Source organism: Paenisporosarcina sp. OV554, assembly GCF_003058165.1.
Classification (GTDB): domain Bacteria; phylum Bacillota; class Bacilli; order Bacillales_A; family Planococcaceae; genus Paenisporosarcina.
Genome location: NZ_QBUC01000005.1, coordinates 1 through 57,671, shown reverse-complemented (window position 1 = coordinate 57,671; position 57,671 = coordinate 1). Strand labels below are relative to the sequence as shown.

The window sequence follows — 57,671 nt, the reverse complement described above, 5'->3', positions numbered from 1 at the left end:
TACTAAATATGTACCCCCACTATAAAAGATTAAACAGGTTTATTCATATTTTATGAAGGGAATGGTGATATTATGAAACCTACTTAGTTTTGTTTCGTATATATTATAGAAGAGATAAATAGAAGAGGTGATTGTATTGAGTAGAGTTGGAGAAGTTGCTTTAGGAATTATTGGTACCATATTAAATGTTATTTTATTAGTATTCGCTACGTTTGCTGTTGTAGCTGTATCAAATGCCGATACAGGAGAGGTAAAACAATTGATTGAAGAAGAAATGGTCATGACTGACCCTACAATGACTTCCGAAGATATCGCGATGGCTAAGGATTTCATAGGTGCGTTTTTAGATGTATTTGGAATCGTCGGATGGGTTCTAGTAATTACTTTACTAATCAGTGTGATTTTAAGTATTATTGCTGTAGTTAAAGTATCAAAAAACAAGAGTCCGAAAACAGCGGGGATATTATTCATCTTTGCAGGCTTATTATCGGGAATATTATTACTCGCTCCAATTTTATTCTATATTGCAGCTATTTTGTGTTTCGTTCGCAAAACACCAGTGCATGATGAACAAGATCCATATTACAACAATGAAGTGCACCAACCGCAGCAACCTTTATAAAAAAATGCCTGTTAACAAGTTAATTGTTAACAGGCGTTTTTAGAAAGTATACATATTTTGCTGTAGATAGAGGGTGACCTTCAAAAAATTCATCGAATTCTTCCATACATGTGAAATTATTGCGTTCATAAAAAGCTCTACCTTTTTTATTTTCACTTTCGACGTAAACTAGTAATTGATTTGCAGAGGAAATGTTTTTTAATCCTGCACTTAACAACTTTTTCCCATATCCTAAATGTTGATGGGAAGGCAACATGTAAATAGCCGTAAGTTCCGCATCGCCATCTTCATCGACACGTGTGAAATTGGCAAAGCCAACAATAGTATCTTCATGAAGAGCGACATAAACAGCTGTTTTTTCTAAACGTTTCATCATCATGGCACTTGAATAAGATCGTTCGATAAATAATTCTTGAATAGTAGCTGGAATGATTCCTTCGTATGTGTCATTCCAAGTAATTTTGGCGATTTGCTGTACCGCAGCAATATCGTCTTGTTTCATCGCTCGTATCAAATCATCTCACCTCAAAATTCTTTCAGTCATCATACCAAATATTTCGCAAGTTTGCTATACATGTGAAATAATTTCCATAAAAAGGAGTGAGAAAATGTGGATTATCAAATCTTTTAATGAATTAACAACCATCGAACTTTATACTTACTTACAACTACGAGTAAATGTTTTTATAGTCGAACAATCTTGTCCTTATCCTGAGCTAGATGGCTATGACTTAGATTCTTACCATCTAACCTATATCGAAAATGATGAAGTCCTAGCTTACGCACGAATCCTTCCTGCTGGTATAAAATATCAACGAACATCTATTGGTCGAGTAATCGTTGACCAAAAATCAAGAGGAAGAGGACTAGCTAAAGAATTAATGAATCAAGCAATTGATCTTATCCGAGAAAAATGGCCAAATACTGATATTCAACTACAAGCCCAAACACATCTCAAGCATTTTTATGGTTCATTTGGTTTTATAGAGATTTCTGAAGAATATGATGAAGACGGGATTCCGCATGTGGACATGCTAAAAAGAAGTCACTAATTTGAAACCGTTTTGTCACAATAATAAGGTGTTGAAAAAGAATATGTAGGGTATCGATACTATAACAAGAGAAAAAAGAATTACTGGAGGAATGATGAAAATGGCAAAAGGAAATAATCGTTCATTGTTATTAGCTGGATTGGCAGCAGGTGCTTATGCGTATTTCAGTAAACAAGAAAATCGCGACAAAGCAATAGTAGCTTTCAATAACACGAAAACTAAAGTTAATTCTTACCTCGAATCACAAAAAAACAATAAAATGGAAATGACCAAAGCTGGTCATTCGGATCCACATGATATTGATGACAACACTATGGTAGATGAAGGCGCAATGACCAGTGTTCAGTACTATAACCAAGAAGTTCAAGATAAATCGAAAAAAGCGGTAAATAATGATGTCGATGAAAACTCGATGATTAAGAATTAGAAAAAAGAAGGCTACGCTCCAAGCGATCGTAGCCTTCTTTATTAGATGAAAAGTATAGGAAGATGGTTTAATAAACTTAATATATGGTAGGAAACTAAAGAAGTTGAATTAAAAACCTAAGGAACGTCTAAAATAACTAGCATAACGTTGACTGACCGGAATCCTTGTTCCATCATTCATTTCCAGTAAGAAGGTTGAATGCGAGTCAGGTTGTATTTCTTTGATAAAAGCAATATTTACTATGTACGATCGATGACAGCGAATAAAGGATTCTGATGAGAGAAACAATTCTAATTCACTTAAGTTTAAGCGATGATACCCTCCTCTTGTCTCGGTTTTTACATAGGTCTTACGAAGCTGAGTTTCTAAAAATAAAACTTGATTATGTTTTACTGGATACCAGTTTTCATCCGTTTTTATGGTCATATATTGACTTAAAAATGGAGAGGGCTGTTGATGGAGAATGGCCGTAACTGCACCTTCTGTTATACCTTCTTTAATAATGGGGATACTCATTCCATAATAAGAAACACCTAAAATATCAGAGTCAATAAATTCGTTCACTTTTTGACCATAAGTAAGCGCTTTATAAGTGGCAGTGCCTTCTTTTATTGGATCACCTGGTTGTATTTTTAAATCTATTCTCTTACTGGCTTGATAATATACGTATTCATTGGTGTTCGAAATAGCAATAGAAGCATGTTCAGGGAAGAAATCATGAATGACTTTCATGATTTCTTGTATTGAATTTGTGTCCAAATTATTCACCTCACTTTAATAAATAATCTCTTTTTTCTAATGTTACCATATATAACACACAATCATCGGAGGCATTTTAATTGAAAAAAGCCATGTTGATATTAAATCCATCATCAGGTAAGGAATTAGCAGGAGACTTTAAAGAACAGACCATTGAAACTTTAACTAGTATGGGATTTGAAGTGGAAGTCAAAGAGACTCAAGGTGAAAGAGATGCGACGGACTTTGCTCGGCTAGCATGCGCAGAAAAATACGACCTTGTTACGGCTATGGGTGGAGATGGGACTATAAACGAAGCAGTGAATGGGTTAGCGGAACAAGAACACAGACCTCTTTTCTCTTTTATCCCTTTAGGTACTGTAAATGATTTTGCTCGTGCCCTTGGCATCCCATTAGATCCTGCAAGGGCAATCGAAGGACTAAAAACAGCAAAACCGAGGTTTACAGATATTGCAAAAGCACAAAATCAATACTTTATGAATGTTTTAGCTGTTGGTCAAGTAGCAGAAAGTGTTTCGAATGTCTCTGTAGAACAAAAAACTAAACTTGGACCATTAGCATATTTAATCGAAGGTGTTAAAGCATTAACTTCTGAAGATGAAACAGAAGTAGTTGTAGAGCATGATAATGGCACTTGGAGTGGAAATGCGGTTGTCGTATTAGTGGCATTAACAAACTCGGTAGGTGGATTCGGAAAATTGGCTCCAGATGCACAAACTGATGACGGATTTCTTCATGTATTTATTGTGAAAAGTAAAGGACTACCTGCCTTTATTCGGATGGCATCAGCTGTTTTACGAGGCAAAATTGAAGAGAATCCTGACGTAGTCGTGATTAAAACAGAAAAAGTACGAATTGAAACATCGAAGGAAATGACTTGTAATTTAGATGGAGATGAAGGATGTTCTACTCCAATTGCAGTTCAAATATTGAAAAAGCATATTGAGGTACTAGTACCAATCGGTAAAACGAACTAATTATTGTATCTTTTATAAAGTCAACCAATAAACGAATAAAATTGTAATTAATTAGTCTTTTTTTTAAGAACTAATACCCATAAAAAGCAAGGGAAAATGTTAAATCTAAAGTTTATGTAACTATATGCATATAATAGGATTTATTTTTAATGAGAAAATGGTAAAATACGCATATGCGTATCGTAAAGAAAGATGGTGAGTTTTATGCAGTTAAATCAACCCACAGGAAGCGAAACTATATCAAAAAAATATTTGAGTGAAATTGAAATAGCTTCCCAGTTGGATGGCGTAGAAGATTTCTTTGAGTTGGAATCAAAACTTTTGTATGAAATTCACCATTTAGAGATAGAAAAAGCAAAAAACACTTTGCGTCTTCTCATCGATCGAATTTCTTTAAGGGCAGGTAAACAAACCATTCGGGGAGTAAAACATTACTTTGCCGTATTGTCATCGATTATGGCGCGACAGTTATATGAAAATCAAGTGCCTGCCAAAAAAGCATTTGCTTTTAATTCTGCATGTATTGGAATGGTTGATTTTCATATGAATGACGCTCAGTTCCTACAATTCGCGGATGATTTAATTGATTTTTTTGTATCAGTTATTTCAGAAAGAAAACAGCCTACTTTTAATCATCAAACTGTCAACAAGGTAATATTATTTATTAACGATGAAGTTGAATCAGAACTATCCGTTGAAGACATTGCGAAACAGTTTAATGTTAGTACAAGCCACTTATCCCGTATCTTCCGTGAAAATGTAGGTATTACTCTTGTAGAGTATTTAAATGTAAGACGTGTGGAAGAGTCGCAATATTATTTAAGGCATACAAATAAAACGATTTCGGATATCTCACAACAATATCACTTCTGCAATCAGAGCTACTTTACTCGTATATTTAAAAAGTACACAGAAGTGACACCAAAACAATTCCGTGATCAAAAGGACTATGATTACTATAGATTTACCTTACCAACCTCAATTTAAAAGTGTCGTAAGTTAAGACTCTTTTTGCTATTAATTTGAAATATGGTAGGTAAATAAGGTATACTTTTCAGTAGCTTAAAAGATGAAGGTGAAACTAGTGAAGAAGAAAATCGGATTACTGTCAATGCTTGTTATGGTTACTATGTTATTAAGTGGTTGTGCTGGTGTAGAAAATAAAGAAGGGTACTTTTACAGTATTTTTGTAAAACCTTTCGAATACCTACTTAACTTTTTTGGAGATATGTTCAACGGAAGTTTCGGTTTAGCGATAATTGCTATTACGATTTTGATTAGACTTATTTTAATGCCATTAATGCTTCGTAACTACAAGAACCAACAAGGCATGAAAGTCAAAATGGATGCAATGAAGCCTGAAATGGATGAAATCCAAAAGAAAATAAAAGCAACTAAAGATAAAGCAGAGCAAACACAGTTGCAGCAAGAAATGATGGGGTTGTATCGCAAACATAATGTAAATCCATTAAACATGGGTTGTTTGCCAATGGTCATTCAAATGCCAATCATCATGGGTCTTTATTTCTCCATTCTTTATTCTACAGATGTGAAGAATCATGAGTTTTTATGGTTTAGTCTTGGATCACCAGATGTAATAATGACGTTGATTGCAGGTGCAGTCTACTTCTTACAAGCAAAAGTATCATTATGGACCGTACCCGAGCAACAAAAACAACAAATGAAAATGTTTGTGTATATTTCACCTATTATGATTATGTTTGTATCCTTTACGTCTATGTCAGCCTTACCGCTATATTGGACAGTTGGTGGTTTACTGCTAATCTTCCAAACATATTTAGGACGTAAGTTTTATTCAAACCATCCAGAGAAAGCAATAGAAGAATAATAAGTTAAAGTCGGTGCCTGAAAGCATCGACTTTTTTTTAGGAGTGAATAACTGCTATGAAACGAAATTGGCTTGCTGGACTACTACTATCAGCAGTAAGCATCGCTGCGTTGGTCTTTATTATTAAAGAGAATTTATATGTATCAGTTTTGTTTATGACTGCATTATTTGCTTTGACTAATGGCTTTAGAGCTTTGAGTTTTAAAGAAAAAGGTTTTGAGCGCGAGGCAAAATGGATGACCGGCATGGCTATTTTCTTTGCAGTTGCGTTTGTCATCATATTAGGAATAATTTTGTTTTAATGTATAAAAAATTCATTTTAAGCCATCATACTAATGAGAAATCATTTGTATGGAGGTTTTTTTTATGAAAAAATGGATGATTGTATGCAGTGCCTTACTATTAACAGTCACAGTAACAGGGTGCAGTCAACAAAAAGAAATGATGCCTGTAAGTGGGACGATTGACCATACGTTGGTAACGAATGTGGTGGATTCTAAAGGGACTGGTATTGGGTCAGCGGAATTAACAGAAACATCTGCTGGTGTCAGAGTTCGGTTACAACTAAAAGGATTAGAGCCTGGAGAAAAAGCCATTCATTTTCATGAGGTAGGAAAGTGTGACCCACCAGATTTTACAACATCAGGTAGCCATGTGAACCCTGCAAAAAAACAACACGGCTTTGATAATCCGAAAGGCTATCATGCAGGGGATCTTCCGAACTTGAAAGTAAATAAAAATGGCATAGTGGATTTAGAGATTACTACTCCAAATGTGACGCTTGAAAAAGGAAAATCGAATTCCCTGCTTGATGAAGATGGCAGTACAATGATTATTCATGAGAAAAAAGATGATTATGTTACGGACCCTTCAGGCAATTCTGGAAATCGAATTGCATGCGGAATTATAAAATAAAACGCACGTAACCATTAACGGTTACGTGCGTTTTTCTGTTTATTTTCTTTTTTATTTTCTTCTTTATGATTTTCTAATAGCTCATCTAATTGTTGCATTAATAGGAGCACGTCAAATTTTGAGATTCTTCGCATGATAGTAATTACACTCCTGTCATGATTTCTTACTATACTATTCGAGGCAAATTAGTATTTTGTGACCCATTTTCAAAAAATAGTTCTTTAGTAGGATAATTTTTTTCGTGTTACCAATACAATAAAGAATGATGGAATCGTACATAAGGTCATACCTAAAAATGCAAGTCCTGGACTGATCTCATATAAATAACCGCCTATAAAGGTTAAAATGGCTGTGCTTAGACCCATTGCTAGGGAGGCGTACATTCCTTGCGCTGTTGGGATTTCATTTTGCGATAATCGCTTAGAAATAAATTGAATAAATGCGTAATGGGCTACTCCGAATGAAACAGCATGAAGCAACTGTGAAAAAATGAAAACCCAAACAGTTGGAAATAGGAAAATCAATATCCATCGCAATGTGGACCCTCCAGCTGCTATTAAGTACATGGTCGATATTTTAGTTTTGATAAAGAAAAAATCTGCTCGAGCAAAAAATAAAATTTCTAAAAGAACAGCAACAATTAAGACCACTCCGATATAAAAACTATTGACGCCAAGATCCTGTAAATAAATGAATCCATAATTATAATAAGATGCATGAGCACCTTGTAACAATATGGAGAGGACTAACACCGTAACAAAAGGTTTAGACGAGATTAATCTCTTGACTTCTGATTTTTTATTCTTCACTTCACGAATTTCAGGTTTTATAGTTAGAGAAGGGGGAGCGGGGCGGGTATGGAGATACCACATAGAGGCAAGCCCTATCAACATTACCCACAAAATCGCTTGTTCATTCCATACAGCAGTGGCTGCGCCTATTAACAAAAGTCCCACCGTATAGCCAATTGATCCGAATGAACGACTTTTCCCGTAATGAATACGCTCAGTCTGAATTAAGACAGATGCACTACTCTCCATAGCAGGAAGTAAATTCGGATAAACTAAACTAAACACGACGGTGATTATTAGTAATGGAATAAATGTGTCTACAAAAATATATATCGACATGATCATTAACGACATAAAGGCTGCCCATACCATCACTCTGCGAAGTGAGAGTAATTTAGTAGCAAATGGGAAAAAAACGAATGTCGAGACTGCACGTGCTACCATTCCTGAACCCATTATTATACTCGCATGAAATACAGATAGATCTTTTTCAGTAGTTAGCCATCCCGTCCAGTAAGGCAGGAAGACACCCCAAGTGAAAAAGAAAGCTGCAAAGTTAATAGATAACCATTTTTGAGAATTTATCATAAATGAAACCTCAAATCTATTTTAAATGTCTAATATATTATAGCGAAAAAATAATGACGCATGTCATTTTTAAAGAATTTAATGGTAAACTTAATGTACGAAATATGAAAGAAGGCTTCTCATGAAATCTAGTAAATTACGTTTTACTCCGAATAAAAAAAAGAAGTGGCCAATTGTGGTTACAGTAATCATAGGGAGTATTCTCATAATTGTGCCAGTGATTTGGATAGGGTTACACAATTGGAATCTCGATAAAAGTATAGCTGCACTAAATTTAGAGCAACAAGCAGATGAACCGAGCCAAATAATACCTGAAACACCTGTTGAGCCACCTGAAGAGCCAAAAGAAAGTCCAAAGCCACCAGTAGAAAAACCATCAAATAACAGGTATGATCCCAATCAAAAATATCCTGAAGTCCCTACCGTTAAAAATGGTTTTATTGTAGCGAATAAACAATTTCCACTCCCTGTTGATTATAATAACGGCGAAGATCCACTAGCACGTACAGCATTTAATAAAATGGCTGCAGCAGCAAAACTGGATGGGTTTGAGCTTGTCGCATTTAGCACATTTCGCTCATTTGAACGACAAGAAACCTTATATAATCAATATGTGGAAAAAGATGGACAGCAAGCGGCAGATCAATATAGTGCACGTCCTGGCTATTCTGAGCATCAAACAGGTTTATCCTTCGATATTGGAGAGAAAAACTTTGAACAGCACTGGGCCGCAGCATCATTTGGCGAAACTCCTGCTGGTGAGTGGATTTCTCAAAATGCCCATCTCTATGGGTTTATCCTTCGTTATCCATTAGGAAAAGAAGAAGTTACTGGCTATATGCATGAGTCATGGCATTTCCGCTATGTTGGAGTCGAACCTGCAACAGATATGTTTACCCACAAACAAACTCTAGAAGAATATTTGGACCTATAATAAAGAAGGGGATAACGTTCATCCTCTTCTTTTTTCTCTTTAATTAGGCCACTAAAAAAGACACTCCAATCGAGTGTCTTTTAGTATGAAGAGGGTTAGATTTTTAAGTTATCGATTATCAATTGTTTCTGGATACATATCATGATTCATCAGACGATGTGCAGCCATCTCTTCATATTTTGTACCTGGTTTTCCGTAGTTCGTATAAGGATCAATACTAATTCCACCACGTGGTGTGAATTTGCCCCACACCTCAATGTAGCGAGGATCCATAAGTTTAACTAAGTCGTTAAGAATGATATTCATACAATCTTCATGGAAATCCCCATGATTTCTAAAGCTAAATAAGTATAATTTTAGCGATTTACTTTCGACCATTTGAATATCTGGAATATAGCTAATATAAATCGTAGCAAAATCAGGCTGGCTCGTAATCGGACATAAAGAAGTAAACTCCGGACAATTGAATTTTACAAAATAGTCACGATAAGGATGTTTGTTCTCAAATGATTCCAAAACACCTGGATTATATGAAAAATCATATTGAACGTTTTGATTGCCTAGTAAATTAATTCCTTGTAACTCTTCTTTTTGACGCCCGCTCATCGTTAAATCCTCCTTGTTAAACACCGCGTTTATTTCCCCAAATCAATGCATGTAATTGAGGCAGTACTTTCGCATCGTTCATAATCGTAGACTTCATTGAACGGTCAATTAACCATTCAAAGCGTTTTAATAGTGTGGAAACCAATGCTTGATCATCGACTGTTAACACGTCATCGTTGCCAACCTGCAAGAAAAAAGGAACTTCAGGATAACGTGTATGAATCATCTCTGCATAGCCAAAATCTTCTTCATCGAAGATTACTACCTTTAAGCTTACATTGGAGTCTACAAGATTTTGCATAAATAAATCCAGCTTACTGAAATCCGTCTTCATTAAAGAGCTCGGTGGTTTTGGAGAAATAGTGACATCATCAATATCAAGGAGCCAATCTTGCCAAAAAGACCCTTGAGTCTCAATAGCCACTTTCCATCCTTGTTCATGACATTGATTGATGAATTCGCCTAACCCTTTATGGAGAGCCGGGTTACCACCTGAAATTGTGATATGAGAAAAAGCCTCTCCACCAATTTCTTTTAATGTTTCAATGATTTCTTCCGCTTTCATTGCTGTGCTTTTCCCTGTGCCATCCCAAGTGAATTTAGAATCGCACCATGAACATGAATAGTCACAGCCTCCAGTTCGAACAAACATGGTCTTTTGCCCGATAACCATACCCTCACCTTGTATGGTGGGGCCGAATATTTCCATCACAGGTATCTTCATAAGAGTTCCTCAGCTTTTGGACGATAAACAACATAGCTCGTCGGAGTTTCACGAACGACTACTTGTAGGCATCTCGGTTGATGAGGAAGTGTTTTCAATTTATTGTGTATGGTCATCCAAATTTCGTGTGCTACTTGTTCGGTCGTAGGGAATTTTTGTTTAAATTCAGGATGGTCATTCAGAACCGTATGGTCATATCTTTTGTGTACAAGGTTCTTAATCACCTTGAAATCAATTAGAAAACCCATTTCGTCTAACTGATCACCAGCGATGGTAATGTTAATGAAATACGTGTGGCCGTGCATATATTGACAATTCCCTGCATCATCATGTGGAATGAAATGAGCTGCAGACAAATGCATATCTTTATTTAATTCGAATCGGTACGAGTGAGGTGTTTGTGGATAAAATTGTTGAATCACTTCGATTCACTTCCTTGTTTTTGTTCAAGATAAGTGAGTAATCCTTTTTGGCGTAATACACAAGATGGACATGTGCCACAGCCATCACCACGGATTCCTTCATAACAAGTTAATGTGCGTGTACGAACAAATTCCAAAGCCCCTAAATCATCGGCAAGTTTCCAGGTCTGTGCTTTGTCCAACCACATTAATGGAGTTTGGAATTGAAGGGACGTATCCATCGCTAAATTAATAGATACATTTAGTGCTTTGACAAATACATCGCGGCAATCTGGGTATCCACTAAAATCAGTTTCACAAACGCCTGTAATAATATCACGGGCACCAATGGACTGTGCATAAACAGCAGCAAACGATAGGAATAAATGATTTCTTCCTGGAACAAATGTAGATGGCAAGTTACCATCTGTTGCGTCAGTTACAGCAATATCACTTCTCGTTAAAGCATTTGCTGATAGCTGATTGATTAAAGTCATATCCAATACTTTAAATGGAACGTTTAACTCATGCGCTATTTCTTCAGCACATGTTATTTCTTCGATATGGCGTTGACCATAGTCAAAAGTGACTGTAAAGACTTCTTCGTATTTTGTTAAAGCCCATAATAGACAAGTTGTACTGTCCTGGCCGCCACTAAATACGACAACAGCTTTTCCTTTTTTCATTGCTCATTTCTCCTTTTGAAGAATGAGTATTCGACATCTCTATTTAGGTGATTCAGTAACGTTAAAAGTAGTATGCATGGTGTAGCTTAGATACTTGAACTGAATTGGCTATAAAAGCACAAAAAAACTGTATCTACGTGACAGTTTTCACCTTAGTTTTTTATAGAGGGAGTTTACGAACCTCTTCTAATTTTGGTACACCCTAAATAATAGCATATTTCACATCGACTTCATATCACATGCGGCTCTTGGTTGCCTAAACATACGATTCAACCATACAAAAAAAGCATGAAGAGGAACATCATCTTCATGCTTTTACTATTAGAGAATCGGTGATAAAAGTCTTGAAAAAGACTCTTTCATTTTAATTAAACGTGTACGCTCTTCGTATAATTCCCATGTAAGTTCCGTCGATAGCAACATATCCTGCTCAAACAGCTCAGCTAACTGATGTGAAGTTTCTCGATCGTAAATAAAAGCATTTACTTCGAAATTCAATTTAAAACTTCGTACGTCAATATTGGCTGTGCCCACAGTTGAGGCTTCATCATCAACGACAATCATCTTCGTATGCAAGAATCCATTTTCATAGATGTACACTTTGGCTCCTGCTTTAATCAAGTTGCCCACATAAGAATATGTAGCCCAGTATACAAACATATGATCAGGTTTATTTGGAATCATGATTCGCACGTCAATACCTGATAAGCATGCTATTCGCAGGGAATCCATAAAACTCGCATCTGGAATGAAATAGGGAGATTGAATATAAATATACTTTTTAGCCATTGTAATTAACTTTAAGTACCCATTTTTTATTTGTTCCCATTCAGAATCAGGTCCACTTGAAACAATTTGTAAGCCAACAGATCCTTTTAAAGGAATGGCAGGGAAATAACGATCGGAGTATTCAATATCCTGATCTCTCGAAGCTTGGTTCCAGTCCAAAATAAATCGTGTTTGAAGAGGGTGAAGAGCGCTTCCTTCCATGCGTAAATGTGTATCACGCCAGTAGCCGAATTTACGATCTAAACCTAAGTACTCATCGCCTACATTAAATCCACCGATATACCCAACACGGCCATCAATAACCACGATTTTGCGGTGGTTCCTGTAATTTAGTCGGGGATTCACAAGTGGCATAATCGAAGGGAAGAATGCTTCCACTTCGCCTCCCAAGTTTATCAATTCCTTAAAATGTCTTTTTCGAAGACTACGAGAGCCCATATCGTCAAACAGCAACCGGACTTTAACACCTTGTTTTGCTTTTCGAATAAGCACATCATAAATGCGAGAACCAAGCCCATCTAAGCGGAAAATATAATACTGGATATGTATATGATCCTTTGCATGTTCTAAATCGTCTAATAAAGCCGAGAATTTCTTTTCGCCGTCATTAAAAATCGTAAGCGCATTGTCTTGAGTCAACACGGCATGATTGTTGCGTAACTGCATATAAATCATATCTTTAAATGCGTGGGTGTCTTCCAGACGAAATTCAAACGTTCCATCTTCTATAGCATCTATTTGATAATCTATTAAATTATCGATGCCAATTCTACTTCGCCCTTCCCACCGAAATAAATGTCTCTTACGTAACTGTCTTCCTAACATTAAATAAAGTAGGAACCCCATGACGGGAATAAAGAATAAAACCATTAACCAAGCCCACGTAGAAGATGCATCTCTTCGTTCAAGGAAAATTAACACAATGGCTAGAAATATATTAAGTGTAATTATGGCGGTAATCCCGATGCTAATTAAATTAGAAGCCATATAGTCCCTCCTAAATAAACAAATTTGGTCATATTTAAGTATAGCTTAAAGTAACATAAGAAAGAAGGGAGTGAAATTTCTATCGGTTTAGTTTTACTTTCATGAACGGAAAGGTATTAAGGCAAATGTTTTTCTATTAAAATTGGTAGGAGGAGTCACGGTAGACACTTTATTTATCATCATCAATATAGCGGTGTTGCTACTTTTAATTGGCCTTCTTTTGTACATGGGACGTAAGCATGTGTCATTCTCAAAACGTGTATTTACGGGCCTAGGGTTGGGGATCGTGTATGGCTTAATTTTACACTATGCTTATGGAACAAATGACGAAATAGTAAATGAGTCAGTTCAATGGTTTAACCTAGTTGGGACTGGATATATCAAGTTGCTTCAAATGATTGTTATGCCATTGGTGTTCATTTCAATCTTATCAGCCTTTACAAAGCTTACGATTGGCAAGAATTTTGGAAAAACAGCTGGTCTTATTCTAACTTTACTTATTGGTACAACAGCGATTGCTGCAGTAATCGGGGTCACATCAGCAGTTGTATTCGATTTGGACGCGTCACAAATTGTGAGTGGAGACGCTGAAACAGAGCGTGGTGCTTATATTGAACAGCGTACAACAGAAGTGGCTGATCGAACATTTCCACAACAAATTATTGACTTATTACCAGGAAATCCTTTTCTTGACTTAACTGGAGCTCGCCCGACCTCTACAATTGCAGTCGTCATTTTTGCCGCATTTTTAGGCTTTGGGTATCTTGGAATTGCTCGCAAAGAAGCCGGAAATGCGACCTTAGTGAAAACAGCGGTCGATGCAGCGTATGCCCTTATTATGCGTGTAGTAAAAATCATCTTGAGCTTAACGCCATATGGTATCTTGGCTATCATGACTCGCACTGTAGCAACATCAGACTTTGAGGCGATTTACAATCTAGGTAAATTTGTCATTGCTTCTTATGTTGCACTGATTGTGATGTTTGCTGTTCACTTATTAATCGTTTCACTTTCAGGATTAAATCCATTTACTTATGTGAAAAAATCAGCTGAAGCATTATTATTTGCTTTCTCGTCTCGTTCTAGTGCAGGTACTTTACCACTGACTATCAATGCTCAAACCACTCGTTTAGGTGTTCCAGACGGAATTGCGAACTTCGCAGGTTCATTTGGATTAACAATCGGGCAAAATGGCTGTGCAGGTATATATCCAGCAATGCTTGCAGTCATGATTGCACCAACTGTTGGACAAAACCCTTTAGAACCGATGTTCTTGCTCACGCTGATTGCAGTCGTAGCGATTAGTTCATTCGGAGTAGCTGGGGTTGGCGGTGGAGCAACATTTGCAGCGATACTTGTATTGTCTGCGTTAGACTTACCGGTAGCTTTGGCGGGCTTATTGATTTCCGTTGAGCCATTAATTGACATGGGTCGCACAGCTTTGAACGTTAGTGGAGCAATGGTATCGGGTGTTACTACTGCTCGTGTTACCGGGGAACTGGACAAAGAGATGTATAACGAATCACTCGAAAATCAAACAGTAGAATCATAAAATATTATAAAGACGAGGTTGCCCGAAGGAAGAGTTCTTACCACTCTTGGGTCATCCTCGTTTTTTCTTCTTTAACTCAGAAATTATTGTGTGCCACAACCATAAATGTTGTGGCTTTTTTGATGAAACGCGTATAGAACATTCGAAACCACGCATAGAAGATTAGAATCCTCGCATAGACACGGTAAATCACTCAATTCGCTCATAGGACTCCAAATCACTTTAGTATTCTTCCATTTCCATCTGCCGATTTTTATAGGGGTTTGCTTTAATATGTGAGAAAATAGAACCTAGGATCAATATAATCGTTCTATATTTTAAAACTAGAAGGTGCATGGTATGTATTGGTGTAAAATTGCTCGTGCTGAAAAAGAGTTTGAGGCCATTGCCAAACTAAATTATGATACGTTCGTAGAAGAAATACCGCAACATGAACAGCATCCAAGTGGAAAACGCCAGGATGCATTTCATCATGAAAATACATATTTAATTGTGTTGAAAGATCAAGAACTCGTGGGGATGATTGCACTGCGTGATCAACGGCCATTTTCGCTTGACCACAAAATTGGTTTAGTAGAGAATGCCTTACCTGAGGAAGCATTAACTGGGAAGTTATGTGAAATACGGTTGTTGTCTGTTCGCCGAGAACATCGCAATGGCCGTGTGTTTTTCATGTTGGCTCGTGCATTAGCAGACTATGCGTACGAAAAAGGGTATGGAGCAGCAGTCATATCGGGAACCGTTCGTGAATTAAAATTGTACGGTCAACTTGGATTTAAAGCTTTTGCAGAACCTGTTGGGAGCGAGGAAGCAGCTTTTGTACCGATGTTTTTGACGAAGCAGTATTATGAACAATCTGTTGCAGCTCGTTTTCAACATAAACGGCATACTTTCTATCCAGGTCCGAATGAATTAACAGCAGACCTAAAAAAAGCGTTTCAACGTGCACCTGTTTCGCATCGTTCATATGAATTCACTGAACGCTTCAAACGCGTGCAAAGTGAGTTAACCAATCTGACTGGAGCGTCTCACGTACATTTGCTTTCTGGAAGCGGGACGCTAGCGAACGAGGCAATGATCGCGCAAATTAGTAGGCTTGACTCGAATGGGTTAATCTTAATTAATGGTGCGTTTGGAGAGCGGCTGAAAAACCAAGCTTTAAAGTGGGGCTTAGAGTTTGAAACAGTAGAAGTAGAGTGGGGGCAACCATTCGCCATTTCTGAGTTGGGGCGCGAGATGAGATCAGGCTTGTATGGATGGATTCTACTAGCGCACGGGGAAACGTCAACCGGCATGTTAAATAATGTGGACCACATACTAGAACTTGGAAACGAATTGAATATAAAAGTTTGCATGGATTGTGTAAGCTCCATTGGTACAATTCCTATCAATTTAAAAAAGGTGTATTTAGCAAGTGGTGTCAGTGGAAAAGCGATTGGTACAATGACAGGTATCGCCATGGTTTTTTCAAATCATCTCATCGAAGTTTCTCCATCTATTCCTATGTATCTTGATTTAGGTTGCTATGCCAATGGGGGAATACCATACACGTATTCATCTCAACTGCTAGAAAGTCTAGAAATTGCATTAAAAGCATACGATAACAACGCACGATATAATGTTCTAAATGAACGCTATGAACAGCTTTTACTTGCAGAACAAAATGGAGAGCTTGAATTTTTAACTAAACAAGGTTACCCAATGATTGTCACGTTAAAAGTCCCTACAATAAATAAGCATATGGCGAAAGACGCCAGACTTTCTGGATTTGATTTACATGATCAAAGTGCCTACTTGAAAGAAAGACAATGGGTTCAACTTTCACTTATCCAGCCTGAGTTTGAAGAATCATTTGAAAAATTCCGGTTGTGGTTAAGTAATTACGTGACATACGAAAAGCAGTGATCTCAAATTGAATCACTGCTTTTTTGTAAATCTGTATAGGTTTGAACAATAAACTTCTTATAAGGAGTGTCTGGTAACTCAGTAATCAAATCATGCCCAATCTTGGATTCTTTCATTGCTTTTTCCTGATCTCCGAGTTGAGCATAGCAAAGTGCACGGTATGAGTGGACCTCAAAAGCCATCGATAAATCGTAAGGATGATGCAAATAGGTCGGTATTTCATATTTTGTGAGCATCGGTAAAGCTTCTTTGAATTGGCCTAAACCATATAAAACTTTTCCTTTTTCGAGAAGATAGTGATTATTATTTTTTTCTTTATTGCCTTTACCTGTGTGAATTTCTTTTCCAAGTTCAAGGGAAAGCTCGATATGAACATCTGCTTTATGATAATCATGAGTAAATGAGTTGTGAAAATGTGCTTCCAAAAATTCCGCAATCGCAGTAGAATATTTATTTTCTGCAAACTCTCCATATTGTCGAACCTTCTGTAAATAATACGATCGATCCTCTTCATTCCCGTTAATCATTGCCTGGAAACAAGCCAAACGATACAAATCATCAATTCGGTAAAAAATTCGTTCTCCTTTAGAAAAATTTAAAGCTTCCTTCATTTTTATCTGTGCTTGTTCATAATTTCCGACAGCAGAAAATAACAAAGATTCACAATACAAATATTCAATGGTTGTCATTGCATCAAATGGAGAATCGAAATGAGCATGTTCCTGCAAAATAATAGCCAACGCTTCTTCGTAACGATGGGCTGTGAACTGGATCATACCTCTAAAAAGTGCAAGAGATGCACTTTGATTATATAGATGTAATTGCTCATACATTTCCATTGCACGATTGTAATAAGAATTCCAATCCTCATGTTTTGAATGATAGCCAGACCTACTATATAAATCGAGCAATCTGGCTGACTCATAACTGAGCGTTAATTTATCTGCTATTGGATTGATTAGTTCAACAATTTGTTTATGTTCATCTGTTAACTCAGAAAACACCACTTTATAGAGTTTTTCTGCTTTTTCTAAAACGGTTCTTTTCTCTGTTGGGCTGACATCTTCCATTAATTCAGATGACTCCACACCCAGTTGTTGAGCTATATAAGATAAGCTTTCCATGGAAGGCTGGGCTTTGCCGTTTTCTATTAAACTTAGCATGCCTTTTGTCAGCTTATTGCCAGCTAATGCTTCTAATGTTAGCTTTTGTTCTTTTCGTAGTTGTCTGATTCGTAATCCGAGAGTATCCATATATAACGCTCCATTTCTAATTAGTTTAATTATATTAAACTTGAGCTTGCATGGGAAGTGTTAACATGTTATTATTCGTTTAATTTAATTAAACTTTAATCATTTCAAAACAAAAGGGGTTTTTGTATGGATGAGACCATGAAGTTAAGAAAAGCCACATATCACTTGTGGACGTTCACAATTAGTAAATTGATTTCTACCTTTGGTGTAAGTGTTTTTACGTTTGGGATTAGTTTTTACATTTTATCAATAACAGGATCAGCAACTAGTTTCGCGATTGTTCTAATTTGTAATATTCTCCCTAGAGTTATTATGGCACCATTTGCGGGCTACGCTGCAGATAAGTATTCAAAAAAAACTATTATTATCGTTGCCCAAATATGTAGCGTGGTGGCAGTTGCTGGTTTGTTGGCAGTGAGTTTAACTATAGGTCTTTCTCTTATTGCGATTTATCTAACAGAAATTGTACTTTCGATTACATCACTATTCTCTGGGGTGACGTTCAGCTCTTCTATTGCAAATTTAGTGGATTCAGAACGAATTCAAAAAGCGATGTCGTTTAATCAAATGTCCATATCAATTGCTTCAATAGGTGGTCCCGCAGTAGGTGGGTTATTATTCGGTCTCGTTTCTATAGAAATGTTTCTAATCATTCATATGGTAAGTTACATCATTGCCGTAATTCTTGAGTCAACCATGGATTTTAAATTATTTACGACGAGAATCACCGAAGAGGTAAATGATAAGAAGGAAACGATGCTTCAAAATATGAAAGCGGGTGTCACCTATGTAAAACAACATCGTATTTTAATAGTTATTGTATGGGTAGCTCTTGTCATTAACTTTTTCTTCGGTGCTTTTACTGTTGGCTATGCCTTTATTCTTGTTGATGGGTTAAAAGTTCAATCCGCCCATTTTGGAATTACAGAAGGGGCTCTTGCCGTTGGAATGCTCGTTACTTCCATTTACTTATCTACACGTAAGGAAGTTAAGTTTCCTCTAGTTGTTGTGAAAAGGGGCATATTAATCATGGGAGCCTTGATGGCGTTGGTAACTTTCCCATTACTTATCCAGTTACCTTATATAGGAGTTGTTAGTTTTTATATCGTACTTATGTTTACATTTGGTGTAAGTATGGTTTTCGTTAACACGCCAATTGGTGTGATGATGCAAAAACGCATTGATGAAGAATATCGAGGTCGCGTATTTGGGCTACTTGAAACCATGTCGTTGTCTTTAATGCCCTTAGGAATGGTGTTATTCGGATTCCTCTATGATGTCGTTCCAGCTCAATATGTCCTAATAGGTTCTAGTGTCATTTTATTACTAGCTGTTTTCTACATGCTTCGTCCATCCATTATGAAACAAGCACATCCTGAACTTGAGAACAAAAAAATCATAGAAGAGCCAGTGAAAGTAGTGCCTTCATAAGAAAAGCACTGCTCGGTCATTTCAAATGTTTCAAATGTTATTTGAGAAAAACTGGTTTGATATTGAATAAAAAACTATAGAGTATAATTTAATTGCGGCTAGATCAATTGTACGATGAAAAAGACCGTCGATTTGCAGAGAAAACGAACATTTATTGAGGATAATAGGTTTCCAGTCCGCTTTGGACGCGTTACCTGCTGCAAGATGTTCTAAAGAACAAAGAGAGCTTGGCTTGTGACTGCGTCACTTCGCCTAGCTCTCTTTTTATAGATCATCCTGCGGCGGGTGTGCGTCCTTCGCTCCCTTGCAACCTGAAAGTACAAGATATTTTTGGTTTGGTTAACTAAAGAAATGAAGGACTCTTTAAGTAGATATTCGGCCGAAGATGCAATTTCGGCCTCTTTCTGCTTCAATTATTTTGCTAGATATTATACTGTTGATATTAAATGAATACCATAAGAGTTCATTTGCGCCAAGCAAGCCGCAAGAGCGAGAAGCGTGAGAACAACGCAAATGTACAATAAACAACAATACCATTTAACAGAGCATTAAGAAAAAAATCCAGCCCCTCAAATTAAGAGGGAGCTGGATTTTCATTTTTTAATGATTGATTGGATTTGCGGAACAACAAAATCAAACTAATAGAAGCGAGAGCAACTATTGATGACAGAACATAGATGTTGTCGGGCTGGACGGTGAAAATCCAAGTAAACAGCAGAGGACCAATAATCCGTCCCATATTGTCCATTGAATATGTCATGCCGGCTGCTGTGCCGTACATTCCACCAGATTCTTTAGTCGTTAATGACACCAACACTGTTCGAGCAAGGGCATTACCGGCTGTAAATACGCTCAGTGCAAATCCTGCCCACAGTAAGCTTCCTGTAAATAGCATTAACACCAGTCCGATTGCAGTTACTATTTGGGCAGCTATGATCCATTTTGTTTCTTGACCATTTTTTACGCGACGAACAACTCCGCCTTGGATAACTGCATCTACTAACCCGCTTGCCATAAATAAGTACCCAAGCTGGAGAGGGGTGATGGAGATTTTATTGATTTGGAACAATTGGAATGTCGCTTCTAAGCCAGCAAGTAAAAAAGTAACCATAAATGAAAACATAAACAAATAACGAATACGGTACTGCCAAAGTGTATTTGCACCCTTTGGTAATAATGCACGCTTTCGTGCTTCTTTTCTAGCTTCAGGTTCTTTCAAAATAATGCTCGCATAGACCACTAACAAAAGCGTCAATAAAGCCGAAACAATAAACGGAAGTTGCAAAGTGATACCTCCGAGTATGCCGCCAATTGCTGGACCGAAAATAAATCCGAGTCCGATCGACATGCCGAGCAATCCCATATACTTATTGCGTTCTTCTTCGGTAGTCATATCTGCAACAAATCCTGTTACAGCTGTATACAATGCACCAGAAAAAATGCCACCTACTATTCTCGAAACGTATAACATTGGAAGTACTTCAATAAAACCAGCAAAAATGATAAAGCTCATACTGAACCCTATTAAACCAATGAGGATTAATTTTTTTCTTCCTGTTCGATCAGATAATGCTCCCCACAGTGGAGCTGTAAAGAAGGAAGCTAGTGCATAAATCGTTAATAAACCACCAACGTGAACCTCACTATACCCTTGTTCTAAAATCACTTCGGGCAAAATCGGAATAATAATACCGAAACCTAGATATACAAAGAATTGCACAGACATTAATAACAAAATGGCTTTCTTCATTCTTTAAAGACCCGCTTTCTTAACCAATACATATAGTTCATTTTACTCGGAAATAACTATTCAAACAACAACAAGCATAAAAAAAGAACACACCCCATAGGAAATGACCTAAAGAGTGTGTTTCGAGCATTTCTAGCAAATTTATTCCTTATTTTACGCGCTGTAAACGAAGAGCATTTATCACAACCGATACGGAACTAAACGCCATTGCGGCACCTGCTACCCAAGGGGCTAATAGTCCTGCAGCCGCGATTGGAATGCCAATTGAATTGTAAGCTAAAGCCCAAAACAAGTTCTGTTTAATGTTTCGAACTGTCAAACGACTCATTTTTAATGTGTCAGGAATACGTAATAAATCTCCTTGCATTAATGTAATATCAGCTGCTTCCATGGCTACAGCGGTTCCAGTTCCCATTGCGATTCCGATATCGGCTACGACCAAAGCAGGGGCATCATTTATACCATCACCAACCATGGCGACCTTGCGCCCTTCACTTTGAAGGGTAGTAATTACATCAGCTTTCTTAGTTGGCAATACTCCTGCTACGACGTTATCAATTCCAACTTGTCTTGCAATTGCTTGAGCTGTTGTCTCTTGGTCGCCAGTTAACATGACAACGTGAATGCCCATGTGATGTAACTTGGAAATCGCTTCTTTCGAAGAATCTTTTACTTGATCGGCAATCGCAATAGTTGCCACATGCACCTGATTTACTGCCATATACATGACCGTTTTCCCATCTTTTTCAAACGCAGCAGCAATATCCAATTCACTATCTAACTTGATATTTCGGTCAAATAGGAGTTTACGGGTACCCATGATAACGTCTTTCGAGTCAACCGTACTCTTTATACCGTGCCCGGGGATAGCTTCAAAAGAAGAGCTCTCTTGTAGGAAAAGGTTTAAGTTTTTACCAAAAGAAGTAATGGCATACGCCACTGGATGTTCAGAATTGTTCTCGGCGGAGGCAGCTAAAAGAATCAACGCATTGCTGTCCTGTTCTTTGTGAACTATAAAATCTGTGACAGCTGGTTTTCCTTTTGTAATCGTTCCAGTTTTATCTAAAACAACGGTGTCAATCGATTTCGTGATTTCCATTGATTCGGCCGTTTTAAATAAAATACCAAGCTCAGCTGAACGACCTGATCCAGCCATAATAGATGTTGGTGTAGCAAGCCCGAGTGCACATGGACAGGCAATGACGAGAACGGCAATCGTACTCTCTAAAGCAGCAGCAAAGTTTCCAACGTCTACGATAAAGTACCAAACTAAAAACGTGATCAAAGCAAGACCTACAACAATTGGTACAAAAGTGCCTGAAATACGATCTGCTAGCCTTTGAATTGGAGCTTTCGATCCTTGAGCTTCTTCTACTACACGAATAATAGAAGAAAGGACGGTTTCCTTACCAATCTTTGTTGCAGTGACACGCATGACCCCATTTGTGTTAATTGTTGCTGCGAACACTTCAGAGTCAGGTCCTTTTTCTATCGGCAGACTCTCACCAGTTAACATGGACTCGTCTACTGCCGATGTACCCGAAAGAACGACTCCATCAACAGGTATAGAAGAACCCGGTTTAATGACTAAGATATCGCCTTTTTGGACGGATCCAGCTGCAATCTCGAGTGTCTGACCATCACGTTCGACGAGAGCCATCGTCGGTTGGAGGTTCATTAATTTTTTAATAGCATCTGAAGAGTGACCTTTAGCCCGTGCCTCAAATACTTTCCCTAATAAAATCAATGTAATTAGTACGGCACTTGTTTCAAAATACAAGCCAAGCATATGACTTTCCCCGTGTTGCAAACTCTCCAATACTAAATAAACGCTATAGAAGTAGGCTGCTGATGTACCGAGGGCAACCAAGACGTCCATATTGGCACTTTTATTGCGAAGCGCATAATAGGCTCCTTTATAAAACATCCACCCAATCCAAAATTGAACAGGTGTTGCAAGTGCCCACTGAACATATGGATTCATTAAAATCTCTGGTACATAAATGTTTGTTGTGAATGTAAAATGTCCAACCATCGCCCAAACAAGGGGAAGAGAAAGAATCGCAGAAATCCAAAACAATCGAGTCTTCTTTTGTATATCAACTTTTTTATAATCGATTGCTTCGGCGTTTGCATCATTTTTAAATGTTGCATCGTAACCTAAGTCCTGAATTTTTTTTACAATATCGTGTGGTGTCGTTTGATTTGGATTATAAGAAACTTTGCCAGTTTCGAGTGCTAAATTGATGGTTGCTTGATTGACACCACTTAAACGGATTAAACCTTTTTCAATTCGAGTCGAGCAAGCGGCACAAGTCATCCCTTGAATTCTTAAATCCACTTCTTCATTAAGAATGTCATAACCAAGTGATCTCACTTTATCTTCTAGTTGTTTCGACTGAATGGTTTTTTCATCGTACCGAATTTGCGCTTTTTCATTGGCATAGTTCACAGTGGCAGAAGTTACGCCTTCCATTTTTTGAAGACCTTTTTCAATCCGATTAGCACAAGCGGCACATGTCATACCAGTTATTGAATATTCCTTCTGTGTTTCAGTCATATGGTTCACTCCTATCACATACCGTAATGGGGTATGTTTTATTGAAAAAAAAGACTGCGATTCCGCAGTCTAATTTTAATTTCCGATTGTGTAGCCTTGTTCTTCAATTGCATTTGTAATATGTTCAACCTCTACAGCATCTTTATTAAATTCAACATTGACTGTACCAGAATCTAATTGAACTTGAACATTATCAACACCTGAAATTGCTGTAACACTGTTCTCAATTGCTTTAACGCAATGTCCGCAAGACATGCCTTCTACATTTAACGTTACGCGATCTACCATAATGATTCCTCCTCATTATTTACGCATTAATTTTTGGACGGTGGTTAATAATTCGTCTAATACTTCATTCTCTCCTGCAGCTAATCGTTCTTTTACGCAGCCTTTTAAATGCCCGTCGAGAAGAACTTTTGCCACACTGTTTAATGCTGATTGAGTTGCTGATAATTGGGTAATAATATCATCACAATACACATCTTTATCAACCATGCCTTTGATGCCGCGTATTTGTCCTTCAATTCGATTTAAACGAGTCGTTAAATCTTTTTTTACGGAATCAGGATGGTGACTTTTTCGACAAGTAGTGGTATCCAGAGAATCTTCATTTGGTGAAACATTTGATGCTTGAATCATGAATTAGCACCTCCAGATTTTCTATAGTATAAAGTACCTCGATGGGGTATGTAAAGAGATTGCAATCAGAAAACCCCAAACTCTGTAAAAAGTTTGGGGAGTTCATTAAAGGTGTCTTGGTTCTGAAATTTCATGTAGAGCTTGTGACGCTTCGTGAGCCGTTTCACTAGGAACTGATAAATCAGCTAGTGCCACAAAACCAACAATAGAGTCATTTTTAATTACTGGCAAACGTCGTATGCGATGTTGAGCCATGATTTCAGCAGCTTCTAGTGAAGTTGACTCGGGACCAACAGAAATGACTTCATCGGACATCACGTCTTTTACGAATCTTTTACCATTTTTGGCGACAGATCTCGTTACGATGTCACGATCAGTAATCATACCAATGACACGAGTACCTTCAACTACTGGCATGCAGCCAATATCCAGTGCTCTCATACTTTGAGCAATTTCTGAAATCAAATCGGTAGGGTTACATGTCACGATATCACGTGACATAATGTCTTTAATTTTCATACAACTCCTCCTTTAATATTTCTTAGTATGATTTACAAATGATTAAAATATGTAACAAAATTGAAAGAATTAAAAGTGGATAAACGTGGTATAATATGTATATAAAATAAAAAGTCAAATTTTTTAAACGATTTACTTGAAACTTTTAGTGAATAAATGCGTTCCTATAAACTAGAGGAAAGATAGAGGTGGATTGTATGACGAAAGAAGTTGATTTGAGAAAAATCGTTTCGAACTTGTCAAAGTTGGGTGTCACCGTTACTCTGACAAAATCTCGTCTCGAAATGTTAAAAGCATTGGCATCACCTGCTCAAAATCCACAATCACAAGGCTGACTTAACAACATAGATCATACAATCGAAACACCTACAATAGAGTAGGTGTTTTTTTTTGCAAATTTTTAAGTTAGCCTAACATTGAAATTAGCTACTCTTATGGAAGTATTCAGTCCATTTGTCTGTCATAAAAGGAATTGGGTAGATAAAATAGTTGTGAAGTGTTAACGAGAGAATTAGTCATTATGCATCATAACAAAAGAAATATTTAGAATTTTCAAATCACATATTGTAATTGTCAAAGATTTGTAATATGCTCTATTTATGAAAACGATTTCATACATGATTATTTGGAGGTGTTCCTATAGGAGGGTGAGCGCATGTATACCATTAAAGATGTTGCCTTAAGGGCTGGGTTGTCTCAGGCTACTGTATCGAGAGTGATTAACAACCATCCATATGTTAGTGATGATAAGAAGATTGCCGTGAAAAACGCGATGGAAGAACTTGGATATGTACCTAATTCTTCAGCTCAACAAATGCGAAATGTAAAAACAAAGAAAATTGCTGTCCTCGTTTCCCGTATTGCCAATCCATTCTTTAGTCAATTGGTCGATGCGATGGAAAAAAGAGCTGCCACATACGGCTTTCAGTTAATCCTTTGCAATACTAGGATTGATAAGGCAAAGGAACTTGAATTTTTCAAGCTTCTCATATCTAAGCAAGTAGATGGCATTATTATGGCCTCGGTTGAAAATCATTGGTCAGTGATTGAACCTTATACAAAGTACGGTCCAATCATTTACTGCAATGAATACGATCCCGATGCTACAGTCACCAGAGTCAGACTAGACCAAATTGAAGGCGGTTACATTGGTACCAAGCACTTACTTGAAAAAGGGCATTTTAAAATTGCCTACTGTCAAGGTAACGACAGTAGCGTTTCTGTCAATCGTCGTAAAGGTTATTTAAAAGCGATTACAGAGGTAGGAATTGAACCAGTAAAAGAATGGATGTTTCGAGATGTTTTCACGATTGAAGACGGGCGAGACATCTTTAGAAAGATTAAACAGCTGTCTAAACCACCAACGGCTGTATTCAGTGGCAGTGATGAAGTAGCTGCAGGCATCATCCATGAAGCAAAAAAACATTCATGGCATGTGCCAAATGATCTGGCTGTCGTAGGATTTGATGACCAGCCCATTGCAGAACTACTCGATCCACAAATCACGACCATCAATCAATTCACCACAGACATAGGGTATCGGTCGATGGATGTGATGATAGAGATCATTAACAAAACGCGAATAAATGATGCACAGGACATTATATTACCTATTCAATTAATCGAACGACAATCCACATAAAACGATAGGGGAGATTTACTTATGAAACTTTGGAACAAAAAAGTGGCAGGTGCCACGATTTTAACAATGAGTATGCTTTTAGGAGCATGTAACGGTACGGATAAGGAAACAACGGATACAAAAGACGGTGATACATCTGAGAAGAAAGTTGAAATCGTTTATGCAAGTGGTGTTGATGTCACTGGCGCAACAGATAAGCTAATTGCAGCATTTGAAGAAAAAAATCCGAATATTACTGTTAAACGACAAGAAATGCCAGCAGATACGGGTGCATCACACGATCAATACGTAACAACTTTCAGTAGCCAAAGTGCAGAAATAGATGTATTTGATGCTGATGTAATCTGGCCAGCTGAGTTTGCACAAGCTCAATATGCGTTAGAACTAGATCGCTTTATTGAAGCAGATGGAATCAACATGGATGATTACTTCCCTGGTACGGTTCAATCTGGTAACTTTAACGGTCGTCAATACGCAATGCCGAAATACACAGATGCTGGACTGCTTTTCTACCGTAAGGACATCGTGGAAACACCACCTAAAACATGGGATGAGCTTTTCGATATGGCAAGTGAGTTAAAAGGCAAAGAAGGTACTGAGTTTGGTTACCTGATGCAAGCAAATCAATATGAAGGATTAGTGTGTAATGCGGTTGAATTTATCGCAGCTTACGGTGGTCAAGTTGTAGATGAAAACAATGAAGTTGTTGTAAATACGCCTGAAACTGTTGCAGGTATTACAAAAATGGTTGAATTCGTTAACTCTGATTTCGTTCCTAGTAATATCTTAAGTTTCCAAGAAACTGAAACAAACAATGCATGGGTTGGTGGTCAATCAGTTTTCGCTCGTAACTGGCCATACATGCAGTCGACTTCTGAAGACAAAGAAGCTTCTAAAGTAGCTGGAAATGTTGGTTTCGCAGTCCTTCCGTCTGGTGACGACACGAACGCTGCAACACTTGGTGGCTGGATGAGTATGATTAATCGTTATAGTGAAAACCAAGAAGCTGCTTGGGAATTCGTGAAATTCATGTCTGGTCCTGAAGGTCAAAAAATCAGTGCTGTTGAAGGTGGACGTGCTCCAACAATTGCATCGCTTTATGAAGACGAAGAAGTAAAAGAAGCAGCAGTACTATTTTCAAATGAAGAGTTCGTAGCTACACTTCAAAATGCTGTACCAAGACCAGTATCACCAATTTATCCAGTAATCTCTGATATCATGCAAGTTGAACTTTCAAAAGCACTTGCTAAAGACATCACTCCTGAAGAAGCTGCGAAAAACATGCAAGATAAAATTGTTGCAGCAATGGCAGAGTAATAGAGAAAAGTTTTAAAACGGATAAGAGTTCAGTCCGAATAATAAGGGGAGGTGGAACGCTCGCCTTCCCTTATATTAATTAATAAGAGGTGATACAGTTGAAGTTTGAGTTGAGTGAAAAACAACTTGGTTATTTGATGGTCGCACCTGCCCTACTACTCGTTATTATGATTACGTTATGGCCGGTTGCCCAATCTTTTTATAACAGTTTGTTCGACTATCGTTTGAATGATCCTTCTCGATCAGAGAGGTTTGTAAAATCCAATGTCGATTTGGAGCGCTATGCAAACGATTTCTTTTACTTATCACGAGATCTTGAAGGTTTAGCTGGCCAGGCACCAAACCAAGATGTTGCAGATGCGGCAACTAAGATAAGTAAAGATATCGAAGCCTATCATGAAAAACTGTTAGCGATGGATGGACTTAGCGAACAATATGAAGAAGTTGAAGGTCGCCTTGCTTCCTTTACTGCCATTTCAGATAGAGAATTAAAATATGCAGAAGTTGATAAAGACTTTGCAAGCGACTATAAAGATTTCTTGACGAGTGCGGAAAAAGAAATAACAACGCTTTCTCAGAATTCTGAAGATGAAGCTTTTAAAACCGCATCAGCAAATGTTGCGGGGGCCATTAACTCTTCTAACCGCGCGATTATTGAATCTAACTTTATTGGCTTAGGCAACTATTCAAAATATTTACAAAGTGAACGTATGTGGAAAGCTCTGGGGAATACGATGTTCTTCACTGTAGCATCAGTTGGGGTTGAGCTTGTTCTCGGTTTACTTATTGCCTTGCTGATTAACCGTGTCTTTATGGGTAGGGGGCTGGTTCGGGCATCCGTACTAATTCCTTGGGCGATACCAACCGCAGTTGCAGCCATGATGTGGGCCTTCTTATATGATGGTCAAACAGGTATTGTTTCTCACTACTTTGAACAGTTTGGTTTAATTCGAGATGCTTCTGTTCTTTTATCAACAGGTACAGGTGGTATGTTCTCAGTCATATTTGCGGACGTTTGGAAAACAACACCGTATATGGCCCTTCTATTACTTGCTGGACTGCAAACGATTTCGGGTTCTTTGTATGAAGCAGCGGAAGTTGATGGAGCGAATAAGTGGCAACAATTCTGGAAAATTACATTACCAATGTTAAAGTCAGCTATTTTAGTAGCTTTATTATTCCGTACTTTAGATGCCTTCCGAGTGTTTGATCTAATCTTCGTTCTTACAGGCGGAGGACCAGCTAACTCGACGGAATCTATTTCGATTTATGCGTACATTACATTGTTCTCACAACAAAACTTCGGCGCAGGTTCTGTTCTTTCTGTAATCGTATTTGCTTGTGTAGCAATTATTTCAACTCTATTTATAAAATTCATCGGGTCTGATCTTTTTGCAGGACGATCGAGTCGATAAGGGGGAATCAAGATGAATAAACGTCCAGGTATTTGGTTTTACATATTTCTAGTCGTGTTTGTATTTTTCGTGATGTTCCCTTTCATCTGGGTCTTCCTCACATCGATCAAACCGCCGGGTGAAATTTTCAACAATTTTAAATGGTTTACATCAAATCCATCACTAGAATCTTATGAAAATGCATTAACAAATCGTCCTTTAGTTCGTTATATGATGAATAGTTTTATCATATCTAGCTTAACAACGATTATTGCGATTGCATTCGCTTCAATTGCTGCATATGCACTGACTCGACTTCCAATTAAATTTAAAGGGTTGATTTTAGGCGTGATTTTAGCGGCATCTATGTTTCCGCAAATCGCAATTATTTCACCAATCTACAACTTTATTACAGCAGTGGGTCTTCGCAACAGTTATATGGGACTCGTAATTCCTTACATAACCATCAGTCTGCCTCTTGCAATCTGGATTCTTGCTACATTCTTTCAGAAGATTCCTTGGGAACTTGAAGAATCAGCAAAGCTTGATGGAGCAACACCTTTTCAAACTTTCCGTAAAGTTATTTTTCCACTTGCAGCACCAGGTGTATTTACGACAGGTATTCTGGTGTTTATTGCCGCGTGGAATGAATATTTATTTGCATTAACCATCAACACAGAGGATACATGGCGCACGGTGCCAGTCGGAATCTCCTTCTATCAAAGTCAATTTACGATTCCTTGGGGGGATATATCAGCTGCCACTGTCATAGTGACTATCCCTATTGTTATACTGGTGTTGATTTTCCAAAGAAGAATAGTCGCTGGATTAACGTCTGGCTCAGTCAAAGAATAGAGGAGTGCTATAAATGAAAGTAACAGTATGGAATGAGTATCGTCATGAACAACAACATGAAGAAGTTCGAAAAATTTATCCGGACGGAATACATCAAGTTTTAGCATCTGCACTAGGCGAACAAGGCTTCGATGTGAAAACAGCAACATTAGATGAGCCAGAACATGGACTAACAGATGATGTTTTAAACAATACAGACGTTCTTATTTGGTGGGGACATCTTGCACATGAAGAAGTGAGCGATGAAGTTGTTGAGAAAGTTCAAAAGCGTGTATGGGAAGGAATGGGACTAATTGTTCTTCATTCTGCTCATTTCTCTAAAATTTTCAAAAAACTTATGGGCACTGGTTGCGATTTGAAATGGCGTGAAGCAAAGGAGAAAGAACGTCTTTGGGTTGTCGATCCAAGCCATCCAATCGCTGAAGGAATTGGTGAATACATCGAGCTTGAAGAAGAAGAAATGTACGGCGAACATTTTGATATTCCAGCACCTGAAGAACTAGTCTTCCTTAGCTGGTTCCAAGGAGGAGAAGTGTTCAGAAGTGGAGCAACTTTCAAACGCGGTAACGGAAAGATATTTTACTTCCGTCCAGGACATGAAACGCACCCAACTTACTACAATAAACAAATTCAAAAAGTAATCGGTAATGCTGTCAAATGGGCAACACCATCAACACGAGACTACCCGGTCTATGGAAATTCAAAGCCACTGGAAAAGCTTAAAGGCTATAAGGAGGAATAGAGAATTATGACAAAATTAAAAATTGGTGTCATCGGTACAGGAAGTATTGCAAAATATCGTCATTTAGTCGAGTATGCTCGAAATAATGAGGTAGAAATTGTTGCGGTATGTGATATTAATCAAGCTCGAGTAGAAGAAGTTGGCGCGAATTTTGGAGCGGCTAAAACATTTACTGATTACAATGATTTATTAAAAGAAGACCTTGATGCGGTAAGTGTTTGTACACCAAATTACTTACACGCACCAATTTCAATTGCTGCATTAAAAGCAGGCAAGCACGTTCTGTGCGAAAAACCAATGGCAACAAGTGAAGTAGAAGCAGATCAAATGATTGAAGCTGCAAAAAATAGCGGCAAAACATTAATGATTGCTCACAACCAACGTTTTGTTAAATCTCATCAGCTAGCAAAAGAATGGATCACTTCAGGAAAGCTCGGTAAAGTATATAGCTTCAGAACAGCTTTTGGGCATCCAGGACCAGAAACATGGAGTGCAGAAGGAAAAGACAGCTGGTTCTTTAAAAAGGAGGAAGCATTTATTGGGGCAATGGGTGACCTTGGTGTTCACAAAACAGATTTAATCCGCCATATTTTAGGTGAAGAAATTGTTGAAGTTGCTGCAATGGTTGAAACAAGTTCGAAGAAAAACGCGGACGTAGACGACAATGCAGTTCTTATTTTAAAAACAGAGAGTGGCATCATCGGCACGCTCGCTGCCAGCTGGTCTTATAATGGGACAGAAGATAATTCAACTGTTATCTATGCAGAAAATGGCGTTTTACGTTTGGAAGATGATGATACTTTTTCAGTTGTTTACCATAAAAATGACAAAACAAAAGAAGAACTTAATCTTGGTCAAATACAATCCAATGATGAAGGTGGTCAAGACACTTCTGGCGTTATCGACCATTTTGTAGAATCGATATTGTCGGGAAATCCACCTCTTATTACGGGCGAAGAAGGCAAAAAATCATTGCAAGTCATTTTAGGTGCCATAACATCAAATGAAACGAAACAAATTGTAAAGTTATAGGTGATGAAAATGGAAAAACTTAGAATCGGATTAATAGGAGTGGGCGGAATTGCTGTTTCAAGGCATATTCCCTCCTTTTTGACATTAAGCGATCATGCCGAGTTAACTGCAGTATGTGATGTGAATGGAGAGCGGGCAGAATCGGTGGCAACTGAATTCTCGATTCCTTTTCACACTTCACAATACACGGAAATATTTAATCATGTAGATGCAGTTACGATCTGCACGCCAAATAAATTTCATGCTGAAATTGCTATAGCGGCCTTGAATGCGGGCAAACATGTGTTATGCGAAAAGCCAATGGCGATGACAACAAAAGAATGTGAGTCGATGATTGAGGCATCTGAGGCTGCTGGAAAAGTGCTAATGATTGCTTATCATTATCGTCACATGAAAGAAGCGCGTGCAGCGAAAAGATTTATTAATGAAGGTGAAATTGGCCGTCCACTCGTTTCGCGTGCACAAGCCATTCGACGACGAAAAGTACCAGGTTGGGGCGTTTTCACTAACAAAGATCTACAAGGTGGTGGAAGTTTAATCGACTTTGGTTGTCACTTCCTAGATTTAGCACTGCATTTAATGGACTTTCCTGAAATTGCAGAAGTATCAGGTTCTACATACAACGAGTTAAGTAAACAACCAGAGGTAGTTAACCAATGGGGGGTATTTGAACCTTCCACTTTCGAAGTAGACGACCACGCAACAGCCTATATTAAATTTAAAGATGGTGCCACACTATTATTTGAAACATCATGGGCTGCAAATCTTGCGGATGACAAAGAATCAGTAAGTATATCAGGTACTATTGGTGGGCTTGATGTGTTTCCATTAGTACTGTATCAATCAAAGTACGGTATGTTATTAGATCAAAAAGCTTACTGGATATCAGATGACGATGATCCTGGAATTCCGCAAGCGATGAATTTTATTGAAAGTTGTAGAGGAACTCAATTGCCACTTGTTAAGCCACAAGAAGCGCTAATTGTTTCCAAAGTCATCGAAGCTATTTATATGAGTAGCGAAACCGGTAAAGCAATTTCGTTCACGTAAGGAGGAAATGGAAATGAAGTTAGGCGTATTTACAGTGTTATTTGCACAAAAATCATTTGAAGAAATGCTTGATTATGTAAAACAATCAGGCCTAGGCGCAGTTGAGATTGGAACGGGTGGCTATCCTGGTACTGACCATTGTCCAATTGATGAACTGTTAGAGGATGAAGGGAAACGAAATCAATATTTGGATGCTGTAACCTCTCGCGGATTAACAATTAGTGCATTTAGCTGTCATGGAAACCCTGTTTCTCCAGATGCCACTTTAGCAAAAGATAGCGATGAAGCATTACGAAAAAGTATTAAACTAGCTCAACTTATGGGTGTCCCTGTTGTTAATACATTCTCTGGAACACCAGGTGCAGACGATGATGCTAAACATCCTAACTGGCCTGTTGCACCATGGCCAAATGAATATGGGGATATTTTAACGTGGCAATGGGAGAAAAAATTGATCCCATATTGGAAAGAAATTGCAGAAATCGCTAAACAGGCTAACGTTAAAATTGGTCTTGAATTGCATGGTGGTTTCTCAGTTCATACACCATATACCATGTTAAAACTTCGTGAAGCAACGAACGAATACATTGGTGCAAACCTTGATCCGAGTCACTTATGGTGGCAAGGAATTGATCCTGTTGGTGCCATCAAAATACTTGGTAAAGAAAATGCAATCCATCATTTCCATGCAAAAGATACGTTTATCGACCAAGACAATGTAAATATGTATGGTCTGACTGATATGCAACCTTACAGCAAAATTCGTTCGCGTGCATGGAATTTTCGTTCAGTAGGGTGTGGACATTCCGTGCAAGAATGGTCAGATATTATTAGTGCTCTTCGCACTTATGGCTATGACTACGTTGTCAGCATCGAACATGAAGACCCAATCATGAGCATTGAAGAAGGTTTCCAACGTGCAGTGTCTAATTTGAAATCAGTTGTGATTAAAGAACAACCAGCTGACATGTGGTGGTTATAACTCTACATTGATTATATTTTACAAGTGACATGGCTTTGTCACTCAGCTTTACGGGAAGCTTTGAAAAGCATCATGGACTCAATCTTTACCTAATAAATCCATAAAAGGGAGATGTGACGTCGTCACATCTCCCTTTTACAATTACAAATAAATCCTGTGGCACGGATGCTTTCGACGCTCTCCTACAAACTTAGGAAAAAGTATTTTTATCTTTTTGTTTACTAATGAATCATCACTCTTTTCAACAAACCAAGTAGCCGAAGATACAATTTCGGCCGACCATCTACTTAATGTAACTATCAATTCATTAGTAAATTAAACAATTATTACTATGCCCGTTAAGGTTTCAAGGGAGCGAAGGCTCACACCCGCCGCATGATGATTTTAAAAAAGAGAGTTGGGCGAGTGACGAAGTCACAAGCCCAACTCTTTATTCTTTAAACCATGGTGCAGCAGATAGGCGTCAGAAGCGACCTGGAAACCTATTAGTATAGTGAAGAAATCAAGGTTTCATAGATTCATGTATACATATATTATTCATCTTCAGAAGAGCCAAACATATAAGTACGATGATGAAACTTCATACTAAAGACCAATCCAAGTGCAAGCATATTCCCCATTAACGAACTACCCCCATAACTAATGAAAGGAAGCGGGATACCCGTAATCGGTAACAGCTGAATGGTCATGCCGATGTTTTGGAATACATGGAATGTAATCATGGCAATAATACCAGCACATACATACGTACTAAACGGATCTTTTAATTGCAGAGTGATTTTTGTTAAATGGTAAATTAACAAGAAAAATAAACTCACGACAATGCTGGCTCCAATAAAGCCGTATTCTTCTCCAATAACAGTGAAAATAAAGTCGGTATGATTTTCAGGAACATATACTTCACGTCCTTGATAGCCCTTACCGGTAATTTCCCCTGAGCCTATGGCCGACATGGCATTAAGTAAATTATACCCTTCTCCAGAGGCATAAGATTCAGGATCTAACCATGAATAAATTCGACCAAATTGATAGGGTTTAAAGCCGAATTTATCCGATAAGAAATCCTGCATATAGACCGCCATCCAGAGCAGGGTCCCCCCCAATACTGCAGTTCCTGCAAAGATAGGCAATATTAGTTTCCAAGTAACACCACCAACAATAATCATAGCTGCGGTGATAGCTAGAAAGACAAGAGATGTTCCTAAATCTGGTTGTTGCATAATAAATAGTAAAGGAACTAATGCAGTAGCAATTATTTTTCCGAGAAGAATTAAATCTGTTTTAAACGTTTTTAACACGTGATTTTCATGATGTTTACTAATCATCCGTGCCATCGTTAAAATAAAGAATGTTTTCATGAACTCAGAAGGTTGAATGCTCCCAATACCAGGTAGATGAAACCAACTCTTTGCGCCCCCACGTTCTTCAGCGATTTGTCCTTCTCCCCCAGGTGCTAAAACGAGTGCGATTAAAACAAAAATGCCAATGCCATAAAGAATCCAGGCCATTTTTTTATATTGTTCTGGATCGAAAAACATAGTAAAGCCAATAATTGCTGCTCCGACAATGTACCAGAATGTTTGGCGAGGGATAAAGTTGATTGGATATTGTCCTGAAGTTTGTGCCGATGAAATCGCAAGCAAACTGACGATAAAAAGAAGTAATACAATAAAAGCAAGCGTCCAGTCAAAACGGTCCGCAAAACCTTTGTTATTTTCCATAGTTGTCACCTAAATTTCTATTTTGAAGTTATAACCTATTAATTATAGCGCAAATGGCTTATAAATGCTTGTGAAGTATGTACTGATATGAGGTGCTAAATGTTTCATTCTTCACAAAATGGGCTTATAATGAATGAAGGAATGGAGTGATGGTCATGGTGAAAAAGGAACGTGATATTGAAGATTTTCTTCACCATATTTATATACATATGAACGAAGCTGATCAGTTCGTGATGTTCAGTGGTTTAACGATGCAACAATTTGTTAGAAGTCTTGGGCCATTGCAACATTTATTGTTACTCAAGCATAAATACGAAGACAGTTCTTTTAACATTCACACCCAGTTAGAATTTGTTCCTGATGAAGAAGTATTAGCATTTACAAAAGAATTTATGGATAATCCGACAGATTTAAGATGGATTGATTTTAAAGATGAACATAACCTTAATATGTTAACTTCTCAAGAACAAGCTGAATTATTATATATCGGACATAAAAAAGAGCCAATCCGTTCACCGTTTTATTATCAACTTCAAAATCGTTTTGTGTACCTGTCCAATGAAGAAGAAAGTATGACGAAAATTTATTTCCGTGAACTAAATGATTCACTCCGTTTAGTCGTAAATATATTAAATCAAGTGGTTCTTACTAAAGAAAGAGGCGCTTCTTTTTGGCGTCGAAAACAAAAAGTAGGCTATCCTGAACTCACAATGGAACAGATTTTTTCGCATAAACCTTTATTAAAAGAAGGAGTGCTTCTTTCCTTATACAAAAGAGAAAAATCAAAAGTGTCGTATGATTTAGAACTCCGGTTATTACCAGAATCGGTATACCCAGATGAAATATGGGACGAATTAACTTCATTAATGAAACAAAGTCCGGATGAAACGATTCGATTTTAATGACAATCCCTTGCAAAGATGAGTGCAAGGGATTGTTTTTTTATAGTGTCAACAATGATAAGATTTTTGGATAGTATAAGAAAAAGATCTTATACCATAATTCGTGAAGGCGTGATTTTCTATTATGTGTTTATGGGTAAATGAAGTTCATGATAAAATAAAAGGATCCAATACGTGGAGGTATACAAATGAAAAAAAGAATCGGTTTATTATATGGTGGAAAATCTGCAGAGCATGAAGTGTCATTATCAACGGCTCGTGCAGTAACTCAAGCATTAAATTTCAGTGAATATGATGTGTTTCCAATTTACATTACACAAGAAGGTGAATGGAGAAAAGGGCAACAGCTACTATCACCTATAGATACAATTGAACAATTACAATTTGAAAATACAACAAAACAAAGTCTACCAAATAACATTTCTAGTTTTTTGCCTTCTCAAGTGGATGAAAAGACTTTAGATGTCATTTTCCCGCTTCTACATGGACCTAACGGAGAAGATGGTACCGTTCAAGGATTACTTGAAGTTATGAACCTGCCATACATCGGCAATGGCGTATTAGCTTCTTCCGCTGGAATGGATAAAGTAATTATGAAACAGCTTTTCACTATCGCTGGATTAAAACAAGTACCATATGTGCATTTTATACGTAGAGAATGGCAGAACGACCAAAGCTTCTGGCTTGGAAAAATTGAAAAAGAACTTGCTTGGCCATTATTTGTAAAACCTGCAAACTTAGGTTCAAGTGTAGGCATTAGCAAAGCATCAAATCGTGAAGAATTAATAGAAGCAGTAGATTTAGCATTAAAATATGATCGTAAAATTGTGATCGAGCAAGGAATAAATGCACGTGAAATCGAAATGGGCGTTCTAGGTAACGATACTCCGAAATGTTCAGTGCCAGGCGAAATCAAGCCGTTAAAGGCTTTTTACGATTATCAAGCAAAATATAAAGATGGCAATACCGCTATGATTATCCCAGCAGAAGTTTCAACAGAAGTAGAAGCGACGTTACAAGACAATGCGATTAAAGCATTCAAAGTATTGGATTGTTCAGGTCTTGTGCGCGCAGACTTTTTTTTAACAGATGATAATGAAGTTTTAATTAACGAAGTAAATACGTTACCTGGATTTACTCCCTTCAGCATGTTCCCATTACTGTGGCAACATACAGGTGTAAACTATTCAGAGTTGATTGACCAGTTAATTGAACTTGCTATCGAACGCCATACGGAAAAACAACAATTACAATATACAATGGATTGAGTGTGAATATTTGTGGAAAAAGCTTTAACAATAATTGCTGACTGGCTAGACCTTAACGCGATCGATACACCTGATGTCTTGGTAAGGGGTGTGTCGATTAATACGAAAACCATTCAACCTGGGGATTTATTTATCCCTTTTAAAGGCGAAAAAGTGAATGGGCATCAATATGTAGCACAAGCTTTTGAAAAAGGTGCTGCTGCCGCTCTTTGGCAAAAAGATGAACCAAATCCGCCGCAAGATGTTCCGTTGTTATTCGTTGAAGACAGTGAAAAAGCATTGCAACAAATGGCACGAGCTTATCGAAATGAACATCAAGCCACATTTATCGGAATTACTGGGTCGAACGGGAAGACTTCAACTAAAGATTTAGTAGCGGGCGTCCTGTCTCCTTATTTTCGTGTGCAAAAAACAGCGGGTAATTTCAACAATAACTTGGGGTTACCTATTACTATTTTGTCTTTAGACGAAGATACAGATTTTGCCGTCCTTGAAATGGGCATGAGTGGCTATGGGGAAATTGAATTTTTATCGACTTTAGCAAAACCCCATTTCGTAGCTATTACGAATATTGGTGAAGCTCATATGCAAGACTTAGGTTCACGCGAAGGAATTGCCAAAGCGAAATTTGAAATTGTTGCCGGTTTACAGCCTAAAGGATGTTTATTTTACGATGGGGATGAACCGCTTTTACGACCATTTATTCAAAAAATGAATGATGAAAAATTAGTTCCTTCTATAAATACGATATCATTCGGTTCTGATCCTTCAAATGCCGTCTCTGTACAGTCAATTGAAGCGACGGAAAATGGTAGTGAATTTAATGTATCTGGTTTAATTAACGATCAATTTATGATACCTGTCTTAGGAAAGCATCAAGTGAAGAATGCTTTAGTGGCGATTTTAATTGCCCAAAAAGCAGGATTAACAAATGAACAAATTAAAGATTCTTTAAAAAACGTCACACTGACAGATATGCGCATGCAAGTCATACCTGCAAAAAATGGCTCTTTATTTATTAACGATGCATACAATGCTGCACCCACATCTATGAAAGCGGCCATCACTTTTATCCGTGAAACTACGATTAGGCCAGAAAAATGGTTAGTACTTGGCGATATGCTTGAACTAGGTGACGACGAACAAAAGTATCATGAAGAGTTGGCTGAATACATCACACCACAAGACTTTGCAGGTGTTTGTTTATATGGACCTAGAATGAAGTGGCTATATGACAAGTTACAATCATTATTTGCGGATGCACAAGTGGTGTGGTCAGAAAATGACTATGAGCCGATTCGCAACACATTAAAATCAAGTACTTCTTCAAATTCAATCATCTTAGTAAAAGGTTCTCGTGGTATGGCACTTGAAAACGTCATTGATTAATAAAAAAGGTAAGGATTTCGTATGATTTTAGACAATAAATAGAAACTAAAAATACCGAATGAAGAGAGATTTTTAGTAATGGAATCTCCTTCAGCGAATTATGTCACTGCCGAAATGGATACACAGCCTACAGAGGGTTTGTATTCTTTTGGGCTTTTATTTGCCACATCGGTTGATCATTTGCGAACACAACGCGACGCAATGATTTGGGTGGCTTATCCGAAAAAATCTTCTAAACTTTTCAAAGATCTTAACCGCGATAAAGGTTGGGAGAACTTCAATCTAAAGGAATTGTCGGAATCGCTTCAATTGCTCTGGATGTTGATTGGTCAGCTATTCGATTTAGACCTCAAAGCGATGTGAAGAGGAAAACGTCTGTAAATTGTCAAGTTGCACCTGACAATTATGTAATAACGGAAGAGATTCGTGAAATATTTGAAAGAGAGAGTGTTCTCCTCATGTTTGTGAATTTACCAACTGGGTATCAGAAACAATATCTAGAATGGTTGCTATCAGCTAAGAGACAAGAAACAAGGGACAAACGACTTGTTGAAGCAGTTTATAAATTACGGGCAGGATTCCGTCAACCATACGGTAAATGATGGAGGTGTAAGAACGTGAAAACTGGAGTATTATGTATTCATGGATTCACTGGTGGTCCGTATGAAATGCAACCATTTGTGCAATATATAGAAGAAAAGACAGATTGGTTGGTCAAAGTCCCGACTTTACCTGGACACGGACCCACACTTTCACTGAATGAATTTACGGCGGAAAATTGGATGATGGAAGCAGAGCAATCATTACGCTTATTACAAAAGCAAGTGAATCGAGTTGTCGTTGTAGGTTTTTCGATGGGTGGTTTAATTGCTTTGTACTTGTCAATGCGTTATAAGATCGACCGTTTAGTTCTTCTTAGTGCATCTGCGAAATTCATTAGCGTGGGACAACTGTTAGAAGATATTAAAGATATTACGGTTGACGCGGTACAGAGAAAACTTGCGACCAATACGATCTATCATTTATACGAATACAAATTGACTCATACGCCAATTCGAGCCGCGGTTGAGTTTTTACGTATCGTGAAAATGGTTGAGCCATACTACGAATCAATAAACGTTCCCGTATGTATCGTACAAGGTCAAAAAGATGGCATTGTACCTTTTGCATCTGCCGAGTATTTGTACGGACGTCTGGGGTCTGTTGAAAAAAAGTTAATTACGTCTGAATGTGGTAAGCATCTCATTTGTTATAGCGAAGACTGCGATGATTGGTTCGAGAAAGTTCTTCATTTTTTGGTAAGAAATGAGAAAACTAATTATTACGACTGTGGCTAATTAATTGCATATCGTCTTTAAACATGTTAAGGTATTTAGAGCAATGGATACATTTTGTGTAAAGACTCTTCGCAAGATGAAGAGGTCTTTTTTTTGAACATAACGGTTTGTTCAATTTTTTAGGGTAGGATGTTTAGTTTCAAACATCAAAACTGTGAACTTTCATAATAGCCACGTTCTAAAGGACGAAGAGCTACTAACAAGTCACAAGAGACCGCGTTTTACAAAACGCTTTGAAACATGCTCCCCACTGATCGAACCGCTCGGCAAAAAACCGGGCTTTCCTTTAAATATAAGTCCCCTCTGATAACTCTACAGAGAATTTTAAGTAACGGAAACGTTCCTCGTATAGGCTCGAATTTGCCGCAACTTCATCTGAAAGTGTAACCATTTGTCAATTGTAAACAAAAAGGAGATTAAATTTTGACAAATTTTTCAGAATTAAATATTAGCGCATCAACATTAAAATCCGTAAAACGTATGGGTTTTGAAGAAGCAACACCGATTCAAGAAGGTACAATCAAATTTGGTTTGGAAGGCCGCGATATTATCGGTCAAGCACAAACAGGTACTGGTAAAACAGCAGCGTTTGGTATTCCATTAATCGAAAAAATTGACCCAAAAATCACTACTATTCAAGGTCTAATTATCGCACCAACTCGTGAATTAGCGATTCAAGTTTCAGAAGAAATTTACAGAATCGGTCAAGACAAACGTGTGAAAATTTTATCTGTATATGGTGGACAAGAAATCGGACGTCAAATCCGTGCATTAAAAAACAATCCACATATTATCGTTGGTACACCTGGTCGTATTTTAGATCATATAAACCGTCGTACATTAAAACTTGATAACGTTCAAACGCTTATTTTAGATGAAGCGGATGAAATGTTAAACATGGGCTTCATTGAAGATATCAATACAATTATGGAAAGCTGCCCGGCAGAACGTCAAACGTTGTTATTCTCAGCAACTATGCCTAAACCGATCCAAAAAATTGCAGAGAAATTCATGAAAAACCCAGAAATCGTTAAAATTCAATCAAAAGAAATGACAGTAGAAAACATCGAGCAATTCTACGTTAAGTCACATGAACGTGAAAAATTCGATATTCTATCACGCGTTATCAATGTTCACCAACCGGAACTTGCGATTATTTTTGGTCGTACAAAACGCCGCGTTGATGAATTGGCACATGCACTAAGCATTCGTGGTTATATCGCTGAAGGTATTCACGGTGATTTAAGCCAATCGAAACGTATGTCTGTTTTAAAACAATTTAAAGAAAACAAAATTGACATCCTAGTTGCTACTGATGTAGCTGCTCGTGGTCTTGATATTACAGGCGTTACTCACGTTTATAACTATGACATTCCACAAGATCCAGAAAGCTATGTTCACCGTATTGGTCGTACAGGCCGTGCTGGTAAAAGTGGTGTGGCAGTAACTTTTGTTACTCCACGTGAAATGGGTTACCTACGTATCGTTGAAGAAACAACGAAAAAACGTATGTCTCCACTTCGTCCTCCAAGCTCTGACGAAGCTTTAATTGGTCAACAACGTTTAGCTGTTGAGTCACTTGGAGAAATGGTAGACAAAAATAATATCGGTGATTACCGTGCATTCGCAACGGAATTACTTGAGAAATACGAAGCAATCGATGTTATTGCAGCTGCATTAAAATCAATGACTCGTGAGCCAAGTGATACTCCAGTATCAATCTCAGAAGAACGCCCATTACCATCTCGTAAAGAGGGGGGCGGACGCAGTGGTGGTGGCTATAAAGGCAACAACCGTAGCAGTGGAGGACGTTCTTCATCAGGTTCGGGTCGTAGTTCTGATCGTAGCGGAGCTCGTCGTACAAGCACTGGTAGCCGTGATGGAAGTTCTTCTTCATCCGCTTCACGTGAAGGTTCTGCAAGCCGCGGTGGACGTCCACGTTCATCAGCACGTCGCGAAAGCTAATAAACAATTATCGAAAATCACAGTCCAAATTGGGCTGTGATTTTTTTGTCATGGAGAATAATGATATGAACAGCCTTTATGTTCCAGTTGGAAAAATATCCATATAAAATGAAACATCTTTACTGTAAAATCGTATGTATAAAGAGAAGGTAGGTGTTCAGATGAGGAATGAGCCAATGAATCAAATATCACCTAAAGGATTGAAAGTTTGGCGGTTATATGGAGTAATTCATTCAACCGTTATATTATTAATTTCGATAGGTGCTGGAGTATTAAATTGGTGGCTAGAAGGTCCGCTTTGGGTACTATTTATTTGTATTTTGGTCCCACTACTATATACATATATATTTGTTTATCTATTTCCAAAATTAAGATGGTTAAGGTGGCGATATGAAGTTCGGGAACAGGAAATCGAACTTCAACATGGGTTGTTTATCGTCAGAAGAGTCCTCGTGCCGATGGTTCGTGTCCAGCATGTTGACACACAACAAGGTCCAATTTTACGGAAATACGATTTAGCTTCCATTACAATTTCAACTGCTGCAACAAACCACACGATACCTGCTCTTATCACGAATGAAGCCGATGAGCTAAGAAGGCGTATATCGACACTTGCAAGGGTGGCGGAAGATGATGTCTAAAAATCGTTATAAACTTCATCCGATTTCTGCGGTTGTTAATTTCATGAAAGGATTAAAAGATCTTATCTTTCCTTTTGTTGTTATTTTTGTAGTAAATGGATTTCAAGAAAGTTCGCCTTCTGATGGGCATTGGACTAGTTATATTCCTTATATCATAGGGGTATTGGTATTAGTATTCATATTATTAAGCGGTATCATCAAATGGAAACGGTTTGTTTATTGGTTTGAAGACGATGAATTGCGGATTGAGTATGGACTATTTGTAAAGAGGAAGAGATACATTCCTTTTGAACGTATCCAAAGTTTAAATTACACAGAAAGCATACTCCATCGTCCATTTAAACTTGTGAAAGTTACGATTGAGACAGCAGGTTCAGGTTCTACCACAGAAGCCGAGGCAGAACTGACAGCCATAACAAAAGAAGCTGCGAAACAAATTGAAACGGAGCTAGCATTTGCAAAAAAACGTAAATTGAGCAAAACGCCAGTTGGAGTGGAAGAAACAACAGACAGTAGCCAATTGGATGAAGAGCCAATAAGTAATAGTGTCACCATATTTAAAATGAATATGAAGGATATCCTTATCCTCGCAGCTACTTCTGGAGGGATTGGAGTTGTGTTTTCAGGTCTTGCTGTATTTATGACGCAATTCTCCGATATTATTCCGTATGGCTTAATTTATGATGAAGTAATTGTCTTTCTAAAGTTTGGATTCTTTATTATTGCTATTAGTATTTTTGCATTCCTAGTATTCTCTTGGATTATTTCTGTGATTCTTACTACACTTAATTATTATCAGTTTACAATTACTCAAGAAGATGACCAGATTGTACTGACTCGCGGGTTATTGGAGAAGAAAAAAGTCACTATACCGATTGGTCGTGTTCAAGGTGTTCGTATTATTGAGAATCCTTTACGTCAACTATTTGGATATTGTACTGTAATCGTCGAAAGTGCTGGAGGGTCTATAGATGCGCAAGATAAAAAAATTCGCTTGTTTCCTCTTGTAAAGAAGAGCAAAATCAAGCAACCACTAAATCAGTTGTTTAGTGATTTCGACTTTGAACCTGAATGGACGACGTCTCCAAAACGGGCTAAACCATTTTATTATCGACTCGACTTTATTTGGACAATACCCGTTATAGTCGGAATTAGTTATTTTTACTATCCATATGGCTTATTGTCGCTGCTTCTGCTACCGATATTTTTGTTACTTGGTCTATGGCAACACCGATCAGCAGGACTTTCACTCACTCGAAATCAATTGTCATTAAGGTACAGAAGTATAAGTAAATACACATTCTTTATCGAAAAAAAGCGGATGCAATCTCTTGAAATGAGACAAAGTCCTTTTCAAAAAAGAAAAGCTCTTGCCTCTATTGAAACCACGATTAAATCGGGGATGCAAGGAGCTACAGCACGAGTAGAACACTTACAAATAGAAGATATTGATGAAGTCTTGACTTGGTACGAACCATCTGGTCATGCAGTCATAGAAAAAGGACAGCCGCAATAAAGGCTGTCCTATCTTTTTCTTTTTTTCCAACCGATTATGCGTTTAGGGTGAAAGTAACTTAAGCCGATTAAGAAACCAACAGCCAAACCAGTTAAATGAGCAGTTGCATTGATGTTTGGTGTTAAGAACGTCATTATGATACTGATAACGATAATCGGTAAAATGATTTGTCTAAGTTGGGGTAAAGTATTTCTTGCATAATAAACAAGTGCACCAAATGCTCCAAGTATTCCATAGATAGCACCACTAGCGCCAACATGTACATACGAAGCATCCTGTAAAAGAAAAGTGGCGACGGTGCCAAATAATCCAGCCATAAAATAAATGTTCAAGAACCGCAATTTGCCCGCAAGTTTTTCAAGTTCAGGTCCAAACAAATACAATGAAAACATATTAAAAAGCAAATGTAAAAAACCAGAATGTAAAAACATGGGAGTAATAAAGCGCCACCATTGTCCATCGGAGATTAAGAAATTAGCCCCCGCACCATAGTTAAATATTAAATCACCCAGAACTGGAACCATAGATAATACATGGATTATGACATTGAGTGCAATAATGGTAGAAACAACTGGGTAGAACTTAATGTATTGTTGAAAATTTTCTGTACGACTAAACATGTATTCACCTCGAATTTGTATGAGTATATTATACCGCTAAATAGCAATGAGTTGAAAGGGGAAGGGTTTCATGATTAAAGGAATTGGTTTAGATGTGACAGAGATTGAACGAATTACCGTAGCACACGATCGCTCTTCTAAATTTAAAGAACGCATTTTAACTATTCAGGAAATAAAGCGGTTTGAAAAATTATCTGAGATGAGACAACTAGAATTCTTGGCTGGCCGTTTTGCTGCGAAAGAAGCATTTGCAAAAGCGCTTGGGACAGGGATTGGCAAGAGTTGTAGCTTTCACGATATAGAAGTGTTGCCAAATGAAGTTGGAAAACCTATGTTGTTTTTTAAAGGAATAGAAGTGAAAGGTCATATAAGTATCACGCATACAAAACAATTCGCCGCAGCACAAGTAATATTGGTTGAATAATCCCTGTCCCTCTTTCATAAGATGTTTTAACGGATCGATATGAGAAAGGGTGAATTTATTGCGTAACCGTTTATTTGCAGGATTAGTAATACTGTTAGTGGTTTTCTTGTCGGCTTGTGGTGCTGAGTCAAAAGAAGATGTATTAAAGAAGTTGAGTAGTAAGTGGGTTGAAACAAAAGGTTATGAGTTAGACGCGAAGATGGAGATCAGTACTGGGTCAGAACCACGTCTTTATGAAGTGAATGTGTGGCATACTAAACCTGAGTTTTATCGTGTGAAAGTTAGTCAAACTGGTGAAGATGTATCACAAACTATTGTGAGAAATAAAGAAGGTGTATTTGTTATCACCCCAACACTAGGGAAAACGTATAAATTCCAGAGTGATTGGCCGGAAAAAAATAGCCAAGCCTACTTAATTGGTTCTCTTGCAAAAGATATTAAAGCTGATAAAGAATCCGTTATGACTGAAAACAAGAATTCGTATATATTTGAAACGAAAACAAGAAACAGTCATCAAAAAATGTTACCAACTCAACAAATTTATATCAGTAAGAAAACGTTACTCCCAACAAAAGTTTCAATCCTAAATGATCAAAAAGAACAACAAATTCTTATCACATTTGATAAGATTACCTTAGGCACTTCTAGAAGTGCTGCTGATTACAAAGCGGATATGCCATCGGAAGAAACGACTGAAAACGAAACAGCTAGTACTGATGTTGAGTTACCAGTATTTCAAACACACTATCCTGCTCTACAGTGGGAAGGCGTAGATATGCTTGAAGAAAAAGTAATAAAAGATGATAAGCAAGAACGTGTCATATTAACTTATGGTGGAGAGAAAGAGTTCACGATTATCCAATCACCAATCACGAAGAAATCCGTGGATTTAGTTCCTGTCTTTGCACCTGGTGACCCAGCCGATTTAGGTTTTGCAATTGGTGCAATCACAGATCAATCTATCTCTTGGGAACAAGAGGGCATTCAATTCTTCTTAGCCTCAGATACAATGTCACGTGAAGAAATGATGACTGTTGCTTCTTCAATGACAGCGTCAGATTTAAAATAAACCTACCACACTAACTATCGAACCCTAAATGAGGAATGAAGATGCAGCCTACTAATTTTTATCGACCAACCTTTGCAAAAATTGATTTGAATGAGATAAAAATGAACATACTTAATTTGAAGAAACATATGAATGAATCCATTCAAGTAATTGCTGTAGTGAAAGCAAATGGATACGGACATGGTGATTTTGAAGTGTCGAAAGCTGCATTACAAGTTGGAGCAAGTATGCTTGCCGTTGCCACGCCAGATGAAGCGATTCGATTGCGAGTACTTGGCATCGAATCGCCCATTCTTGTGTTGGGTGCATCTCCTCCTACTTTTGCTGTCTTAGCAAGTGAACATGATATTACAGTTACTGTGTTTCAACAAGATTGGTTTCTTCACATTCCGACCTTACCCAAAAAGCTGAATGTTCATATTAAAATCGATACCGGCATGGGAAGGTTAGGCGTTACAACGGAATCAGAATTAAGATGTCTTATTCAAACCATTCATCAGCGATCTGATGTACTGATAGATGGTGTTTTCACGCACTTTGCAACTGCGGATGAAGAGAATACTGAACAATTCACAAGCCAATTGACTAAGTTTAAAACTTTTTTAAAACACTTTCCAGAAAGACCGAGGTGCATTCATACTGCAAATAGTGCAGCTGCACTTATGCAAAAAGATTCTTTATTTGATGCAGTGCGCTTCGGAATTTCAATGTATGGATTATCACCATCTGCCCATGTTAGTAACGAACTGCCATTTCCACTTGGCCAAGCCATGACTTTGCACACAGAAGTTGTCTTCGTGAAAAAAGTAACAGCAGGCACAACGATTAGTTACGGAGCTACCTACACGGCAGAAAACGACGAGTGGATTGCTACTCTACCAATAGGTTATGCAGATGGAATGCTACGGAAACTGAGTGGTCAAGCAGTATTAATTCAAGGCAAGAGGATGCCAATCATTGGTCGAATCTGTATGGATCAATGTATGGTTCGTTTAAATGGACAGGTTCCTATTGGCGAGCCTGTCGTGTTAATTGGAAGACAAGGATCTGAACAAATTACCATTGAAGAATGGGCGCAAAAAATACAAACAATTTCCTACGAAATTCCTTGTGTACTAACTAATCGAGTACCAAGGATATACACATCATAGTATTCGACAAATACCGACTATTCTAAAAATATTGTCAGATATTTTCCTTCTTTGTCTTCTCATTGTATGTATAGAATGGTAAGATAGAAATGTATTGAAAAGAGGGACGGGTTTGTCGGAGGTGTTGACTGTGAATGAAAAGAGAGAATCAAAGGAAGTTATTGTGAAACTTCCAAGACAATTTGTGAGCGATCTTGATAGACAGAAAGTGCAACAACTTGCTGGACCAGAAGAGTTTGTTTATTTTTCGACAAAAAAACTTATTAAACAGGTTCAACCAAATCTTATACGAGAAGCGATGATTAAAGGCTACGTAGAAATGTCGCATATTAACTTGTCCATTGCAAGCGAGTGTTTACATTTAGAATATGAAGCGGAGCATACTGTGGAGCGTCTCGTAAGCGGAGGATGAAATCTTGAACGTAAAACGTGGTGACGTTTTTTTTGCTGACTTATCGCCAGTAGTCGGGTCTGAACAAGGTGGTACTAGACCCGTTCTGGTGATTCAAAACGATATCGGAAATCGTTTCAGCCCAACAGTCATCATTGCGGCTATCACTGCGCAAATTCAAAAAGCAAAATTACCAACGCATGTAGAAATCGATGCTAAAAAGTATGGATTTGAACGGGATTCCGTTATTTTGCTTGAACAATTGCGTACGATTGATAAATCGCGGCTGACAGATAAAATAACTCAGCTAGATGATGTTCTGATGGAAGAAGTAGATGAGGCGCTTGAAATAAGTCTTGGCCTTGTGAAATTTTAGTCATACATAATAAAAACCACCGTGCGGGATTTTCCGTACGGTGGTTTTTTGTTAGGAATTAAAATACGTGTGTAGTTGGGAGATTTCAGATACAATGATAGATAAAATATAATTAGTTTAGGAGGCCTCACCATCGAATATGAATAAGTATATGGCTACATTCATTCAAGATAATCTCGAAGAAATACTAAATAAATGGCAAGAAATGATGAAAGAAGATTCTGAGGAACGATTTTTTCAAGTGATGTCTCAAGAGGTCATTGATAAAACAAGTCGTGAATTTGCGGAATTGATGATTTCTAATTTATTTGAAGGTGAAAATAATTATGAAAATCGCTTAATAGAATTTACTAATAAAGTGGTTCGTTTTGGCTGGTCAATTAGTTTTGTTATGAAAGCGATCAATCACTTCGCTCACATTGTTTATGAAATGTTAGAAAAAAACGAAACAATTACAGATGCAAATATGAAAGAATATGTCATGGTCTTCACTAATTGGACTACACCAATGCGCGATGGGATTCTTGAAACGTACGCAAAAACATGGGAACGAACAGTACAATTGCAAAAAATTGCACTACAAGAACTATCAGCATCGTTAATTCCTGTTTTTGATAAAATTTCGGTTATGCCACTTGTTGGAACAATTGACACTGAACGTGCAAAATTAATTATGGAAAACCTATTGGACGGTGTAGTAAAACACAGAGCCGAAGTGGTCCTATTAGATATTACAGGTGTACCGGTTGTTGACACTATGGTTGCACATCACATCATCCAAGCAGCAGATGCAGTTCGATTAGTTGGAGCGAAGTGTATGCTTGTCGGAATTCGTCCGGAAATTGCACAAACAATTGTTACTTTAGGTATTAACTTAAAAGATTTCACAACAACAAGTACATTACAACGTGGAGTTGAACAAGCTTTAGCTTGGACAAACCGCAAAATCGTGGAGGTGGAAGTAGATTGAACTTACGTATTCCGATTTTGAAATTAAAAGATTGCCTTATTGTTTCTATTCAATGGGAGCTAGATGATCAAACTGCTCTTCAATTCCAAGAAGATTTACTCACTAAAATGCATGAAACTAGTGCACGTGGTGTTGTAATTGATTTAACGCCAATCGATTTTATTGACTCATTTATTGCTAAAGTTCTCGGTGACGTAATAAGTATGTCGGGTTTAATGGGTGCAAAAGTAGTTATTACGGGAATTCAACCTGCAGTAGCTATTACACTAATTGAATTAGGTATTCGTTTAGAAGACGTTATGACAGCTTTAGACTTAGAAAATGGTCTTGAAAAACTCCAACGAGAATTGGAGGCATAATTATGGGTTATCGCTCTTCTGTAGAAATTTTAACTGAGTGGGACATTGTTGCGGCAAGGCAACTTGGTCGTAATGAAGCAAAAGAAGTTGGCTTTGGCACGGTTGACCAAGCACGTATTACAACAGCAATTAGTGAACTTGCTCGTAATATTTACCTATATGCAGGAAAAGGTAAAATCGAAATTGAACGTATATCAGAAGGCGGATCATATGGCATTATTATTATCGCATCAGATGAAGGACCAGGAATACCCGATGTTAGAAAAGTAATGGAGGATGGATTCTCAACTTCTGGTGGTTTAGGTGCTGGTATGCCTGGGGTAAAACGTTTAATGGATGATTTTAAAATTGATACAGTTTTAGGCGAAGGAACTGTTATTAAAGCAACTAAGTGGATTCGATAGGAGGTCAGATTAAATGCCTCAAGAAATTGGACGGCAATATAAAGAAATACTCAGACAATATGTAATGCGACAAACGGAGCAAAACTTATATGCAGGGCAGAACTTTAGTCGTCAATTGATACAAAAAAACATAGCCCCAGAAGATGTAATTAGCATACATAAGGCAGCCTTGGAAGAAATGTTTCCTGAGTTGCCAATGAATGTATGGCATTCATTTGATTTGTTAATTGAAATGATGATTCGATATGGACTTGCTCATGCAGAACATCAAAGTCTGATTCAACAACAAGAAGAAATGAAGGTTGAAATGGATTTAGCGGCAAATGTTCAACGTACTTTATTGAAAACAACTGTCCCTGAATTGAGTGGTCTTGAAATTGGATTAGTTTCTGTACCTGCAAGGAAAATGAATGGCGATTATATTTACTTCCTCAGTGATAATCTTGTTAATGCGGGGGTTGCAGTTGCGGATGTTATCGGAAAAGGAATTCCAGCTGCACTTTGCATGTCCATGATTAAATACGGGATGGATAGTCTGCAAGATGCTACTTCAGATCCGGAAAAAGTATTAGATATCATCAATCGCATTGTCGAAAAAAGTGTCGACGACGATATGTTCATATCCATGTTTTATGGACGCTATAATGTTGAAAAATCTATCTTTACATATGCATCAGCAGGTCATGAACCTGCTCTTTTTTTTAATGCAAAAAAAGACGAATTCTCTGAGTTGCATGCAAAAGGATTATTGTTAGGTGTTGTTCCGAACGTTATTTATAAACAACATGAAGTGAAAATGGAGATTGGTGACTTTGTCGTAATGATGACAGATGGAGTAACCGAATGTAGAACCGATGAAGGCTTCATAGAACAAGAATTTATTGCTTCACTAATTCATTCGTTACGTCATGAAAATGCCCAAACGATTGTGGATTCAGTATTTAAAGAATTAGAGAAGATGCAAAATTTTGAGCTTCGTGATGACTTTACACTAGTGATTTTTAAAAAAACTAGTTAAAAGGTTTTAAATTGATGAAATTGTGGTAATCACAGAGTATGAAGAAGATACAGTAGATGACGGGGTGTTTATAGATGAATGTACAAGTTGTATTTAAGGAACAAGAAAATATGGTAAAAGGTTTTATTAGTGGAGAAATTGATGCTTTTACTGCACCTGTTTTACGCGAAAAATTGGCGACAGTGCAGGGGAAAGAAGGCCTTCAAGCTGAATTAGATATGTCGGATGTATCATATATGGATAGTACTGGCCTTGGAGTTATCGTTGCTTTTTTCAAAAACATTAATGCAAATAACGGTCATGTTAAACTTACAGGATTATCTCCTCGCCTAAAACGATTATTTGATATTACAGGCCTTGGAGAAATCATGGACATTGAGACAGATGATAAAGGTGGAAACTAATCATGAGACCATTTGATTACGTAGAAATTCGAGTTCCGGCAAAACCTCAATATGTAGGCGTTGCTCGCTTGACTATTTCGGGTTTAGCAAGTCGAATCGGATTTACTTATGATGATATAGAAGACTTAAAAATTGCTTCTTCAGAAGCGATTACAAATGCAGTGCAACACGCATACTCTGAAGTCGACGAAGGCGAAGTAGTAATTGGTTGTGCACTTTACCCAGACAAAATTGAAATCATGGTAGCTGACCATGGAAAGAGTTTTAACTTTGAAGAAACGAAAGCTAAAGTAGGCCCTTACAATGAAAACCAAGAAGTACAGTTTTTACGCGAAGGTGGACTCGGACTATACTTAATCGAGACATTAATGGATGAGGTGAAAGTCCACCACCAAGAAGGTGTAACGGTATTTATGACAAAATATGTCGGAGAAGAGCAGGTGGAAGAGAATGTCGAAACTATCTCCTCCTAATCATCAAACCAAAGAACAGATTTTAGAATGGATCAAAGTATATCAAGAAACTGAAGATGAAGAGGCACAAACTAATTTAGTGCTTAATTATCAACGTTTAGTTGAATCAATATCACGTAAATACTCAAACGGGAAATCGTATCACGAAGACATCGTTCAAGTTGGTATGTTAGGTCTACTTGGTGCAATACGTCGCTACGATCCCGAATTTGGCAGGACGTTTGAAGCCTTCGCTGTTCCGACGATTATTGGCGAAATCAAACGATTTTTGCGTGATAAAACATGGGCTGTACATGTCCCTCGTCGTATTAAAGAATTAGGACCACGTATTAAATCAGCTGTCGAGACTTTAACAACAGAACTTCAACGTTCTCCTAAAGTTATTGAAATTGCTGAATACTTGGAAGTCCAAGAAGACGATGTTTTAGAAGCAATGGAAATGGGACGAAGCTACCAAGCTTTATCAATGGACCATTCCCTTGAATCAGATTCTGACGGCAGTAGTATCACGTTATTTGACGTTATTGGTCAACAAGACGATGGTTTCGAGAAAACTGATCAACGAATGTTAGTAGCAAATGCACTAAGTGTTCTATCTGAACGTGAGAAACAAGTCATTCAATTTACATACATTGATCAATTAAGCCAAAAAGAAGCAGGCGATAAACTTGAGATTTCTCAAATGCATGTTTCTCGTCTACAACGTAAAGCTATTAAAAAGCTTCAAGATGCCATACAAGCGGCTGGTGGAATATCCTAATGGATTCTATTCGACACCCTTTTTTAGAAGTATTCGTCTATCAAGAGGCCAAAGAAGGAAATAATGAATCAGGAGATACGTACTTTACGTATATGAATGGGGATTACTTTTTGTGTGCAATTGCTGACGGTCTAGGTAATGGCCCAATCGCAAGACAGTCATCTGAAATCATGCCCATGATTTTAGCTAAGTACCACCATGAAACAATTGATGAATTGCTATTGAGATGTAATGAACTAATGTTTCAAAAACGTGGTGCTGCAGTGGCGATAGTTAAAGTGGATTTTAATGCCAAAACAATCCAATATAGTTGCGTAGGAAATATTAAATTTTATATGACGCGTACAGATGACGAAAAAATGATTTATCCACTACCAGTTATGGGTTATTTATCAGGAAGACCTCAAAAGATAAAGACACAGACTTATGGTTATAAACCAGGTGATTTATTTTTATTCCACTCTGACGGTGTCGTGCTAGGAAACCCGAAACAAACGATGCAAAATTGCTCAGGAGCATACGATTTACATCAAACATTGATTCATACCATTGAACATGGTGATGATGCTACATTTATCGCAGGAAGCCTGCTCCAATAAAAAGGAGTAGGTTTTTTGTGTTTTTTAGAAAGAATGTCTGAAGATTGCATCAGAAATGGTGGCAAGTTTCACCGTTGTGTGTGCAAGTTGTGATTTTCTAATGATAAAATAGAAATGTGTATAGAAAGGATGAGTCGAATGGATACAAAACAATTGATGCAAAGAATTGCAAAAGAAACAAATGTGCGACCCGCGCAAGCACAACAAGTTATAGATTTACTTGAAGAAGGAAATACAGTCCCTTTCATTGCGCGCTATCGTAAAGAAGCAACTGGCTCATTAGATGAAGTGCAAATAAAAGCAGTGGAAGATCGTTATCGCTACATACAGCAGATTGAACAGCGCAAAGAAGAAGTTCTCCGTTTAGTTGATGAGCAAGGAAAGCTGACTGAAGAATTATCCACTGCCATTCAAGCAGCCACTGTTCTTCAACGTCTTGAAGATCTATATAGACCATACAAGTTAAAACGCAGAACAAAAGCAACAATAGCAAAAGAAAAAGGACTAGAGCCTCTAGCAACCTTATTAGTTAGTTTTTCGGATAAACAACTCGATGAATTAGCTCAAGATTTTATTAATGAAGAAAATGTAGTTTCTACTATAGAAGAAGCGTTGCAAGGTGCTCGCGATATTTTGGCAGAACAATTTGCAGATGATGCAAAGATTCGTGAAAAGATTAGAAACTTAACAAGAGCTGAAGGCTCAATTCTATCAACTGTAAAAAAACAAAGTAATGACGAGAAAAGTGTATTTGAAATGTATTATGACTATACGGAACCAGTTAAGAAAATTGTACCTCACCGGGTTCTTGCGCTAAATCGTGGAGAAAAAGAGGATATTTTGAAAGTTAGTTTACACGCGCCGATTGAACGGATTGTAAGTATTATGCGTGATGAGTGGATTCCGACACACAGTTCGTCACCAAGCATTTCACAAGTAACAGAAGCAATCGAAGACTCGTATAAGCGACTAATTGCCCCTTCTGTTGAGCGTGAAATTCGTACAGAACTTACAGAGAAAGGCGAAACACAAGCCATTCATATTTTCTCTGAAAATTTGCGTAACCTATTACTACAACAACCTTTAAAAGGAAAAGTCGTATTAGGTCTTGATCCGGCATATCGAACAGGTTGTAAATTAGCAGTTGTAGACGATACTGGAAAGCTCCAAGAAGTATCAGTTATCTATCCGCATCCGCCTAAAGCTGACGTTCAAGGGTCGAAGAAAACGATTTTAGACGTATTAAAGCGATACCCTATTTCAATTATTGCAATTGGGAATGGGACGGCATCTCGTGAATCAGAACAATTTATTGCGGAATGCCTGAAAGAAGCAGATCGTGAAATTGCTTACGTTATTGTAAATGAAGCGGGAGCGAGCGTGTATTCAGCTTCGGATACGGCCCGAGCGGAATTCCCACATCTTCAAGTTGAGCAACGCAGTGCAGTTTCAATTGCTCGAAGACTTCAAGATCCACTTTCGGAGTTAGTAAAAATAGAACCAAAAGCTGTAGGAGTCGGTCAATATCAACACGACGTTTCTCAAAAGAAACTTAATGATTCTTTAACATTTATTGTAGAAACAGCTGTTAACCAAGTAGGCGTAAACATCAACACAGCATCGGCATCCTTGCTGCAATATGTTTCCGGCTTATCAAAGACAGTTGCTGAGAATGTTATTATTATGAGAGATGAAAACGGCAAATTCACTTCACGTGCTCAACTAAAGAAAATTCCAAGATTAGGCGCCAAGACGTATGAGCAAGCTATCGGGTTTTTACGAATTCCGGAAGCGAAAAATCCTTTTGATGCTACTGGTATTCACCCAGAAAGTTATCAAAGTGCAGAAGAAGTATTGAAAACTGCTGGCTTAACAAAAGCGCAAATCGGAACGAAAGAAGCAGAACTCGCTTTAAATGAGTTGAATTTGAAAGAGTTAAACGAACGATTAAACGTTGGGGAAATCACTTTAAAAGACATTGTAGATACTTTGAAAAAACCAACTCGCGATCCGCGCGATCAGTTCCCACAACCATTGCTTAAGACAGATGTTCTTCAACTGGAGGACTTAGCAAGTGGCATGGAGCTACAAGGAACAGTTCGTAACGTCGTCGATTTTGGTGCATTTGTAGACATAGGCGTCAAACAAGATGGTCTCGTACACATTTCTAAACTTAAAAAAGGATTCGTTAAACACCCATTGGATGTCGTTGCATTAGGAGACATCGTAACAGTTTGGGTTGAACAAGTTGAAAAGACTAAAGGGCGAATTGCATTAACGATGCTGGCGCCAGCAAAACAAAATTAATATAAAACCTGCCTATTAAAAATTGATAGGCGGGTTTTAAACTATTAAAGGGTGGATAGTATGACAAACGAAGAACTTCAACATCTCGTAAAGAGAATCTCAGACACCATCTTTAATAAGCCTTTTATGCATGAAGCATATTTCAACAGTCGTCTCAAAACAACAGGAGGTCGATACATGCTCCAAACACATCACATTCAAATCAACCCCAAATCTTTAGAAACTTATGGAACTGAAGAACTCGAAGGTATAATTCGACACGAATTGTGCCATTATCATTTACATATAGAAGGAAAAGGGTACAAACATCGTGATAAAGATTTTAAAGATTTATTAAAGATGACTAAATCTCCAAGATTTTGTGCATACTTAGGGTCTGCCAAAAGAAGAAACAAGGTTAGTCAACATATCTATGGTTGTGTTTCATGTGGTCTTCTATATAGACGGAAAATTCGTTTAAATACTCTCAAATACCGTTGTGGCAAGTGTTCAGGACAGTTGGAAAAAGTTCAATAATATTTCTTTTAAAAAATTGGTCAAAAGTGGTTGACGAGGAATAACTATCTCACTATAATAGGAAAAGTCGAATAGTTACATAACGCTATTCCGAAGTAGCTCAGTGGTAGAGCAATCGACTGTTAATCGATTGGTCGTAGGTTCGAGTCCTACCTTCGGAGCCATGGCCCCTTGGTCAAGCGGTTAAGACACCGCCCTTTCACGGCGGTAACACGGGTTCGAATCCCGTAGGGGTCACCAACTTTTTAAAAACTATGTTATACTTACAATAACAAAATCGCGACAGTGAAGTATTACTTCCTATAAAGAAGTCGCGAGGGTGGAGCAAATCGCCAAACAAAGATGGCGATTAACATCGAAGCAGGCGAAGCCGATGCAGATGTCCACAATAACATATGCGTAGAAGCATAGTGTTTATAATATAATATTATCGCGGGGTGGAGCAGCACGGTAGCTCGTTGGGCTCATAACCCAAAGGTCGCAGGTTCAAATCCTGCCCCCGCAACCAAACGGTTCCGTGGTGTAGCGGTTAACATGCCTGCCTGTCACGCAGGAGATCGCGGGTTCGATTCCCGTCGGGACCGCCATTTTTTATTGGGGTATAGCCAAGCGGTAAGGCAACGGATTTTGATTCCGTCACGCCCTGGTTCGAATCCAGGTTCCCCAGCCATTTTTTCTTAAGTTTGCGAGCCATTAGCTCAGTTGGTAGAGCATCTGACTTTTAATCAGAGGGTCGTAGGTTCGAATCCTACATGGCTCATCATTTTAATGCTTGACTTCTTGATTTAACGTGTTATACTAATAAATGTCGTTAAAACATCAAGCGGTCGTGGCGGAATGGCAGACGCGCTAGGTTGAGGGCCTAGTGGGAGAAATCCCGTGGAAGTTCGACTCTTCTCGGCCGCACCAAGCACCAAGCACCAAGCATCTAGCGCCCGTAGCTCAATTGGATAGAGCGTCTGACTACGGATCAGAAGGTTGTGGGTTCGACTCCTGCCGGGCGCGCCAAAATACCTTAATTCCATATATTAATAACGCGGGTGTAGTTTAGTGGTAAAACCTCAGCCTTCCAAGCTGATGATGAGAGTTCGATTCTCTTCACCCGCTCCATATTATTTACCTAATGAACCTTGAAAACTGAACAGCAAAACGTCAACTAATAAAGCGGAACACACTTCGGTGTTGGAAGCTAAAACGTTTTCTTCCGCCGACACCTGTCGGTATCGAAAACAAACTTGAACTTAACCGTTCATTATAAACGTCAATTTTTTGACGCCAGCAACAAAGTCGAGCTAATCGACTCACCATTATGGAGAGTTTGATCCTGGCTCAGGACGAACGCTGGCGGCGTGCCTAATACA

Annotated in this window: 60 protein-coding genes, 9 tRNA genes and 1 riboswitch; of the genes, 53 read left to right on the top strand and 16 right to left on the bottom strand. The window is 37.9% G+C overall.

Annotated features, from left to right (window positions below):
• Positions 1-136 precede the first annotated feature (136 nt).
• Positions 137-622: a DUF4064 domain-containing protein gene (locus C8K15_RS06015; protein WP_108585521.1), complete on the top strand. Its 486-nt coding sequence runs from the start codon at positions 137-139 to the stop codon at positions 620-622.
• A gap of 19 nt (positions 623-641) precedes the next feature.
• On the opposite strand, the gene C8K15_RS06010 is transcribed toward C8K15_RS06015, so the two are convergent.
• Positions 642-1,136, bottom strand: coding sequence for a GNAT family N-acetyltransferase (locus C8K15_RS06010; protein ID WP_108585520.1), 495 nt, complete (start codon positions 1,134-1,136; stop codon positions 642-644).
• Positions 1,137-1,230: 94 nt separating this feature from the next.
• Between C8K15_RS06010 and C8K15_RS06005 the strand changes: the two genes are divergently transcribed.
• A complete protein-coding gene (locus C8K15_RS06005) occupies positions 1,231-1,674 on the top strand; it encodes a GNAT family N-acetyltransferase (protein ID WP_108585519.1) in 444 nt (147 codons plus the stop codon).
• A 100-nt stretch (positions 1,675-1,774) separates the two neighbouring features.
• The gene (locus tag C8K15_RS06000; RefSeq protein WP_108585518.1) at positions 1,775-2,101 is read left to right on the top strand and encodes a hypothetical protein; all 327 of its coding nucleotides are present in this window, start codon (positions 1,775-1,777) and stop codon (positions 2,099-2,101) included.
• Between the two features lie 108 nt (positions 2,102-2,209).
• On the opposite strand, the gene C8K15_RS05995 is transcribed toward C8K15_RS06000, so the two are convergent.
• On the bottom strand, positions 2,210-2,860 hold the full coding sequence (locus C8K15_RS05995) for a LytTR family DNA-binding domain-containing protein (protein ID WP_108585517.1): 651 nt from the start codon (positions 2,858-2,860) through the stop codon (positions 2,210-2,212).
• Between the two features lie 80 nt (positions 2,861-2,940).
• Here C8K15_RS05995 and C8K15_RS05990 point away from each other — a divergent pair, with 80 nt between their 5' ends.
• From C8K15_RS05990 to C8K15_RS05970, 5 genes are all read left to right on the top strand, one after another.
• Complete coding sequence (locus tag C8K15_RS05990) at positions 2,941-3,837, top strand: diacylglycerol/lipid kinase family protein (RefSeq protein ID WP_108585516.1); 897 nt, start codon at positions 2,941-2,943, stop codon at positions 3,835-3,837.
• Between the two features lie 204 nt (positions 3,838-4,041).
• A complete protein-coding gene (locus C8K15_RS05985) occupies positions 4,042-4,824 on the top strand; it encodes an AraC family transcriptional regulator (protein WP_108585515.1) in 783 nt (260 codons plus the stop codon).
• Between the two features lie 82 nt (positions 4,825-4,906).
• Positions 4,907-5,686 carry a membrane protein insertase YidC gene (gene yidC, locus C8K15_RS05980; protein WP_369973711.1) on the top strand — a complete coding sequence of 260 codons (780 nt, stop codon included), beginning with the start codon at positions 4,907-4,909 and terminating at the stop codon, positions 5,684-5,686.
• 56 nt (positions 5,687-5,742) lie between these two features.
• Positions 5,743-5,988 carry a hypothetical protein gene (locus tag C8K15_RS05975; RefSeq protein WP_108585513.1) on the top strand — a complete coding sequence of 82 codons (246 nt, stop codon included), beginning with the start codon at positions 5,743-5,745 and terminating at the stop codon, positions 5,986-5,988.
• Between the two features lie 64 nt (positions 5,989-6,052).
• Positions 6,053-6,601 (top strand): superoxide dismutase family protein, encoded by a 549-nt coding sequence (locus C8K15_RS05970; protein WP_108585512.1) that lies wholly within the window; start codon positions 6,053-6,055, stop codon positions 6,599-6,601.
• 221 nt (positions 6,602-6,822) lie between these two features.
• Here the strand turns inward: C8K15_RS05970 and C8K15_RS05965 are convergent, their stop codons facing one another.
• Complete coding sequence (locus C8K15_RS05965) at positions 6,823-7,980, bottom strand: MFS transporter (protein ID WP_108585511.1); 1,158 nt, start codon at positions 7,978-7,980, stop codon at positions 6,823-6,825.
• A 121-nt stretch (positions 7,981-8,101) separates the two neighbouring features.
• On the opposite strand from C8K15_RS05965, the gene C8K15_RS05960 reads away from it, so the two are divergent.
• Positions 8,102-8,914, top strand: a complete 813-nt coding sequence (locus C8K15_RS05960) for a M15 family metallopeptidase (protein ID WP_108585510.1) — start codon at positions 8,102-8,104, stop codon at positions 8,912-8,914.
• Between the two features lie 108 nt (positions 8,915-9,022).
• On the opposite strand, the gene queF is transcribed toward C8K15_RS05960, so the two are convergent.
• From queF to cls, 5 genes are all read right to left on the bottom strand, one after another.
• On the bottom strand, positions 9,023-9,520 hold the full coding sequence (queF, locus tag C8K15_RS05955; RefSeq protein WP_108585509.1) for a preQ(1) synthase: 498 nt from the start codon (positions 9,518-9,520) through the stop codon (positions 9,023-9,025).
• 16 nt (positions 9,521-9,536) lie between these two features.
• On the bottom strand, positions 9,537-10,244 hold the full coding sequence (queE, locus tag C8K15_RS05950; protein WP_108585508.1) for a 7-carboxy-7-deazaguanine synthase QueE: 708 nt from the start codon (positions 10,242-10,244) through the stop codon (positions 9,537-9,539).
• Positions 10,241-10,666: a 6-carboxytetrahydropterin synthase QueD gene (gene queD, locus C8K15_RS05945; protein ID WP_108585507.1), complete on the bottom strand. Its 426-nt coding sequence runs from the start codon at positions 10,664-10,666 to the stop codon at positions 10,241-10,243. The genes queE and queD overlap by 4 nt, the downstream gene beginning before the upstream one ends.
• Complete coding sequence (gene queC / locus C8K15_RS05940; protein WP_108585506.1) at positions 10,663-11,331, bottom strand: 7-cyano-7-deazaguanine synthase QueC; 669 nt, start codon at positions 11,329-11,331, stop codon at positions 10,663-10,665. Before queC ends, queD begins: the two co-directional genes overlap by 4 nt.
• Before the next feature lie 146 nt (positions 11,332-11,477).
• A riboswitch (PreQ1 riboswitch) is annotated at positions 11,478-11,521 on the bottom strand.
• A 131-nt stretch (positions 11,522-11,652) separates the two neighbouring features.
• Positions 11,653-13,107, bottom strand: a complete 1,455-nt coding sequence (cls, locus tag C8K15_RS05935) for a cardiolipin synthase (RefSeq protein WP_108585505.1) — start codon at positions 13,105-13,107, stop codon at positions 11,653-11,655.
• A 226-nt stretch (positions 13,108-13,333) separates the two neighbouring features.
• On the opposite strand from cls, the gene C8K15_RS05930 reads away from it, so the two are divergent.
• Positions 13,334-14,659, top strand: a complete 1,326-nt coding sequence (locus C8K15_RS05930) for an L-cystine transporter (RefSeq protein ID WP_199224073.1) — start codon at positions 13,334-13,336, stop codon at positions 14,657-14,659.
• Between the two features lie 339 nt (positions 14,660-14,998).
• The gene (locus C8K15_RS05925) at positions 14,999-16,564 is read left to right on the top strand and encodes a GNAT family N-acetyltransferase (RefSeq protein WP_108585503.1); all 1,566 of its coding nucleotides are present in this window, start codon (positions 14,999-15,001) and stop codon (positions 16,562-16,564) included.
• Between the two features lie 2 nt (positions 16,565-16,566).
• On the opposite strand, the gene C8K15_RS05920 is transcribed toward C8K15_RS05925, so the two are convergent.
• Positions 16,567-17,817, bottom strand: coding sequence for a helix-turn-helix domain-containing protein (locus tag C8K15_RS05920; protein WP_108585502.1), 1,251 nt, complete (start codon positions 17,815-17,817; stop codon positions 16,567-16,569).
• Positions 17,818-17,943: 126 nt separating this feature from the next.
• Here C8K15_RS05920 and C8K15_RS05915 point away from each other — a divergent pair, with 126 nt between their 5' ends.
• On the top strand, positions 17,944-19,248 hold the full coding sequence (locus tag C8K15_RS05915; RefSeq protein ID WP_108585501.1) for an MFS transporter: 1,305 nt from the start codon (positions 17,944-17,946) through the stop codon (positions 19,246-19,248).
• A 574-nt stretch (positions 19,249-19,822) separates the two neighbouring features.
• Here the strand turns inward: C8K15_RS05915 and C8K15_RS05910 are convergent.
• The 5 genes from C8K15_RS05910 to C8K15_RS05890 all read right to left on the bottom strand — a co-directional run bounded on the left by C8K15_RS05910 (position 19,823) and on the right by C8K15_RS05890 (position 24,716).
• Positions 19,823-20,998: an MFS transporter gene (locus C8K15_RS05910; protein ID WP_108585500.1), complete on the bottom strand. Its 1,176-nt coding sequence runs from the start codon at positions 20,996-20,998 to the stop codon at positions 19,823-19,825.
• 148 nt (positions 20,999-21,146) lie between these two features.
• Positions 21,147-23,558, bottom strand: coding sequence for a heavy metal translocating P-type ATPase (locus C8K15_RS05905; protein ID WP_108585499.1), 2,412 nt, complete (start codon positions 23,556-23,558; stop codon positions 21,147-21,149).
• 75 nt (positions 23,559-23,633) lie between these two features.
• The gene (gene copZ / locus C8K15_RS05900; protein ID WP_108585498.1) at positions 23,634-23,846 is read right to left on the bottom strand and encodes a copper chaperone CopZ; all 213 of its coding nucleotides are present in this window, start codon (positions 23,844-23,846) and stop codon (positions 23,634-23,636) included.
• 15 nt (positions 23,847-23,861) lie between these two features.
• Positions 23,862-24,197 carry a metal-sensitive transcriptional regulator gene (locus C8K15_RS05895; RefSeq protein ID WP_108585497.1) on the bottom strand — a complete coding sequence of 112 codons (336 nt, stop codon included), beginning with the start codon at positions 24,195-24,197 and terminating at the stop codon, positions 23,862-23,864.
• Between the two features lie 105 nt (positions 24,198-24,302).
• Complete coding sequence (locus C8K15_RS05890; RefSeq protein ID WP_108585496.1) at positions 24,303-24,716, bottom strand: CBS domain-containing protein; 414 nt, start codon at positions 24,714-24,716, stop codon at positions 24,303-24,305.
• Positions 24,717-24,913: 197 nt separating this feature from the next.
• Here C8K15_RS05890 and C8K15_RS20565 point away from each other — a divergent pair, with 197 nt between their 5' ends.
• From C8K15_RS20565 to C8K15_RS05850, 9 genes are all read left to right on the top strand, one after another.
• The gene (locus C8K15_RS20565) at positions 24,914-25,051 is read left to right on the top strand and encodes an Lmo0850 family protein (RefSeq protein ID WP_196810304.1); all 138 of its coding nucleotides are present in this window, start codon (positions 24,914-24,916) and stop codon (positions 25,049-25,051) included.
• Positions 25,052-25,371: 320 nt separating this feature from the next.
• Positions 25,372-26,358, top strand: a complete 987-nt coding sequence (locus C8K15_RS05885; RefSeq protein ID WP_108585495.1) for a LacI family DNA-binding transcriptional regulator — start codon at positions 25,372-25,374, stop codon at positions 26,356-26,358.
• Positions 26,359-26,379: 21 nt separating this feature from the next.
• On the top strand, positions 26,380-27,675 hold the full coding sequence (locus C8K15_RS05880) for an ABC transporter substrate-binding protein (protein WP_108585494.1): 1,296 nt from the start codon (positions 26,380-26,382) through the stop codon (positions 27,673-27,675).
• Positions 27,676-27,812: 137 nt separating this feature from the next.
• Complete coding sequence (locus C8K15_RS05875; RefSeq protein WP_108585687.1) at positions 27,813-29,090, top strand: carbohydrate ABC transporter permease; 1,278 nt, start codon at positions 27,813-27,815, stop codon at positions 29,088-29,090.
• Between the two features lie 12 nt (positions 29,091-29,102).
• Positions 29,103-29,924, top strand: a complete 822-nt coding sequence (locus C8K15_RS05870) for a carbohydrate ABC transporter permease (RefSeq protein WP_108585493.1) — start codon at positions 29,103-29,105, stop codon at positions 29,922-29,924.
• A gap of 13 nt (positions 29,925-29,937) precedes the next feature.
• The gene (locus C8K15_RS05865; RefSeq protein ID WP_108585492.1) at positions 29,938-30,666 is read left to right on the top strand and encodes a ThuA domain-containing protein; all 729 of its coding nucleotides are present in this window, start codon (positions 29,938-29,940) and stop codon (positions 30,664-30,666) included.
• Between the two features lie 6 nt (positions 30,667-30,672).
• Positions 30,673-31,698, top strand: a complete 1,026-nt coding sequence (locus C8K15_RS05860) for a Gfo/Idh/MocA family protein (protein WP_108585491.1) — start codon at positions 30,673-30,675, stop codon at positions 31,696-31,698.
• A 9-nt stretch (positions 31,699-31,707) separates the two neighbouring features.
• The gene (locus C8K15_RS05855) at positions 31,708-32,748 is read left to right on the top strand and encodes a Gfo/Idh/MocA family protein (protein WP_108585490.1); all 1,041 of its coding nucleotides are present in this window, start codon (positions 31,708-31,710) and stop codon (positions 32,746-32,748) included.
• Positions 32,749-32,761: 13 nt separating this feature from the next.
• Positions 32,762-33,730, top strand: coding sequence for a sugar phosphate isomerase/epimerase family protein (locus C8K15_RS05850; protein WP_108585489.1), 969 nt, complete (start codon positions 32,762-32,764; stop codon positions 33,728-33,730).
• A 533-nt stretch (positions 33,731-34,263) separates the two neighbouring features.
• Here C8K15_RS05850 and C8K15_RS05845 read toward each other — a convergent pair.
• Positions 34,264-35,451, bottom strand: coding sequence for an FtsW/RodA/SpoVE family cell cycle protein (locus C8K15_RS05845; RefSeq protein ID WP_108585488.1), 1,188 nt, complete (start codon positions 35,449-35,451; stop codon positions 34,264-34,266).
• Between the two features lie 155 nt (positions 35,452-35,606).
• Between C8K15_RS05845 and C8K15_RS05840 the strand changes: the two genes are divergently transcribed.
• The 8 genes from C8K15_RS05840 (at position 35,607) to C8K15_RS05805 (ending at position 44,469) form a co-directional block, all read left to right on the top strand.
• Positions 35,607-36,353, top strand: a complete 747-nt coding sequence (locus tag C8K15_RS05840; RefSeq protein WP_233260392.1) for a hypothetical protein — start codon at positions 35,607-35,609, stop codon at positions 36,351-36,353.
• Between the two features lie 188 nt (positions 36,354-36,541).
• Positions 36,542-37,621, top strand: a complete 1,080-nt coding sequence (locus tag C8K15_RS05835) for a D-alanine--D-alanine ligase (RefSeq protein ID WP_108585486.1) — start codon at positions 36,542-36,544, stop codon at positions 37,619-37,621.
• A 12-nt stretch (positions 37,622-37,633) separates the two neighbouring features.
• Positions 37,634-39,010: a UDP-N-acetylmuramoyl-tripeptide--D-alanyl-D-alanine ligase gene (locus C8K15_RS05830; RefSeq protein ID WP_108585485.1), complete on the top strand. Its 1,377-nt coding sequence runs from the start codon at positions 37,634-37,636 to the stop codon at positions 39,008-39,010.
• Positions 39,011-39,276: 266 nt separating this feature from the next.
• Positions 39,277-39,612, top strand: coding sequence for a YdeI/OmpD-associated family protein (locus tag C8K15_RS05825; RefSeq protein ID WP_108585484.1), 336 nt, complete (start codon positions 39,277-39,279; stop codon positions 39,610-39,612).
• A 15-nt stretch (positions 39,613-39,627) separates the two neighbouring features.
• Positions 39,628-40,347 (top strand): alpha/beta hydrolase, encoded by a 720-nt coding sequence (locus C8K15_RS05820; protein WP_108585483.1) that lies wholly within the window; start codon positions 39,628-39,630, stop codon positions 40,345-40,347.
• A 423-nt stretch (positions 40,348-40,770) separates the two neighbouring features.
• Positions 40,771-42,312: a degradosome RNA helicase CshA gene (gene cshA, locus C8K15_RS05815; RefSeq protein WP_108585482.1), complete on the top strand. Its 1,542-nt coding sequence runs from the start codon at positions 40,771-40,773 to the stop codon at positions 42,310-42,312.
• Between the two features lie 161 nt (positions 42,313-42,473).
• The gene (locus tag C8K15_RS05810; RefSeq protein ID WP_108585481.1) at positions 42,474-42,953 is read left to right on the top strand and encodes a PH domain-containing protein; all 480 of its coding nucleotides are present in this window, start codon (positions 42,474-42,476) and stop codon (positions 42,951-42,953) included.
• Positions 42,946-44,469 carry a PH domain-containing protein gene (locus tag C8K15_RS05805; protein WP_108585686.1) on the top strand — a complete coding sequence of 508 codons (1,524 nt, stop codon included), beginning with the start codon at positions 42,946-42,948 and terminating at the stop codon, positions 44,467-44,469. The genes C8K15_RS05810 and C8K15_RS05805 overlap by 8 nt, the downstream gene beginning before the upstream one ends.
• An 8-nt stretch (positions 44,470-44,477) precedes the next feature.
• Here C8K15_RS05805 and C8K15_RS05800 read toward each other — a convergent pair whose 3' ends face one another.
• The gene (locus C8K15_RS05800) at positions 44,478-45,089 is read right to left on the bottom strand and encodes a rhomboid family intramembrane serine protease (RefSeq protein ID WP_108585480.1); all 612 of its coding nucleotides are present in this window, start codon (positions 45,087-45,089) and stop codon (positions 44,478-44,480) included.
• Positions 45,090-45,159: 70 nt separating this feature from the next.
• On the opposite strand from C8K15_RS05800, the gene acpS reads away from it, so the two are divergent.
• From acpS to C8K15_RS05680, 24 genes are all read left to right on the top strand, one after another.
• Positions 45,160-45,513, top strand: coding sequence for a holo-ACP synthase (acpS, locus tag C8K15_RS05795; RefSeq protein ID WP_108585479.1), 354 nt, complete (start codon positions 45,160-45,162; stop codon positions 45,511-45,513).
• A 58-nt stretch (positions 45,514-45,571) separates the two neighbouring features.
• The gene (locus C8K15_RS05790; RefSeq protein WP_108585478.1) at positions 45,572-46,582 is read left to right on the top strand and encodes a LolA family protein; all 1,011 of its coding nucleotides are present in this window, start codon (positions 45,572-45,574) and stop codon (positions 46,580-46,582) included.
• Positions 46,583-46,623: 41 nt separating this feature from the next.
• Positions 46,624-47,733 carry an alanine racemase gene (gene alr, locus C8K15_RS05785; protein WP_108585477.1) on the top strand — a complete coding sequence of 370 codons (1,110 nt, stop codon included), beginning with the start codon at positions 46,624-46,626 and terminating at the stop codon, positions 47,731-47,733.
• A gap of 112 nt (positions 47,734-47,845) precedes the next feature.
• The gene (locus tag C8K15_RS05780) at positions 47,846-48,145 is read left to right on the top strand and encodes a transcriptional regulator (protein WP_108585476.1); all 300 of its coding nucleotides are present in this window, start codon (positions 47,846-47,848) and stop codon (positions 48,143-48,145) included.
• 4 nt (positions 48,146-48,149) lie between these two features.
• Positions 48,150-48,500 carry a type II toxin-antitoxin system PemK/MazF family toxin gene (locus tag C8K15_RS05775; RefSeq protein WP_108585475.1) on the top strand — a complete coding sequence of 117 codons (351 nt, stop codon included), beginning with the start codon at positions 48,150-48,152 and terminating at the stop codon, positions 48,498-48,500.
• A gap of 139 nt (positions 48,501-48,639) precedes the next feature.
• A complete protein-coding gene (locus tag C8K15_RS05770) occupies positions 48,640-49,470 on the top strand; it encodes an RsbT co-antagonist protein RsbRA (RefSeq protein WP_108585474.1) in 831 nt (276 codons plus the stop codon).
• Positions 49,467-49,829, top strand: a complete 363-nt coding sequence (locus C8K15_RS05765; RefSeq protein WP_108585473.1) for an STAS domain-containing protein — start codon at positions 49,467-49,469, stop codon at positions 49,827-49,829. Before C8K15_RS05770 ends, C8K15_RS05765 begins: the two co-directional genes overlap by 4 nt.
• Positions 49,830-49,831: 2 nt before the next feature.
• The gene (locus tag C8K15_RS05760) at positions 49,832-50,233 is read left to right on the top strand and encodes an anti-sigma regulatory factor (protein WP_108585472.1); all 402 of its coding nucleotides are present in this window, start codon (positions 49,832-49,834) and stop codon (positions 50,231-50,233) included.
• Between the two features lie 13 nt (positions 50,234-50,246).
• Positions 50,247-51,251, top strand: a complete 1,005-nt coding sequence (locus C8K15_RS05755; RefSeq protein ID WP_108585471.1) for a PP2C family protein-serine/threonine phosphatase — start codon at positions 50,247-50,249, stop codon at positions 51,249-51,251.
• Between the two features lie 74 nt (positions 51,252-51,325).
• Entirely contained in the window at positions 51,326-51,655 is a 330-nt protein-coding gene (locus C8K15_RS05750) for an anti-sigma factor antagonist (protein WP_108585470.1), read from the top strand.
• Positions 51,656-51,657: 2 nt separating this feature from the next.
• Positions 51,658-52,128 (top strand): anti-sigma B factor RsbW, encoded by a 471-nt coding sequence (gene rsbW, locus C8K15_RS05745; protein WP_108585469.1) that lies wholly within the window; start codon positions 51,658-51,660, stop codon positions 52,126-52,128.
• Entirely contained in the window at positions 52,106-52,888 is a 783-nt protein-coding gene (gene sigB, locus C8K15_RS05740) for an RNA polymerase sigma factor SigB (RefSeq protein ID WP_108585468.1), read from the top strand. Before rsbW ends, sigB begins: the two co-directional genes overlap by 23 nt.
• Positions 52,888-53,487: a PP2C family serine/threonine-protein phosphatase gene (locus C8K15_RS05735; protein WP_108585467.1), complete on the top strand. Its 600-nt coding sequence runs from the start codon at positions 52,888-52,890 to the stop codon at positions 53,485-53,487. The genes sigB and C8K15_RS05735 overlap by 1 nt, the downstream gene beginning before the upstream one ends.
• Before the next feature lie 138 nt (positions 53,488-53,625).
• Positions 53,626-55,794 (top strand): Tex family protein, encoded by a 2,169-nt coding sequence (locus C8K15_RS05730; protein ID WP_108585466.1) that lies wholly within the window; start codon positions 53,626-53,628, stop codon positions 55,792-55,794.
• Between the two features lie 60 nt (positions 55,795-55,854).
• The gene (locus C8K15_RS05725) at positions 55,855-56,310 is read left to right on the top strand and encodes a SprT family protein (RefSeq protein ID WP_108585465.1); all 456 of its coding nucleotides are present in this window, start codon (positions 55,855-55,857) and stop codon (positions 56,308-56,310) included.
• Positions 56,311-56,399: 89 nt separating this feature from the next.
• A tRNA-Asn gene (locus C8K15_RS05720) sits at positions 56,400-56,474 on the top strand.
• 1 nt (position 56,475) lies between these two features.
• Positions 56,476-56,550, top strand: a tRNA-Glu gene (locus tag C8K15_RS05715).
• A gap of 191 nt (positions 56,551-56,741) precedes the next feature.
• A tRNA-Met gene (locus C8K15_RS05710) sits at positions 56,742-56,818 on the top strand.
• A gap of 3 nt (positions 56,819-56,821) precedes the next feature.
• A tRNA-Asp gene (locus C8K15_RS05705) sits at positions 56,822-56,897 on the top strand.
• Between the two features lie 8 nt (positions 56,898-56,905).
• Positions 56,906-56,980, top strand: a tRNA-Gln gene (locus C8K15_RS05700).
• Positions 56,981-56,997: 17 nt separating this feature from the next.
• Positions 56,998-57,070 (top strand) — tRNA-Lys (locus C8K15_RS05695).
• A gap of 63 nt (positions 57,071-57,133) precedes the next feature.
• Positions 57,134-57,219: transfer RNA gene (locus C8K15_RS05690), tRNA-Leu, on the top strand.
• A 22-nt stretch (positions 57,220-57,241) separates the two neighbouring features.
• Positions 57,242-57,318, top strand: a tRNA-Arg gene (locus C8K15_RS05685).
• A 28-nt stretch (positions 57,319-57,346) separates the two neighbouring features.
• A tRNA-Gly gene (locus tag C8K15_RS05680) sits at positions 57,347-57,420 on the top strand.
• Positions 57,421-57,671 lie beyond the last annotated feature (251 nt).

Coding starts and splice junctions, on each gene's coding strand:
- C8K15_RS05870 (WP_108585493.1), top strand. CDS start 29,103: ATGAATAAACGTCCAGGTATTTGGTTTTACATATTTCTAGTCGTGTTT.
- C8K15_RS05730 (WP_108585466.1), top strand. CDS start 53,626: ATGGATACAAAACAATTGATGCAAAGAATTGCAAAAGAAACAAATGTG.
- C8K15_RS05890 (WP_108585496.1), bottom strand. CDS start 24,716: ATGAAAATTAAAGACATTATGTCACGTGATATCGTGACATGTAACCCT.
- C8K15_RS05755 (WP_108585471.1), top strand. CDS start 50,247: ATGCCTCAAGAAATTGGACGGCAATATAAAGAAATACTCAGACAATAT.
- C8K15_RS05835 (WP_108585486.1), top strand. CDS start 36,542: ATGAAAAAAAGAATCGGTTTATTATATGGTGGAAAATCTGCAGAGCAT.
- C8K15_RS05750 (WP_108585470.1), top strand. CDS start 51,326: ATGAATGTACAAGTTGTATTTAAGGAACAAGAAAATATGGTAAAAGGT.
- C8K15_RS06005 (WP_108585519.1), top strand. CDS start 1,231: ATGTGGATTATCAAATCTTTTAATGAATTAACAACCATCGAACTTTAT.
- C8K15_RS05880 (WP_108585494.1), top strand. CDS start 26,380: ATGAAACTTTGGAACAAAAAAGTGGCAGGTGCCACGATTTTAACAATG.
- C8K15_RS05965 (WP_108585511.1), bottom strand. CDS start 7,980: ATGATAAATTCTCAAAAATGGTTATCTATTAACTTTGCAGCTTTCTTT.
- C8K15_RS05860 (WP_108585491.1), top strand. CDS start 30,673: ATGACAAAATTAAAAATTGGTGTCATCGGTACAGGAAGTATTGCAAAA.
- C8K15_RS05760 (WP_108585472.1), top strand. CDS start 49,832: ATGGGTTATCGCTCTTCTGTAGAAATTTTAACTGAGTGGGACATTGTT.
- C8K15_RS05865 (WP_108585492.1), top strand. CDS start 29,938: ATGAAAGTAACAGTATGGAATGAGTATCGTCATGAACAACAACATGAA.
- C8K15_RS05725 (WP_108585465.1), top strand. CDS start 55,855: ATGACAAACGAAGAACTTCAACATCTCGTAAAGAGAATCTCAGACACC.
- C8K15_RS05960 (WP_108585510.1), top strand. CDS start 8,102: ATGAAATCTAGTAAATTACGTTTTACTCCGAATAAAAAAAAGAAGTGG.
- C8K15_RS05925 (WP_108585503.1), top strand. CDS start 14,999: ATGTATTGGTGTAAAATTGCTCGTGCTGAAAAAGAGTTTGAGGCCATT.
- C8K15_RS05840 (WP_233260392.1), top strand. CDS start 35,607: ATGGTGAAAAAGGAACGTGATATTGAAGATTTTCTTCACCATATTTAT.
- queF (WP_108585509.1), bottom strand. CDS start 9,520: ATGAGCGGGCGTCAAAAAGAAGAGTTACAAGGAATTAATTTACTAGGC.
- sigB (WP_108585468.1), top strand. CDS start 52,106: ATGTCGAAACTATCTCCTCCTAATCATCAAACCAAAGAACAGATTTTA.
- C8K15_RS20565 (WP_196810304.1), top strand. CDS start 24,914: ATGACGAAAGAAGTTGATTTGAGAAAAATCGTTTCGAACTTGTCAAAG.
- C8K15_RS05810 (WP_108585481.1), top strand. CDS start 42,474: ATGAGGAATGAGCCAATGAATCAAATATCACCTAAAGGATTGAAAGTT.
- C8K15_RS05855 (WP_108585490.1), top strand. CDS start 31,708: ATGGAAAAACTTAGAATCGGATTAATAGGAGTGGGCGGAATTGCTGTT.
- acpS (WP_108585479.1), top strand. CDS start 45,160: ATGATTAAAGGAATTGGTTTAGATGTGACAGAGATTGAACGAATTACC.
- C8K15_RS05885 (WP_108585495.1), top strand. CDS start 25,372: ATGTATACCATTAAAGATGTTGCCTTAAGGGCTGGGTTGTCTCAGGCT.
- C8K15_RS05905 (WP_108585499.1), bottom strand. CDS start 23,558: ATGACTGAAACACAGAAGGAATATTCAATAACTGGTATGACATGTGCC.
- C8K15_RS05735 (WP_108585467.1), top strand. CDS start 52,888: ATGGATTCTATTCGACACCCTTTTTTAGAAGTATTCGTCTATCAAGAG.
- copZ (WP_108585498.1), bottom strand. CDS start 23,846: ATGGTAGATCGCGTAACGTTAAATGTAGAAGGCATGTCTTGCGGACAT.
- C8K15_RS05845 (WP_108585488.1), bottom strand. CDS start 35,451: ATGGAAAATAACAAAGGTTTTGCGGACCGTTTTGACTGGACGCTTGCT.
- C8K15_RS05970 (WP_108585512.1), top strand. CDS start 6,053: ATGAAAAAATGGATGATTGTATGCAGTGCCTTACTATTAACAGTCACA.
- C8K15_RS05910 (WP_108585500.1), bottom strand. CDS start 20,998: ATGAAGAAAGCCATTTTGTTATTAATGTCTGTGCAATTCTTTGTATAT.
- C8K15_RS05915 (WP_108585501.1), top strand. CDS start 17,944: ATGGATGAGACCATGAAGTTAAGAAAAGCCACATATCACTTGTGGACG.
- C8K15_RS05920 (WP_108585502.1), bottom strand. CDS start 17,817: ATGGATACTCTCGGATTACGAATCAGACAACTACGAAAAGAACAAAAG.
- C8K15_RS05800 (WP_108585480.1), bottom strand. CDS start 45,089: ATGTTTAGTCGTACAGAAAATTTTCAACAATACATTAAGTTCTACCCA.
- rsbW (WP_108585469.1), top strand. CDS start 51,658: ATGAGACCATTTGATTACGTAGAAATTCGAGTTCCGGCAAAACCTCAA.
- C8K15_RS05985 (WP_108585515.1), top strand. CDS start 4,042: ATGCAGTTAAATCAACCCACAGGAAGCGAAACTATATCAAAAAAATAT.
- C8K15_RS05895 (WP_108585497.1), bottom strand. CDS start 24,197: ATGATTCAAGCATCAAATGTTTCACCAAATGAAGATTCTCTGGATACC.
- C8K15_RS05975 (WP_108585513.1), top strand. CDS start 5,743: ATGAAACGAAATTGGCTTGCTGGACTACTACTATCAGCAGTAAGCATC.
- alr (WP_108585477.1), top strand. CDS start 46,624: ATGCAGCCTACTAATTTTTATCGACCAACCTTTGCAAAAATTGATTTG.
- yidC (WP_369973711.1), top strand. CDS start 4,907: ATGAAGGTGAAACTAGTGAAGAAGAAAATCGGATTACTGTCAATGCTT.
- cls (WP_108585505.1), bottom strand. CDS start 13,107: ATGGCTTCTAATTTAATTAGCATCGGGATTACCGCCATAATTACACTT.
- C8K15_RS05850 (WP_108585489.1), top strand. CDS start 32,762: ATGAAGTTAGGCGTATTTACAGTGTTATTTGCACAAAAATCATTTGAA.
- queC (WP_108585506.1), bottom strand. CDS start 11,331: ATGAAAAAAGGAAAAGCTGTTGTCGTATTTAGTGGCGGCCAGGACAGT.
- C8K15_RS05770 (WP_108585474.1), top strand. CDS start 48,640: ATGAATAAGTATATGGCTACATTCATTCAAGATAATCTCGAAGAAATA.
- queE (WP_108585508.1), bottom strand. CDS start 10,244: ATGAAGATACCTGTGATGGAAATATTCGGCCCCACCATACAAGGTGAG.
- C8K15_RS05930 (WP_199224073.1), top strand. CDS start 13,334: ATGGGACGTAAGCATGTGTCATTCTCAAAACGTGTATTTACGGGCCTA.
- C8K15_RS05805 (WP_108585686.1), top strand. CDS start 42,946: ATGTCTAAAAATCGTTATAAACTTCATCCGATTTCTGCGGTTGTTAAT.
- C8K15_RS05875 (WP_108585687.1), top strand. CDS start 27,813: ATGGTCGCACCTGCCCTACTACTCGTTATTATGATTACGTTATGGCCG.
- C8K15_RS06000 (WP_108585518.1), top strand. CDS start 1,775: ATGGCAAAAGGAAATAATCGTTCATTGTTATTAGCTGGATTGGCAGCA.